The 55,900-nt window shown below is 59.4% G+C and carries 57 protein-coding genes (2 of these 57 running past the window's edge); 38 read left to right on the forward strand and 19 right to left on the reverse strand.

From position 1 onward, the window contains the following. The 3 genes in view from recF to dnaA are tightly spaced (at most 38 nt apart) and all read right to left on the reverse strand, a layout consistent with a single transcriptional unit that may run on beyond the window. On the reverse strand, positions 1–958 hold the 5' portion of the coding sequence (gene recF, locus FW800_RS14420; RefSeq protein WP_032878606.1) for a DNA replication/repair protein RecF. The gene continues 146 nt to the left of window position 1, outside the view; the window shows 958 of its 1,104 coding nt (coding positions 1–958); its start codon is at positions 956–958; its stop codon lies off the left edge, out of view. A 20-nt stretch (positions 959–978) separates the two neighbouring features. Continuing rightward, positions 979–2,082: a DNA polymerase III subunit beta gene (dnaN, locus tag FW800_RS14425; protein ID WP_005783345.1), complete on the reverse strand. Its 1,104-nt coding sequence runs from the start codon at positions 2,080–2,082 to the stop codon at positions 979–981. A gap of 38 nt (positions 2,083–2,120) precedes the next feature. Next, complete coding sequence (gene dnaA, locus FW800_RS14430; RefSeq protein ID WP_005783344.1) at positions 2,121–3,638, reverse strand: chromosomal replication initiator protein DnaA; 1,518 nt, start codon at positions 3,636–3,638, stop codon at positions 2,121–2,123. A gap of 575 nt (positions 3,639–4,213) precedes the next feature. Here dnaA and rpmH point away from each other — a divergent pair. From rpmH to FW800_RS14540, 22 genes are all read left to right on the forward strand, one after another. Further along, positions 4,214–4,348, forward strand: coding sequence for a 50S ribosomal protein L34 (gene rpmH / locus FW800_RS14435; protein WP_003213577.1), 135 nt, complete (start codon positions 4,214–4,216; stop codon positions 4,346–4,348). A gap of 13 nt (positions 4,349–4,361) precedes the next feature. Further along, positions 4,362–4,769 carry a ribonuclease P protein component gene (rnpA, locus tag FW800_RS14440; RefSeq protein ID WP_020302575.1) on the forward strand — a complete coding sequence of 136 codons (408 nt, stop codon included), beginning with the start codon at positions 4,362–4,364 and terminating at the stop codon, positions 4,767–4,769. After that, a complete protein-coding gene (gene yidD / locus FW800_RS14445) occupies positions 4,762–5,007 on the forward strand; it encodes a membrane protein insertion efficiency factor YidD (protein ID WP_019816912.1) in 246 nt (81 codons plus the stop codon). Before rnpA ends, yidD begins: the two co-directional genes overlap by 8 nt. 2 nt (positions 5,008–5,009) lie before the next feature. Continuing rightward, positions 5,010–6,692 (forward strand): membrane protein insertase YidC, encoded by a 1,683-nt coding sequence (yidC, locus tag FW800_RS14450; RefSeq protein WP_005792609.1) that lies wholly within the window; start codon positions 5,010–5,012, stop codon positions 6,690–6,692. A gap of 79 nt (positions 6,693–6,771) precedes the next feature. Continuing rightward, entirely contained in the window at positions 6,772–8,142 is a 1,371-nt protein-coding gene (gene mnmE, locus FW800_RS14455) for a tRNA uridine-5-carboxymethylaminomethyl(34) synthesis GTPase MnmE (protein ID WP_446437856.1), read from the forward strand. Between the two features lie 551 nt (positions 8,143–8,693). Further along, the gene (mnmG, locus tag FW800_RS14460; RefSeq protein ID WP_005792607.1) at positions 8,694–10,586 is read left to right on the forward strand and encodes a tRNA uridine-5-carboxymethylaminomethyl(34) synthesis enzyme MnmG; all 1,893 of its coding nucleotides are present in this window, start codon (positions 8,694–8,696) and stop codon (positions 10,584–10,586) included. After that, positions 10,583–11,227: a 16S rRNA (guanine(527)-N(7))-methyltransferase RsmG gene (rsmG, locus tag FW800_RS14465; RefSeq protein ID WP_032878612.1), complete on the forward strand. Its 645-nt coding sequence runs from the start codon at positions 10,583–10,585 to the stop codon at positions 11,225–11,227. The genes mnmG and rsmG overlap by 4 nt, the downstream gene beginning before the upstream one ends. Before the next feature lie 18 nt (positions 11,228–11,245). Further along, complete coding sequence (locus tag FW800_RS14470; protein WP_005792605.1) at positions 11,246–12,043, forward strand: ParA family protein; 798 nt, start codon at positions 11,246–11,248, stop codon at positions 12,041–12,043. 9 nt (positions 12,044–12,052) lie between these two features. Continuing rightward, on the forward strand, positions 12,053–12,925 hold the full coding sequence (locus FW800_RS14475; protein ID WP_016970690.1) for a ParB/RepB/Spo0J family partition protein: 873 nt from the start codon (positions 12,053–12,055) through the stop codon (positions 12,923–12,925). Positions 12,926–13,073: 148 nt separating this feature from the next. Next, positions 13,074–13,481 (forward strand): F0F1 ATP synthase subunit I, encoded by a 408-nt coding sequence (locus FW800_RS14480; RefSeq protein ID WP_010565865.1) that lies wholly within the window; start codon positions 13,074–13,076, stop codon positions 13,479–13,481. 16 nt (positions 13,482–13,497) lie between these two features. Next, positions 13,498–14,367 (forward strand): F0F1 ATP synthase subunit A, encoded by an 870-nt coding sequence (atpB, locus tag FW800_RS14485; RefSeq protein WP_003195886.1) that lies wholly within the window; start codon positions 13,498–13,500, stop codon positions 14,365–14,367. Between the two features lie 133 nt (positions 14,368–14,500). Then, a complete protein-coding gene (gene atpE / locus FW800_RS14490) occupies positions 14,501–14,758 on the forward strand; it encodes a F0F1 ATP synthase subunit C (RefSeq protein ID WP_002555987.1) in 258 nt (85 codons plus the stop codon). Positions 14,759–14,814: 56 nt separating this feature from the next. Continuing rightward, positions 14,815–15,285 carry a F0F1 ATP synthase subunit B gene (locus FW800_RS14495; RefSeq protein ID WP_003195835.1) on the forward strand — a complete coding sequence of 157 codons (471 nt, stop codon included), beginning with the start codon at positions 14,815–14,817 and terminating at the stop codon, positions 15,283–15,285. A 12-nt stretch (positions 15,286–15,297) separates the two neighbouring features. Further along, positions 15,298–15,834 carry a F0F1 ATP synthase subunit delta gene (locus FW800_RS14500; protein ID WP_446437857.1) on the forward strand — a complete coding sequence of 179 codons (537 nt, stop codon included), beginning with the start codon at positions 15,298–15,300 and terminating at the stop codon, positions 15,832–15,834. Between the two features lie 21 nt (positions 15,835–15,855). Then, complete coding sequence (gene atpA / locus FW800_RS14505) at positions 15,856–17,400, forward strand: F0F1 ATP synthase subunit alpha (RefSeq protein WP_003195831.1); 1,545 nt, start codon at positions 15,856–15,858, stop codon at positions 17,398–17,400. A 50-nt stretch (positions 17,401–17,450) separates the two neighbouring features. Beyond that, a complete protein-coding gene (gene atpG, locus FW800_RS14510; protein WP_005792602.1) occupies positions 17,451–18,311 on the forward strand; it encodes a F0F1 ATP synthase subunit gamma in 861 nt (286 codons plus the stop codon). Positions 18,312–18,338: 27 nt separating this feature from the next. Then, complete coding sequence (gene atpD, locus FW800_RS14515) at positions 18,339–19,715, forward strand: F0F1 ATP synthase subunit beta (RefSeq protein ID WP_003195827.1); 1,377 nt, start codon at positions 18,339–18,341, stop codon at positions 19,713–19,715. A 44-nt stretch (positions 19,716–19,759) separates the two neighbouring features. Then, the gene (locus FW800_RS14520; RefSeq protein ID WP_005792601.1) at positions 19,760–20,176 is read left to right on the forward strand and encodes a F0F1 ATP synthase subunit epsilon; all 417 of its coding nucleotides are present in this window, start codon (positions 19,760–19,762) and stop codon (positions 20,174–20,176) included. Between the two features lie 123 nt (positions 20,177–20,299). Next, positions 20,300–21,667: a bifunctional UDP-N-acetylglucosamine diphosphorylase/glucosamine-1-phosphate N-acetyltransferase GlmU gene (glmU, locus tag FW800_RS14525; RefSeq protein WP_032878616.1), complete on the forward strand. Its 1,368-nt coding sequence runs from the start codon at positions 20,300–20,302 to the stop codon at positions 21,665–21,667. Positions 21,668–21,896: 229 nt separating this feature from the next. Then, positions 21,897–22,664, forward strand: a complete 768-nt coding sequence (locus FW800_RS14530) for a DeoR/GlpR family DNA-binding transcription regulator (protein ID WP_032878617.1) — start codon at positions 21,897–21,899, stop codon at positions 22,662–22,664. A gap of 10 nt (positions 22,665–22,674) precedes the next feature. Beyond that, positions 22,675–24,507: a glutamine--fructose-6-phosphate transaminase (isomerizing) gene (gene glmS / locus FW800_RS14535; protein WP_005792598.1), complete on the forward strand. Its 1,833-nt coding sequence runs from the start codon at positions 22,675–22,677 to the stop codon at positions 24,505–24,507. Positions 24,508–24,591: 84 nt separating this feature from the next. Beyond that, positions 24,592–24,978 carry a hypothetical protein gene (locus tag FW800_RS14540; RefSeq protein WP_446437858.1) on the forward strand — a complete coding sequence of 129 codons (387 nt, stop codon included), beginning with the start codon at positions 24,592–24,594 and terminating at the stop codon, positions 24,976–24,978. 149 nt (positions 24,979–25,127) lie between these two features. Here FW800_RS14540 and FW800_RS14545 read toward each other — a convergent pair whose 3' ends face one another. From FW800_RS14545 to FW800_RS14570, 6 genes are read right to left on the reverse strand one after another with little or no spacing between them, the layout of a single operon-like run. Beyond that, positions 25,128–26,060, reverse strand: coding sequence for a phosphatidate cytidylyltransferase (locus tag FW800_RS14545; RefSeq protein WP_446437859.1), 933 nt, complete (start codon positions 26,058–26,060; stop codon positions 25,128–25,130). A 1-nt stretch (position 26,061) separates the two neighbouring features. Beyond that, on the reverse strand, positions 26,062–26,682 hold the full coding sequence (locus FW800_RS14550; RefSeq protein ID WP_103734102.1) for a lysophospholipid acyltransferase family protein: 621 nt from the start codon (positions 26,680–26,682) through the stop codon (positions 26,062–26,064). A 9-nt stretch (positions 26,683–26,691) separates the two neighbouring features. Beyond that, positions 26,692–27,135 carry a hypothetical protein gene (locus FW800_RS14555; RefSeq protein WP_446437860.1) on the reverse strand — a complete coding sequence of 148 codons (444 nt, stop codon included), beginning with the start codon at positions 27,133–27,135 and terminating at the stop codon, positions 26,692–26,694. After that, complete coding sequence (locus FW800_RS14560) at positions 27,125–28,423, reverse strand: phosphatase PAP2/dual specificity phosphatase family protein (RefSeq protein ID WP_446437861.1); 1,299 nt, start codon at positions 28,421–28,423, stop codon at positions 27,125–27,127. The genes FW800_RS14555 and FW800_RS14560 overlap by 11 nt, the downstream gene beginning before the upstream one ends. Before the next feature lie 2 nt (positions 28,424–28,425). Further along, a complete protein-coding gene (locus FW800_RS14565) occupies positions 28,426–30,174 on the reverse strand; it encodes a bifunctional alpha/beta hydrolase/class I SAM-dependent methyltransferase (RefSeq protein ID WP_446437862.1) in 1,749 nt (582 codons plus the stop codon). Positions 30,175–30,184: 10 nt separating this feature from the next. Then, entirely contained in the window at positions 30,185–30,808 is a 624-nt protein-coding gene (locus tag FW800_RS14570; protein WP_005792592.1) for a CDP-alcohol phosphatidyltransferase family protein, read from the reverse strand. Positions 30,809–31,116: 308 nt separating this feature from the next. Between FW800_RS14570 and hflK (FW800_RS14575) the strand changes: the two genes are divergently transcribed. The 8 genes from hflK (FW800_RS14575) (at position 31,117) to cfaB (ending at position 40,293) form a co-directional block, all read left to right on the forward strand. Then, positions 31,117–33,042 carry a protease modulator HflK gene (gene hflK / locus FW800_RS14575; RefSeq protein WP_446437863.1) on the forward strand — a complete coding sequence of 642 codons (1,926 nt, stop codon included), beginning with the start codon at positions 31,117–31,119 and terminating at the stop codon, positions 33,040–33,042. 9 nt (positions 33,043–33,051) lie between these two features. Continuing rightward, the gene (gene hflC, locus FW800_RS14580) at positions 33,052–34,047 is read left to right on the forward strand and encodes a protease modulator HflC (RefSeq protein WP_164699557.1); all 996 of its coding nucleotides are present in this window, start codon (positions 33,052–33,054) and stop codon (positions 34,045–34,047) included. After that, entirely contained in the window at positions 34,044–35,078 is a 1,035-nt protein-coding gene (gene hflK, locus FW800_RS14585; protein WP_198714587.1) for a protease modulator HflK, read from the forward strand. Before hflC ends, hflK (FW800_RS14585) begins: the two co-directional genes overlap by 4 nt. Further along, on the forward strand, positions 35,075–36,961 hold the full coding sequence (locus FW800_RS14590; RefSeq protein WP_446437864.1) for a cation-translocating P-type ATPase: 1,887 nt from the start codon (positions 35,075–35,077) through the stop codon (positions 36,959–36,961). Before hflK (FW800_RS14585) ends, FW800_RS14590 begins: the two co-directional genes overlap by 4 nt. A 116-nt stretch (positions 36,962–37,077) precedes the next feature. Further along, a complete protein-coding gene (gene bufA2 / locus FW800_RS14595) occupies positions 37,078–37,329 on the forward strand; it encodes a BufA2 family periplasmic bufferin-type metallophore (RefSeq protein WP_003195792.1) in 252 nt (83 codons plus the stop codon). A 67-nt stretch (positions 37,330–37,396) separates the two neighbouring features. Then, positions 37,397–38,242: an MNIO family bufferin maturase gene (gene bufB / locus FW800_RS14600; RefSeq protein WP_005792587.1), complete on the forward strand. Its 846-nt coding sequence runs from the start codon at positions 37,397–37,399 to the stop codon at positions 38,240–38,242. Further along, the gene (locus FW800_RS14605; protein ID WP_446437865.1) at positions 38,233–39,021 is read left to right on the forward strand and encodes an HvfC/BufC family peptide modification chaperone; all 789 of its coding nucleotides are present in this window, start codon (positions 38,233–38,235) and stop codon (positions 39,019–39,021) included. The genes bufB and FW800_RS14605 overlap by 10 nt, the downstream gene beginning before the upstream one ends. Positions 39,022–39,108: 87 nt before the next feature. Continuing rightward, positions 39,109–40,293, forward strand: a complete 1,185-nt coding sequence (gene cfaB / locus FW800_RS14610; protein WP_005792585.1) for a C17 cyclopropane fatty acid synthase CfaB — start codon at positions 39,109–39,111, stop codon at positions 40,291–40,293. 75 nt (positions 40,294–40,368) lie between these two features. Here cfaB and cls read toward each other — a convergent pair whose 3' ends face one another. Beyond that, a complete protein-coding gene (cls, locus tag FW800_RS14615; protein ID WP_148853767.1) occupies positions 40,369–41,808 on the reverse strand; it encodes a cardiolipin synthase in 1,440 nt (479 codons plus the stop codon). A 130-nt stretch (positions 41,809–41,938) separates the two neighbouring features. Here cls and FW800_RS14620 point away from each other — a divergent pair, with 130 nt between their 5' ends. Next, on the forward strand, positions 41,939–42,460 hold the full coding sequence (locus FW800_RS14620) for a DUF3617 domain-containing protein (RefSeq protein ID WP_446437866.1): 522 nt from the start codon (positions 41,939–41,941) through the stop codon (positions 42,458–42,460). Here the strand turns inward: FW800_RS14620 and FW800_RS14625 are convergent. From FW800_RS14625 to folE2, 6 genes are read right to left on the reverse strand one after another with little or no spacing between them, the layout of a single operon-like run. Further along, on the reverse strand, positions 42,457–43,794 hold the full coding sequence (locus tag FW800_RS14625; protein ID WP_446437867.1) for a dihydroorotase: 1,338 nt from the start codon (positions 43,792–43,794) through the stop codon (positions 42,457–42,459). The two genes, FW800_RS14620 and FW800_RS14625, sit on opposite strands and share 4 nt — an antisense overlap. A gap of 3 nt (positions 43,795–43,797) precedes the next feature. After that, on the reverse strand, positions 43,798–44,358 hold the full coding sequence (locus tag FW800_RS14630; RefSeq protein ID WP_027608202.1) for a gamma carbonic anhydrase family protein: 561 nt from the start codon (positions 44,356–44,358) through the stop codon (positions 43,798–43,800). After that, the gene (locus FW800_RS14635; RefSeq protein ID WP_446437868.1) at positions 44,355–45,233 is read right to left on the reverse strand and encodes a metal ABC transporter substrate-binding protein; all 879 of its coding nucleotides are present in this window, start codon (positions 45,231–45,233) and stop codon (positions 44,355–44,357) included. Before FW800_RS14635 ends, FW800_RS14630 begins: the two co-directional genes overlap by 4 nt. Before the next feature lie 11 nt (positions 45,234–45,244). Then, positions 45,245–46,111 (reverse strand): metal ABC transporter permease, encoded by an 867-nt coding sequence (locus FW800_RS14640; RefSeq protein WP_103734113.1) that lies wholly within the window; start codon positions 46,109–46,111, stop codon positions 45,245–45,247. Beyond that, positions 46,111–46,779 carry a metal ABC transporter ATP-binding protein gene (locus FW800_RS14645; RefSeq protein WP_446437869.1) on the reverse strand — a complete coding sequence of 223 codons (669 nt, stop codon included), beginning with the start codon at positions 46,777–46,779 and terminating at the stop codon, positions 46,111–46,113. Before FW800_RS14645 ends, FW800_RS14640 begins: the two co-directional genes overlap by 1 nt. Then, positions 46,776–47,666: a GTP cyclohydrolase FolE2 gene (gene folE2, locus FW800_RS14650; RefSeq protein ID WP_446437870.1), complete on the reverse strand. Its 891-nt coding sequence runs from the start codon at positions 47,664–47,666 to the stop codon at positions 46,776–46,778. The genes FW800_RS14645 and folE2 overlap by 4 nt, the downstream gene beginning before the upstream one ends. Positions 47,667–47,794: 128 nt before the next feature. On the opposite strand from folE2, the gene FW800_RS14655 reads away from it, so the two are divergent. Next, entirely contained in the window at positions 47,795–49,006 is a 1,212-nt protein-coding gene (locus tag FW800_RS14655; RefSeq protein WP_446437871.1) for an N-acetylmuramoyl-L-alanine amidase, read from the forward strand. Here FW800_RS14655 and FW800_RS14660 read toward each other — a convergent pair. After that, on the reverse strand, positions 49,003–49,371 hold the full coding sequence (locus tag FW800_RS14660) for a hypothetical protein (protein ID WP_032803757.1): 369 nt from the start codon (positions 49,369–49,371) through the stop codon (positions 49,003–49,005). The genes FW800_RS14655 and FW800_RS14660 overlap by 4 nt on opposite strands. A 126-nt stretch (positions 49,372–49,497) precedes the next feature. On the opposite strand from FW800_RS14660, the gene dksA reads away from it, so the two are divergent. The 4 genes from dksA to FW800_RS14680 are packed head-to-tail and all read left to right on the forward strand — an operon-like array spanning position 49,498 to position 52,786. Further along, positions 49,498–49,902 carry an RNA polymerase-binding protein DksA gene (gene dksA / locus FW800_RS14665; RefSeq protein ID WP_148853769.1) on the forward strand — a complete coding sequence of 135 codons (405 nt, stop codon included), beginning with the start codon at positions 49,498–49,500 and terminating at the stop codon, positions 49,900–49,902. Positions 49,903–49,929: 27 nt separating this feature from the next. After that, positions 49,930–51,135 carry a zinc metallochaperone GTPase ZigA gene (gene zigA / locus FW800_RS14670; RefSeq protein WP_005792573.1) on the forward strand — a complete coding sequence of 402 codons (1,206 nt, stop codon included), beginning with the start codon at positions 49,930–49,932 and terminating at the stop codon, positions 51,133–51,135. After that, a complete protein-coding gene (locus FW800_RS14675) occupies positions 51,135–51,779 on the forward strand; it encodes a DUF1826 domain-containing protein (RefSeq protein ID WP_446437872.1) in 645 nt (214 codons plus the stop codon). The genes zigA and FW800_RS14675 overlap by 1 nt, the downstream gene beginning before the upstream one ends. Positions 51,780–51,823: 44 nt before the next feature. Next, a complete protein-coding gene (locus tag FW800_RS14680; protein ID WP_446437873.1) occupies positions 51,824–52,786 on the forward strand; it encodes a CobW family GTP-binding protein in 963 nt (320 codons plus the stop codon). On the opposite strand, the gene FW800_RS14685 is transcribed toward FW800_RS14680, so the two are convergent. Next, positions 52,780–53,175 (reverse strand): DUF3301 domain-containing protein, encoded by a 396-nt coding sequence (locus FW800_RS14685; protein WP_005792570.1) that lies wholly within the window; start codon positions 53,173–53,175, stop codon positions 52,780–52,782. The two genes, FW800_RS14680 and FW800_RS14685, sit on opposite strands and share 7 nt — an antisense overlap. 117 nt (positions 53,176–53,292) lie before the next feature. Here FW800_RS14685 and pdxY point away from each other — a divergent pair, with 117 nt between their 5' ends. After that, complete coding sequence (gene pdxY, locus FW800_RS14690) at positions 53,293–54,165, forward strand: pyridoxal kinase PdxY (RefSeq protein ID WP_032878650.1); 873 nt, start codon at positions 53,293–53,295, stop codon at positions 54,163–54,165. A gap of 26 nt (positions 54,166–54,191) precedes the next feature. Here the strand turns inward: pdxY and FW800_RS14695 are convergent, their stop codons facing one another. Continuing rightward, on the reverse strand, positions 54,192–54,677 hold the full coding sequence (locus FW800_RS14695; RefSeq protein ID WP_003195747.1) for an acyl-CoA thioesterase: 486 nt from the start codon (positions 54,675–54,677) through the stop codon (positions 54,192–54,194). Positions 54,678–54,969: 292 nt separating this feature from the next. Between FW800_RS14695 and FW800_RS14700 the strand changes: the two genes are divergently transcribed. Beyond that, positions 54,970–55,900, forward strand: the 5' portion of a protein-coding gene (locus tag FW800_RS14700; protein WP_005792568.1) for a cation:proton antiporter. Its footprint extends 833 nt past the window's final position; the window shows 931 of its 1,764 coding nt (coding positions 1–931); its start codon is at positions 54,970–54,972; its stop codon lies off the right edge, out of view.

The raw sequence follows: 55,900 nt of genomic DNA on the forward strand, positions 1-55,900 counted from the left end.
GGCATAGCGAACGGCGGTGCTGTTCGTCGAGCTCCGACGGCAAGTCATCCACCAGATAAATACACTGACCGCGCCTGGCCTGGCTAACCAAGTGCCCTTGCGCAATACGCAGCGCACACACCACCAACTTCTGCTGGCCGCGGGACAAAATATCCGCAGCATTATGTGCACCTAATCTAAGGCGCAAATCAGCGCGTTGGGGGCCGGCCTGGGTGTGTCCGATTTGCTGATCCCGCTGCAGGGACGTCGCAAGCACAGCACTGAGCTCACGGTCTTTGTCCCAACCTCGGTAGTAACTCAGCGTCAGCCCCTCGAGATCCAGCAACTCGCTCAAGGTCTGCTCAAAGACTGGTTTCAAGGCTTTGATATAGGCACGACGGTATTCATCTATTTCGTCGCTGGCCAGGCACAGCTCTCGGTCCCAGGCTGCTTGCGAAGCGGCGTCAAGTGTACCATGCCGCAGCCATGAGTTCCGCTGCCGCAGGGCCTTCTGCAGGCGCTGCCAAGTGGCCATGAAGCGGGGTTCCACGTGGAACACACCCCAGTCCAGAAATTGGCGGCGGATTTTCGGTGCACCTTCCAACAGACGGAAGCTGTCGGGGTTGATCAACTGCAACGGCAGAATTTCTGCCAGTTGTGCGGCACTGCGCGCATTTTGCCCGTCGATACGAATCTGAAACTCCCCGCCGCGATCGCGGGAAATCCCCAGCGCGCTCTGACCACCTTCCGCCAACTCGACTTGGCCAAACACTGTGCAGGCCAACTGTTCGTACTGAATCACCGGCAACAGGCGGGCACTGCGGAAGGACCGCGCCAGCCCCAACAAGTGGATAGCTTCCAGCACACTGGTTTTGCCACTGCCGTTGGCGCCATGGAGGATATTGATGCGGGGGGAAGGGGAGAAGGTCACCGGGTGCAGATTACGCACCGCGGTGACAGAGACGCGACTAAGGGACATCTAGCTTCTGCTGAGCATGATTACAGGCGCATCGGCATGACAACGTAAGCCGAGTCGTCGTTATCGGATTCTTGCACCAGAGCGCTGCTGTTGGAGTCCGACAGGATCAGGCGAACCTGTTCGGTAGTCATGACGCCCAGCACGTCCAACAGGTAGCTCACGTTAAAGCCGATTTCCAGAGAGCCGCCGTTGTAGTCGACGCCAACTTCTTCTTCTGCCTCTTCCTGCTCCGGGTTGTTGGCCTGGATTTTCAATTGCCCGTTGGCCAATTGCAGGCGAATACCACGGTACTTTTCGTTCGACAGAATCGCAGTACGGCTGAACGCTTCACGCAAGGCCTGGCGATCGCCAATCACCAGCTTGTCGCCACCTTTAGGCAACACACGCTCGTAATCCGGGAACTTGCCGTCAACCAATTTGGAGGTGAAGGTGAACTCACCAGTGGTCGCGCGGATATGGTGCTGACCCAACACGATGCTGACATTGCCGTCCGGCTCGGTGAGCAAACGCGCCAACTCAAGGATACCTTTGCGCGGAACGATCACCTGGTGACGATCAGGCTGGCCGATATCGGCACGCATCGAGCACATCGCCAGACGGTGACCGTCAGTGGCAACCGCACGAATGATGCCTTCGGATACTTCCAGCAACATGCCGTTAAGGTAGTAGCGCACGTCCTGCTGGGCCATGGCGAAGCTGGTGCGCTCAATCAAGCGACGCAGCTTGCTTTGCTCCAGGCTGCACGTCAGCGAGCCTGGCCCTTCTTCCACGGTTGGGAAGTCATTGGCCGGCAAGGTCGACAGAGTGAACCGGCTACGGCCAGCCTTGACCACCAATTTTTGCTCATCGACCTTGATGTCAATCAGCGCATCGTTGGGCAGGCTTTTGCAGATGTCCATCAGCTTGCGCGCCGGCACAGTGATTTCGCCGGGTTCGGCGGGCTCTTCAAGCTGCACACGACCAACCAGCTCGACTTCCAGGTCGGTACCGGTCAAGGACAACTGCTGGCCTTCGACCACCAGTAATACGTTGGAGAGCACCGGCAAGGTCTGTCGGCGCTCGACGACGCCTGCGACCAGTTGCAGGGGTTTCAACAGGGCTTCGCGTTGAATGGTGAAATGCATGGTCTAGTCCCTTGCCTTAATAAGCTGCGCTGGTGTCATCACGTAGTCAGTGTACGCAGCAGGTTCTTGTAGTCCTCGCGAATATCCGCGTCGGATTCCTTAAGTTCGTTGATTTTGCGGCAGGCGTGCAAGACCGTGGTGTGGTCGCGACCGCCAAACACATCACCGATTTCCGGCAGGCTGTGGTTGGTCAGCTCCTTGGAGAGAGCCATGGCCACCTGACGCGGGCGTGCAACCGAGCGCGAACGGCGCTTGGACAGCAGGTCGGAAATCTTGATCTTGTAGTACTCGGCCACGGTGCGCTGGATGTTATCCACACTCACCAACTTGTCCTGCAGGGCCAACAAGTCTTTCAGAGATTCGCGAATCAACTCGATGGTGATATCACGGCCCATGAAGTGCGAGTGAGCGATGACCCGCTTGAGCGCGCCCTCCAGCTCACGCACGTTGGAGCGAATGCGTTGGGCAATAAAGAAGGCAGCGTCGTGAGGCAGATCAACCTTTGCCTGATCGGCCTTCTTCATCAGGATCGCAACCCGGGTTTCCAGCTCCGGCGGTTCCACCGCAACGGTCAGGCCCCAGCCGAAACGCGACTTCAGGCGCTCTTCCAAGCCTTCAATTTCTTTCGGGTAACGGTCACTGGTCAAGATGACCTGCTGGCCACCTTCGAGCAGGGCGTTGAAGGTGTGGAAAAACTCTTCCTGGGAACGTTCCTTGCGAGCGAAGAACTGAATGTCATCGATCAGCAAAGCATCAACGGAGCGGTAGAAACGCTTGAACTCGTTGATCGCATTGAGCTGCAGGGCCTTGACCATGTCAGCCACGAAGCGCTCCGAATGCAGGTACACGACCTTGGCGTTCGGGTTCTTCTTTAATAGGTGGTTACCTACGGCGTGCATCAAGTGCGTCTTACCCAAGCCAACGCCACCATAAAGGAAGAGCGGGTTGTAACCGTGCTTGGGGTTATCGGCGACTTGCCAGGCAGCTGCACGGGCCAGCTGATTGGACTTGCCCTCGACGAAGTTCTCGAAGGTGAAGGTGCGGTTCAGATAACTGGTGTGCTTGAGCCCACCCTCAACCTGCACAGTGCGCTGTTCGGCACGAACGGGAGCCTGCTGGGAGCTGGCGCCTGCCATCGGATCGAAGCTGTCGCGAGACGGTTCTTCATGCTCCGGCGCATTTTTTTGCGCAGAGGATTTGGACGGCGTTGCAGCAGGTGCAGCAGAAGCAGCAACCGGTGCCGCTGCCGCCTGAGCTTGCGATGCCGCTGCAGCCAAAGGCGCGTTCGGCGCAGCACGGGGTGCTGAGCTACGTTTGCTGCCTATTAATAAGGAGAGCACGGGCGCGAGGCCATTGCCATGTTCATCGAGCAATTCGAGAACGCGGCTCAGGTACTTCTCATTGACCCAGTCGAGAACAAAACGATTGGGTGCGTAGACACGCAACTCGTCGCCTTCGGCTTCGACCTGTAGCGGACGGATCCAGGTGTTGAATTGCTGGGCAGGCAGCTCATCGCGCAAAAGCTCCACGCACTGCTGCCAAAGTTCCACTGACACGGATATCCCCTAAGTTGAAAGCCGGTGAGGCAAAAACAGCCGCCATTGTAGCGACCAGCCGCCCACTTATCCACATGTAGGTTGCTCACAGGGCACCCAAAATCAATGTGTTAACCGCAGAAAAGGCGACCAATGGTCTGTGCATAAGCTCTGTGGATAAGCCACCCTGAGCTCGTTGCACAAGTGGGGCCAAAAGTCTGTGGGTAACCGGCCTGTGGATAACAACCCATTCCACGCACAGCTTATCCGATAGCACAGCACAGGCAGAGCACTGCTTCTCCCCCGTGTTGTCATTCTCTGTACAGCACGCAGAATAAGGGCTAAAGGCAGTTATCCACAGATGATCGCCTGACTAGCTTTTATAAGCTTTACAGAAAAGCTTTAAATAACTTCCTTCTTTATTTTTATATCTATGGCATGGCGGATGAAAGCAGAACGGCTCGGAAGGCGGCAAAGATCTAATTGAAGGAAAAGCTGGTTGGAAATTGACCTAGAGGCTTGCTTTCTCTAGAATCGCCGGTCTCTTAAAACGGGGGCCATTCCGGCCCGTTGTGGACGAACCAGGTAACAACGCCATGAAACGTACTTTCCAACCAAGCACCATCAAACGCGCCCGTACTCACGGCTTCCGTGCTCGCATGGCTACCAAGAACGGCCGTGCTGTCCTGTCGCGTCGCCGCGCCAAAGGTCGTGCGCGTCTGGCAGTTTGATAATCCGGTACTGGTGGTGAGTCAGGACTTCAGTCGGGAAAAGCGTCTGCTTACCCCCCGGCATTTCAAGGCAGTCTTTGACTCCCCCACCGGCAAGGTTCCGGGGAAAAATCTCCTGCTCCTTGCGCGTAACAACGATCTTGATCACCCCCGTCTCGGGCTGGTGATTGGCAAGAAGAGCGTCAAGCTCTCCGTTGAGCGCAATCGCCTCAAGCGTCTGATGCGCGAATCGTTTCGCCTCCACCAGGACACTCTGGTTGGTTGGGATATTGTTATCGTCGCGCGCAAAGGCTTGGGTGATGTAGAAAACCCCGAATTGATTCAGCATTTCGGCAAGCTCTGGAAACGTTTGGCTCGTACCCACAAGCCAGCACCAGCAGTCAGCACCGAAACTGTAGGGGTAGACAGCCTTGATGCGTAAACTGGCAATCGTTCCGATCCAGTTTTATCGCTATGCCATTAGTCCTCTGATGGCCAGCCACTGTCGTTTCTACCCCAGTTGTTCCTGCTACGCGTTAGAGGCCATAGAAAATCATGGTCTTCTGCGCGGTGGCTGGCTGACCTTTCGTCGTTTAGGTCGCTGTCATCCGTGGAATCCCGGTGGTTATGACCCGGTTCCACCTATCCCTACCTCCCGTTCTTCTTCGATGGCCGAGTAATCATGGATATTAAACGCACAATCCTGATCGTCGCCCTGGCAATCGTGTCCTATGTCATGGTCCTTAAATGGAACCAGGACTACGGCCAGGCTGCCCTGCCGACTCAGAATGTTGCTACCAATCAGGCTGCGCCGGCTATTCCGGACACCCCGCTGGGTAACAATGCGTCCGCGAGTGCCGATGTTCCCAGCGCGAATGGCGAGACAAGTGCCCCGTTAGAAACGCCAGTGGTCACCAACAAAGACCTCATCCACGTGAAAACGGATGTGCTCGACCTGGCTATCGACCCACAAGGTGGTGATATTGCACAGCTGAAGCTGCCGCTTTATCCACGTCGCCAGGATCATCCGGATGTTCCGTTCCAGCTGTTCGATAACGGCGGTGAACGTACTTATCTGGCGCAAAGCGGCCTGACCGGCACCAATGGTCCGGATGCACGTGCTACCGGTCGTCCGGTTTATTCGACCGAGCAAAAGACTTATCAACTGGCAGACGGCCAGAACCAGTTGAACGTCGACCTGAAATTCAGCCTCGACGGCGTCAACTACATCAAGCGTTTCAGCTTTACCCGTGGTTTGTACGATCTGAAGGTCACTTACCTGATCGACAACACCAGCGACAAAGCCTGGAGCGGCAACCTGTTTGCCCAGCTCAAGCGTGACGCCAGTTCCGATCCGTCTTCCAGCACCGCCACCGGCACCGCGACTTACCTGGGCGCCGCCCTGTGGACAAGTAACGAGCCGTACAAGAAAGTGTCGATGAAAGATATCGACAAGGGCACGCTGAAAGAAACTGTCCAGGGTGGCTGGGTAGCGTGGCTGCAGCACTACTTCGTGACCGCCTGGATTCCGAACAAGGGTGACGCGAACCTGGTTCAAACCCGCAAGGACAGCCAGGGCAACTACATCATTGGGTTCACTGGCCCGGCGTTGACCGTCGCTCCAGGTGCCAAGGCTGAAACCAGCGCTACCCTGTACGCCGGTCCTAAAAGCCAGGCCGTATTGAAAGAGTTGTCCCCAGGTCTGGAACTCACTGTGGATTACGGCTTCCTGTGGTTCATTGCCCAGCCGATCTTCTGGCTGTTGCAACATATCCACAGCATCGTCGGCAACTGGGGCTGGTCGATCATCTTCCTGACCATGCTGATCAAGGGGATCTTCTTCCCACTGTCGGCAGCCAGCTACAAGTCGATGGCGCGTATGCGTGCCGTTGCCCCGAAACTGGCGGCACTGAAAGAACAACATGGCGATGACCGGCAGAAAATGTCGCAGGCCATGATGGAGCTATACAAGAAAGAGAAGATCAACCCGCTGGGTGGATGCTTGCCTATTCTGGTACAGATGCCGGTGTTCCTGTCGCTGTACTGGGTACTGCTGGAAAGCGTGGAAATGCGCCAAGCGCCGTTCATGCTGTGGATAACTGACCTGTCGATCAAGGACCCGTTCTTTATCCTGCCGATCATCATGGGCGCGACCATGTTTATCCAGCAGCGTCTGAACCCAACCCCGCCGGATCCGATGCAGGCCAAGGTAATGAAAATGATGCCAATCATCTTCACCTTCTTCTTCCTGTGGTTCCCTGCTGGCTTGGTACTGTACTGGGTGGTCAACAACGTGTTGTCGATCTCTCAACAGTGGTACATCACACGTAAGATCGAAGCGGCTACCAAAAAAGCCGAGGCGTAATTTACTCTGTGGATAACCACTCAAGACGCCCCCTAGTGGGGCGTTTTGCTTTCCGTCACTTTTGTTCTGGAACCTGCTGATGAGCGCTCCTCGTGAAACCATCGCTGCTGTCGCCACCGCTCAGGGCCGAGGCGGAGTCGGTATCGTTCGAATTTCCGGGCCCTTGGCGGGCGTTGCGGCCATGGCAATCAGTGGCCGAGAGCTGAAACCCCGTTATGCCCATTACGGCCAGTTTCTGGATGCTGACCAAAGCGTATTTGACGAGGGCTTGGCGATCTATTTTCCGGGACCAAACTCTTTCACCGGTGAAGACGTCCTGGAATTACAGGGGCACGGTGGTCCTGTGGTCCTGGATATGCTCCTGCAGCGTTGCTTGCAATTGGGTTGCCGCCTGGCACGGCCTGGGGAATTCAGCGAACGGGCATTTCTGAACGACAAGCTCGATTTGGCTCAAGCCGAAGCGATTGCGGATTTGATCGAAGCCAGTTCTGCACAGGCTGCGCGTAACGCTTTGCGCTCATTGCAGGGGGCTTTTTCCCTGCGTGTGCATAACCTGACCGAACAACTGATCAGCCTGCGTATCTACGTTGAAGCGGCGATCGATTTTCCCGAAGAAGAAATCGACTTCCTCGCGGATGGCCATGTGCTGGCGATGTTGGATAAGGTCCGTGAGGAATTATCCACAGTCCTGCGTGAAGCCGGGCAGGGCGCGTTGCTACGCGATGGCATGACGGTGGTGATTGCCGGGCGGCCCAATGCCGGAAAATCCAGCCTGCTCAACGCCCTGGCAGGACGCGAGGCGGCCATTGTCACCGAGATTGCCGGCACTACCCGGGATATCTTGCGCGAACATATCCACATCGACGGCATGCCGCTTCACGTCGTCGACACCGCCGGGCTGCGCGACACCGACGACCAGGTGGAAAAAATTGGTGTGGAGCGTGCGCTCAAGGCTATCAGCGAAGCTGATCGTGTTTTGCTGGTGGTAGATGCCACGGCACCGGAAGCTGTGGATCCTTTTGCGCTGTGGCCAGAATTCCTCGATCAACGACCTGACCCGGCCAAAGTCACCTTGATTCGTAACAAGGCCGACCTGACGGGTGAAGCGATTGCCCTGCAAACCAGTGAGGATGGCCATGTCACTATCAGCCTGAGCGCCAAAGCGGCAGGTGACGGCCTGGAATTGCTGCGTGAGCATCTCAAGGCCTGCATGGGCTATGAACAGACCTCGGAAAGCAGCTTCAGTGCACGTCGCAGGCATCTTGAGGCACTGCGCCATGCCAGTGCCGCCTTGGAGCACGGCCGGGCGCAGCTGACCTTGGCGGGTGCTGGGGAGCTGCTGGCTGAAGATTTACGTCAAGCACAGCAACTGCTGGGAGAAATTACCGGCGCGTTCAGCTCGGACGATTTGCTGGGCAGGATCTTCTCCAGCTTCTGCATCGGTAAATAGACCTTCGTTGTCCACAGACAGGCCATTCGCGCCTGTCTGTTCAGCCCGTTTCAGGGCAACCCAATCCATTTTTTGACTGACTCGCCGAGCAATCGGTGTTTTTCCGTGCGCGCTATTCGCCTCGGCTGGTACTTTTCTGTGGATTAAACCCTGTGAGTAACCGCGCCTGTGCCCAGTTGATAACAGGGCTTGAAACCTGAGTAAAAACACGTCTGTGGATAACCATCACTTTAATCCACAGGCTTAAAGCACTTATCCAAGGGCCTCATTGGCACATGACCACAGACTTTTGAATCGCTGTACATATTGAATATAAAGGGCTGTAGAGATCTATCCACAGAAACGTTGCTCAGTAGAAATAAACATAAAAACAAAGATTTAATAAATTTCTCTCTTTTAATTTCTATTGTCTGTGATTCATCCACAGCTGGTTAAATTTTGTGCAAAGGGTTCTTTAGGAAGGGCGAAGTCCCTATACTTGCCGCCATAGCTCCAAAACTCTTTCAACAGACAATTCCTGATTACCTACATAAGCAGGCACGAGGTGCGTGGTGGATTTCCCTTCCCGTTTTGAAGTGATCGTCATCGGCGGCGGTCATGCCGGTACCGAGGCAGCACTGGCGTCAGCACGCATGGGCGTAAAAACCCTGTTGCTTACGCACAACGTGGAAACCCTCGGTGCCATGAGTTGCAACCCCGCTATTGGCGGGATTGGCAAAAGCCATCTGGTCAAGGAAATCGATGCCCTTGGCGGTGTAATGGCGATGGCCACCGACAAAGGTGGTATTCAATTTCGCGTGCTCAACAGCCGTAAAGGCCCGGCCGTAAGGGCTACCCGGGCCCAGGCCGACCGCATCCTGTACAAGGCTGCGGTGCGTGAAACCCTGGAAAACCAGCCGAACCTGTGGATATTTCAGCAGGCTGCCGATGACCTGATCGTCGAGCAGGACCAGGTACGCGGTGTCGTCACGCAAATGGGTCTGCGTTTTCACGCAGATTCGGTAGTACTGACCACAGGGACGTTCCTCGGCGGACTTATCCACATCGGTATGCAAAATTATTCCGGTGGTCGCGCTGGTGATCCGCCGTCGATTGCCCTGGCAAAGCGTCTGCGTGAACTGCCGCTGCGCGTCGGCCGCTTGAAAACCGGTACCCCGCCACGCATTGACGGGCGCTCTGTGGATTTCTCGGTGATGACCGAGCAAGCCGGCGATACGCCGATCCCGGTGATGTCGTTCATGGGTTCCAAAGAACAGCACCCCAAACAGGTCAGTTGCTGGATTACCCACACCAACGCCCGTACCCACGAAATCATTGCCGCGAACCTTGATCGTTCGCCGATGTATTCCGGGGTAATTGAAGGCATTGGCCCGCGGTATTGCCCGTCGATCGAAGACAAGATCCACCGCTTTGCCGACAAGGAAAGCCACCAGGTCTTTATCGAACCCGAAGGCTTGACCACTCACGAGCTGTACCCCAACGGGATTTCCACCTCGCTGCCGTTCGATGTGCAGATCCAGATCGTGCAATCGATTCGCGGTATGGAAAATGCGCACATCGTGCGTCCCGGCTACGCCATTGAGTACGACTACTTCGACCCGCGTGATCTGAAATACAGCCTGGAAACCAAGGTGATCGGGGGTTTGTTCTTTGCTGGCCAAATCAACGGGACCACCGGTTACGAAGAAGCCGGCGCCCAAGGTTTGCTGGCCGGAACCAACGCGGCATTGCGTGCACAAGGCAAAGACAGCTGGTGCCCGCGTCGTGATGAAGCGTACATCGGCGTATTGGTCGATGACCTGATCACCCTGGGCACCCAGGAACCGTACCGCATGTTCACTTCCCGCGCGGAATACCGTCTGATCCTGCGCGAAGACAACGCCGATCTACGCCTGACTGAAAAAGGTCGCGAGTTGGGCCTGGTCGATGACGCGCGCTGGGCTGCCTTCTGCAAAAAACGTGAAAGCATTGCGCTTGAAGAGCAACGCCTGAAAAGTACCTGGGTTCGACCAGGCACCGAGCAGGGCGACGCGATCGCGGAAAAATTCGGCACGCCGTTGACCCATGAGTACAACTTGCTCAACCTGCTTTCTCGTCCGGAAATCGACTACGCTGGTCTGGTTGAAGTGACAGGCCAGGGCGCAGAAGACCCACAAGTCGCCGAACAGGTGGAGATCAAGACCAAGTACGCCGGTTACATTGATCGCCAGCAGGACGAAATCGCTCGCCTGCGCGCCAGTGAAGATACCAAGTTACCTGTGGATATCGACTACACCGGGATTTCCGGGCTGTCGAAAGAAATTCAAAGCAAGCTGGGGATAACTCGGCCTGAAACACTCGGGCAGGCTTCACGTATCCCTGGCGTGACCCCAGCAGCTATTTCGCTGTTGATGATTCATTTGAAAAAACGCGGCGCGGGCCGTCAGTTGGAGCAAAGCGCTTGAGTTCGTTGGTCACCTCGCAACACGCCGAAGAGTTATCCACAGGGGCGCGCCAGTTGGGCGTAGCGTTGACCGAGGTCCAGCATGAGTTACTGCTGGGCTACCTGGCCCTGTTGATCAAATGGAACAAGGCCTACAACCTGACCGCAGTGCGTGATCCAGACGAAATGGTCTCGCGCCATCTGCTCGATAGCCTCAGTGTGATGCCGTTCATCGAAAACGGTCGCTGGCTGGATGTCGGCAGCGGCGGCGGGATGCCTGGTATTCCGCTGGCCATCCTGTTTCCCGAGTCGCAAGTGACCTGCCTGGACAGCAACGGCAAGAAAACCCGCTTCCTGACCCAGGTCAAACTCGAACTCAAGCTGGACAACCTGCACGTTATCCACAGTCGCGTCGAAGCCTTTACGCCTGAACAGCCTTTCCACGGAATTGTTTCCCGGGCGTTCAGCAGCATGGAGAACTTCAGCAACTGGACTCGCCATCTAGGCGATCGCGACACGCGCTGGCTGGCAATGAAGGGCGTCCATCCAAGCGACGAGCTGTTAGCATTGCCGGCAGACTTCCACCTCGATAGCGAACACGCCTTGGCCGTCCCCGGTTGCCAAGGCCAACGCCATCTGCTGATACTGCGCCGCACGGCATGATTGGGAACACAAGCAAGAATGGCTAAGGTATTCGCGATTGCGAACCAGAAAGGTGGTGTGGGTAAAACCACCACCTGTATCAACCTCGCAGCATCCCTGGTCGCCACCAAGCGTCGGGTGCTGTTGATCGATCTCGATCCACAGGGCAACGCCACCATGGGTAGCGGTGTGGATAAACACGGCCTTGAAAACTCGGTCTACGATTTGCTGATTGGTGAATGTGACCTGGCCCAGGCCATGCACTATTCCGAGCACGGTGGTTACCAACTGCTGCCGGCCAACCGCGATTTGACCGCGGCGGAAGTGGTGTTGCTGGAAATGCAGATGAAAGAAAGCCGTCTGCGCAGCGCCTTGGCACCTATCCGCGAGAATTACGACTACATTTTGATCGACTGCCCGCCGTCGCTGTCGATGCTCACACTCAACGCGCTGGTTGCCGCCGATGGGGTGATTATCCCCATGCAGTGCGAGTACTTCGCCCTTGAGGGCTTGAGCGACCTTGTGGATAACATCAAGCGTATCGCCGAGTTGCTCAACCCGAACCTGAAAGTCGAAGGCCTGCTGCGGACCATGTATGACCCGCGCCTGAGCCTGATGAACGATGTCTCGGCGCAGCTCAAGGAACATTTTGGCGATCAGTTGTACGACACCGTGATTCCACGCAACATCCGCCTGGCCGAAGCACCAAGCTATGGCATGCCCGCGCTGGCGTACGATAAATCCTCGCGTGGTGCCATTGCCTACCTGGCGCTGGCTGGCGAGATGGTTCGTCGTCAACGCCGCAATTCACGCACCGCTGCAGCCCAGCCAACTTAAGGAACCCCCATGGCCGTCAAGAAACGAGGTCTCGGACGTGGACTGGATGCACTCCTGAGTGGTCCGACCGTCACATCGCTTGAAGAACAAGCGGTGCAGGCCGACGAGCGCGAGCTGCAGCACTTGCCCCTGGACCTGATCCAGCGCGGCAAATACCAGCCACGCCGGGACATGGATCCCCAGGCGCTGGAAGAACTGGCCAACTCGATCAAGGCCCAGGGTGTGATGCAGCCCATTGTGGTGCGCCCGATTGGCGGTGGCCGCTTTGAGATCATCGCCGGTGAGCGTCGCTGGCGCGCCAGCCAACAGGCAGGCAAGGAAACCATCCCGGCGATGGTGCGTGATGTGCCGGATGAAACTGCCATCGCCATGGCGTTGATCGAGAACATCCAGCGTGAGGACCTCAACCCGATCGAAGAAGCGATCGCGTTGCAGCGTTTGCAGCAGGAATTTCAGCTGACCCAGCAACAAGTGGCCGAGGCGGTCGGAAAATCCCGTGTCACGGTTTCCAACTTGCTGCGTCTGATCGCCTTGCCGGAAGTCATCAAGACCATGTTGTCCCATGGCGATCTGGAAATGGGCCACGCTCGTGCTTTGCTGGGTTTGCCGGAAAATCAACAGGTTGAAGGGGCGCGACACGTTGTCGCACGAGGGCTCACCGTTCGTCAGACCGAGGCCCTGGTTCGCCAGTGGCTCAGCGGTAAACCTGCACCGGTTGAAACCGCCAAACCTGATCCGGATATCGCGCGCCTCGAGCAGCGCCTGGCCGAGCGGCTAGGCTCTGCGGTGCAAATTCGCCACGGCAAGAAGGGCAAAGGGCAACTGGTCATCGGATATAACTCCCTCGATGAGCTTCAGGGCGTCCTTGCCCACATCCGCTGAAACATTTGCTTATGTAGCGCGTGATCGGAAATCACTACCCGACAGTTGAATAGGGGCAGAACCGCCCCTATACTCTGCGCGCATTTTGTCGGCACAAATTATGCCAAGTTATTGATTTCCGGCAGCCGACCATTGAGGAGCAAGAGTGATGGAAACCCGCACGCCAAACACGTTGCCGTTCCATCGCTTGGCTGTTTTTCCGGTTTTGTTGGCTCAATTTGTCATTTTGCTGATCGCCGCTTTGGCGCTTTGGTACTGGCATGGAGTCGTAGCCGGATATTCAGGACTCTGCGGAGGCCTGATAGCCTTGCTGCCCAATATGTATTTTGCTCACAGGGCCTTTCGGTTTTCCGGCGCCCGAGCAGCCCAGGCTATCGTGCGGTCTTTTTATGCCGGCGAAGCAGGGAAACTGATTTTGACGGCAGTGCTGTTTGCACTGACCTTTGCAGGTGTGAAGCCATTGGCGCCGCTGGCTGTATTCGGCGTCTTCGTGTTGACCCAACTGGTCAGCTGGTTCGCTCCCCTGCTAATGAAAACAAGACTTTCGAAACCTTAGGGCGTTTGAGGCAACCATGGCAGAAACAACCGCTTCGGGCTATATCCAGCACCACTTGCAGAACCTGACCTTCGGTCAGCTTCCTAATGGCGGCTGGGGCTTTGCCCACACCGCAGCAGAAGCCAAAGAAATGGGTTTCTGGGCTTTCCACCTGGATACTCTGGGTTGGTCGGTCGCATTGGGTCTGATCTTCGTCCTGATTTTCCGCATGGCGGCAAAGAAGGCGACTTCCGGTCAGCCAGGTGCTTTGCAGAACTTCGTTGAAGTATTGGTCGAATTCGTCGATGGCAGCGTGAAAGACAGCTTCCATGGCCGTAGCCCGGTGATTGCACCGTTGGCACTGACCATCTTCGTCTGGGTATTCCTGATGAACGCCGTCGACCTGATCCCGGTGGACTGGATTCCTCAGTTGGCCATGGCGATCTCCGGCGATCCGCACATCCCATTCCGTGCCGTATCCACCACTGACCCGAACGCTACCCTGGGCATGGCCCTGTCGGTGTTCGCGCTGATCATTTTCTACAGCATCAAGGTCAAGGGCATCGGCGGTTTCATCGGCGAACTGACCCTGCACCCGTTCGGCAGCAAGAACATCTTTGTTCAAGCCCTGCTGATCCCGGTGAACTTCCTGCTGGAATTCGTGACCCTGATCGCCAAGCCGATTTCCCTGGCTCTGCGACTGTTCGGCAACATGTATGCCGGCGAGCTGGTGTTCATTCTGATCGCTGTGATGTTCGGCAGCGGTCTGCTCTGGCTTAGCGGCCTGGGCGTAGTACTGCAGTGGGCGTGGGCTGTGTTCCACATCCTGATCATTACCCTGCAGGCCTTCATCTTCATGATGCTGACCATCGTCTATCTGTCGATGGCGCACGAAGAGAACCATTAAGACCAGTCTCGACTAGTCTGATGTCCTTCCCGGTCAAACGGGAAGGTGGCCCAACAGGGCTATGAAACGATTTGTTTTACCGCTTTAAAATCTAAAAAACCTAAACCATACGACGTAAAAGTCGGGAGGAAAGATGGAAACTGTAGTTGGTCTAACCGCTATCGCTGTTGCACTGTTGATCGGCCTGGGCGCCCTGGGTACTGCCATTGGTTTCGGCCTGCTGGGCGGCAAATTCCTGGAAGGCGCAGCGCGTCAGCCAGAAATGGTCCCAATGCTGCAAGTTAAAATGTTCATCGTCGCCGGCCTGCTCGACGCCGTGACCATGATCGGCGTTGGTATCGCACTGTTCTTCACCTTCGCGAACCCCTTCGTTGGTCAACTCGCTGGCTAATCACTCGAATTTTCGAGTGATTGGGGTGATGGACAACGAATGAGCGAGGTGTTGGCGTGAACATTAATGCAACCCTGATTGGCCAATCCGTTGCGTTCTTCATTTTTGTAGTGTTTTGCATGAAGTTCGTGTGGCCTCCGGTCATCGCGGCTTTGCACGAACGTCAGAAGAAGATCGCGGATGGTTTGGACGCTGCCAGCCGTGCAGCTCGCGACCTGGAGTTGGCCCACGAGAAAGTGGGTCAGCAACTGCGCGAAGCTAAAGCACAGGCAGCCGAGATCATTGAGCAAGCCAAGAAACGCGGTAACCAGATCGTCGAAGAGGCTGTTGAAAAAGCCCGCGTCGAAGCTGACCGTGTGAAGGCTTCGGCTCATGCCGAGATCGAACAGGAACTGAACGGCGTCAAAGACGCGCTGCGTGCCCAACTGGGTGCTCTGGCGGTCGGCGGTGCTGAGAAGATCCTCGGTGCCACAATCGATCAAAACGCGCACGCGGAGCTGGTTAACAAACTGGCTGCTGAAATTTAAGCGAGGGCGATCATGGCAGAACTGACCACGTTGGCCCGACCTTACGCTAAGGCAGCCTTCGAGCACGCCCAGGCCCACCAGCAGCTGGCCTCTTGGTCAGCCATGCTCGGCCTGGCTGCAGCAGTGTCGCAAGACGACACCATGCAGCGCGTGCTCAAGGCCCCGCGCCTGACGAGCGCAGACAAGGCCGCCACTTTTATTGAAGTGTGCGGCGACAAGTTTGATGTGAAGGTGCAGAACTTCATCCGCGTCATTGCCGAAAACGACCGTCTCCCGCTATTGCCGGAGATCGCCGCTCTGTTCGACCTGTACAAGGCCGAAGCAGAGAAATCGGTAGACGTTGAAGTGACCAGTGCTTTCGCATTGAACCAAGAACAGCAAGACAAACTCGCCAAGGTTCTCAGTGCACGACTCAATCGGGAAGTGCGCCTGCAAGCTTCGGAGGACGCATCCCTGATTGGTGGTGTTGTTATCCGTGCCGGCGACCTGGTTATCGATGGCTCGATTCGCGGCAAAATCGCGAAACTTGCCGAAGCATTGAAATCTTGAGTTTGAAGGGGCAGCAGAGCAATGCAGCAACTCAATCCTTCCGAAATAAGTGAAATTATCAAGGGCCGCATCGACAAGCTCGATGTGACCTCCCAAGCCCGTAACGAAGGCACTGTCGTCAGCGTATCTGACGGCATCGTGCGGATTCACGGTCTGGCCGACGTAATGTACGGCGAGATGATCGAGTTTCCGGGCGGCGTCTACGGTATGGCCCTCAACCTGGAGCAAGACTCCGTAGGTGCCGTTGTATTGGGCGCGTACACCAGTCTGGCTGAAGGCATGAGCGCCAAGTGCACAGGCCGCATCCTGGAAGTTCCGGTTGGTAAGGAACTGCTGGGTCGCGTAGTCGACGCACTGGGTAACCCTGTTGACGGTAAAGGTCCACTGGGCAACACCGAGACCGACGCGGTCGAGAAAGTTGCTCCAGGCGTGATCTGGCGTAAGTCGGTAGACCAGCCTGTACAGACTGGCTACAAGGCTGTCGATGCCATGATCCCGGTCGGCCGTGGCCAGCGTGAGCTGATCATCGGTGACCGTCAGATCGGTAAAACCGCTCTGGCGATCGACGCGATCATCAACCAGAAAGACAGCGGCATTTTCTGCGTCTACGTAGCCATCGGTCAGAAGCAATCGACCATCGCCAACGTGGTTCGCAAGCTGGAAGAAAACGGCGCCCTGGCCAACACGATCATCGTGGCTGCCAGTGCTTCGGAATCTCCTGCGCTGCAATTCCTGGCACCGTACTCCGGTTGCACCATGGGTGAATTCTTCCGCGACCGCGGTGAAGACGCGCTGATCGTTTATGACGATCTGTCCAAGCAAGCAGTGGCTTACCGCCAGATTTCCCTGCTGCTGCGCCGTCCACCAGGCCGTGAAGCCTACCCAGGCGACGTGTTCTATCTCCACTCCCGTCTGCTGGAGCGCGCTTCCCGCGTTTCGGAAGAATACGTAGAGAAGTTCACCAACGGCGCAGTGACCGGCAAAACCGGTTCCCTGACCGCACTGCCGATCATCGAAACCCAGGCTGGCGACGTTTCCGCGTTCGTTCCGACCAACGTGATTTCCATCACTGACGGTCAGATCTTCCTGGAATCGGCCATGTTCAACTCCGGGATCCGTCCTGCTGTGAACGCCGGTGTTTCGGTATCCCGTGTGGGTGGTGCCGCTCAGACCAAGATCATCAAGAAGCTCTCCGGTGGTATCCGTACCGCTCTGGCTCAGTACCGTGAACTGGCGGCATTCGCCCAGTTCGCTTCTGACCTGGACGAAGCGACCCGTAAGCAACTTGAGCATGGTCAGCGCGTTACCGAGCTGATGAAGCAGAAGCAATACGCCCCAATGTCGATCGCTGACATGGCGTTGTCGCTGTATGCCGCTGAGCGTGGGTTCCTGACCGACGTTGAAATCGCCAAGGTCGGCAGCTTTGAACAAGCGCTGATTGCTTACTTCAACCGCGATCACGCCGAATTGATGGCGAAGATCAACGTGAAGGGTGACTTCAATGACGATATCGACGCTGGCATGAAAGCCGGTATCGAGAAGTTCAAGGCCACCCAAACCTGGTAAGCCGCAGCGGGAGCCGCAAGGCTCCCGCTTGCTAACCTGATAGGTGTTACATGGCAGGCGCAAAAGAGATTCGCAGTAAGATTGCGAGCATCAAAAGCACGCAAAAAATTACCAGCGCCATGGAAAAAGTGGCGGTCAGCAAAATGCGCAAGGCACAAATGCGCATGGCTGCTAGCCGTCCTTATGCGGAGCGTATCCGCCAGGTAATTGGGCATCTGGCCAACGCCAACCCGGAATACCGCCACCCGTTCATGATCGAGCGCGCCGTCAAGCGTGCAGGTTATGTGGTAGTGAGCAGTGACCGTGGTTTGTGCGGTGGTCTGAATACCAACCTGTTCAAGGCCCTGGTCAAGGACATGGCGGTAAACCGCGAAAACGGCGTCGAGATCGATCTGTGTGTGGTGGGTAGCAAGGGTGCGGCCTTTTTCCGCAACTTCGGCGGTAACGTCGTTGCAGCTATCAGCCATCTGGGTGAAGAGCCGTCGATCAATGATTTGATCGGCAGTGTGAAGGTGATGCTGGATGCGTACCTGGAAGGCCGTATTGACCGCCTTTCCGTGGTATCCAACAAGTTCATCAACACCATGACCCAGCAGCCAACCGTGGAGCAATTGATTCCACTGGTGGCGACTCCGGATCAGGAACTCAAGCACCACTGGGACTACCTCTACGAACCAGACGCCAAAGAGCTGCTTGATGGCTTGATGGTGCGCTACGTGGAGTCGCAGGTGTACCAGGCGGTGGTCGAGAACAACGCAGCTGAACAAGCGGCGCGGATGATCGCGATGAAAAACGCTACCGATAACGCCGGTGATCTGATCAGCGATTTGCAGCTGATCTACAACAAGGCGCGTCAGGCTGCGATCACCCAAGAGATCTCGGAAATCGTCGGCGGCGCTGCCGCGGTTTAACGGTTCAAATATTCAGAGGATCCAGCTATGAGTAGCGGACGTATCGTTCAAATCATCGGCGCCGTTATCGACGTGGAATTTCCACGCGACAGCGTACCGAGCATCTACAACGCGCTGAAAGTACAAGGCGCGGAAACTACCCTGGAAGTTCAGCAACAGCTGGGCGACGGCGTAGTTCGTACCATTGCGATGGGTTCCACCGAAGGCTTGAAGCGCGGTCTGGACGTTGTCGACACTGGCGCTGCCATCTCCGTACCGGTCGGTAAAGCGACCCTGGGCCGGATCATGGACGTACTGGGCAACCCGATCGACGAAGCTGGCCCGATCGCTACCGAAGAGCGCTGGGGCATTCACCGCGCAGCACCTTCGTTCGCAGAACAAGCGGGCGGCAACGACCTGCTGGAAACCGGCATCAAGGTTATCGACCTGGTTTGCCCGTTCGCCAAAGGCGGTAAAGTCGGTCTGTTCGGTGGTGCCGGTGTAGGCAAGACCGTAAACATGATGGAACTGATCCGTAACATCGCCATCGAGCACAGCGGTTATTCCGTGTTCGCCGGTGTGGGTGAGCGTACTCGTGAGGGTAACGACTTCTACCACGAGATGAAGGACTCCAACGTTCTGGACAAAGTGGCACTGGTTTACGGTCAGATGAACGAGCCGCCGGGAAACCGTCTGCGCGTAGCACTGACTGGCCTGACCATGGCCGAGAAGTTCCGTGACGAAGGTAACGACGTTCTGTTGTTCGTCGACAACATCTACCGTTACACCCTGGCCGGTACTGAAGTATCCGCACTGCTGGGCCGTATGCCTTCTGCAGTAGGTTACCAGCCGACCCTGGCTGAAGAGATGGGCGTTCTGCAAGAACGTATCACTTCGACCAAGGAAGGTTCGATCACCTCGATCCAAGCGGTATACGTACCTGCGGATGACTTGACCGACCCGTCGCCAGCCACCACCTTCGCCCACTTGGACGCCACCGTCGTTCTGTCCCGTGACATCGCTTCCCTGGGTATCTACCCAGCGGTCGATCCACTCGACTCGACTTCGCGCCAGCTGGATCCGAACGTGATCGGCCAGGAGCACTACGACACCGCTCGCGGCGTTCAGTACGTGCTGCAGCGTTACAAAGAACTGAAGGACATCATTGCGATCCTGGGTATGGACGAGCTGTCGGAAGCCGACAAGCAGTTGGTAAACCGTGCTCGTAAGATCCAGCGTTTCTTGTCGCAGCCGTTCTTCGTGGCTGAAGTCTTCACCGGTGCCTCGGGTAAATACGTTTCCCTGAAAGACACCATTGCTGGCTTCAAAGGCATCCTCAACGGTGACTACGACCACCTGCCAGAACAAGCGTTCTACATGGTTGGCGGCATCGAAGAAGCGATCGAGAAAGCCAAGAAACTGTAATCCAGGCGCCCGGCAACGGGCGCTCATCAGGTTGAGGCAATCAGATGGCTATGACAGTCCATTGCGATATCGTCAGCGCGGAAGGGGAAATTTTCTCCGGTCTGGTCGAGTTTGTAACAGCGCACGGCGACTTGGGTGATCTTGGTATCGCCATGGGTCACGCCCCGCTGATCACAAGCTTGAAGCCAGGTCCGATCACTCTGACCAAGCAAGGCGGGGAAAAAGAGGTGTTCTACATCTCTGGTGGTTTCCTCGAGGTTCAGCCGAACATGGTCAAGGTACTTGCCGACACCGTGCAACGTGCTGGCGACCTGGATGAAGCCTCCGCTCAGGAAGCCGTCAAGGCTGCCGAGAAGGCCCTGAACGAAAAAGGCGCAGACTTCGACTACAGCGCTGCTGCAGTTCGTCTGGCCGAGGCTGCAGCTCAGCTGCGCACGCTCCAGCAGATCCGCAAGAAGTAAGCGGCCTTGCCGTTACACTTCATGCGTGATTGATTAAAAAGGGTGGCCTCGGCTACCCTTTTTCTTTTTTTGCAAAACACTTCTTTGGTCTGAACCCGGACCGCCCAGGATTGGTAGCCATTCATGTCTCTTGAAATCGTCATTCTCGCCGCAGGCCAGGGCACCCGTATGCGTTCAGCCCTGCCCAAGGTGCTGCACCCGGTCGCGGGTAACTCCATGCTGGGTCATGTTATCCACAGCGCCCGGCAATTGGACCCGCAACGTATTCATGTGGTGATCGGCCACGGTGCCGATGTGGTCCGTGAGCGTCTGGCTGCGGACGACTTGAATTTCGTATTGCAAGACAAGCAACTGGGCACCGGCCACGCTACCGCGCAAGCCGTGCCCTTCATTACCGCCGACACGGTGCTGATCCTCTATGGCGATGTACCGCTGATTGAAGTAGAAACCCTGCAACGACTGCTCAAGCACGTAGTGCCTGGCCAGATGGGCTTGCTCACCGTTGAGTTGGACGACCCTACCGGCTATGGCCGCATCGTGCGCAATGCCGACGGGAAGGTTGCCGCGATCGTCGAGCACAAGGACGCCAGTGAAGCCCAGCGCGCCATTACCGAAGGCAACACCGGCATTCTTGCCGTACCTGCCGATAAGCTGGGCGACTGGATGAGCCGTCTGTCCAACAACAATGCCCAGGGCGAGTACTACCTCACCGACGTCATTGAGATGGCCGTCAGCGATGGCCTGGTGGTCGCCACTGAGCAGCCCCACGACCCGATGGAAGTGCAGGGCGCCAACGACCGCAAGCAGCTTGCAGAGCTGGAGCGTCACTACCAGTTGCGTGAAGGCCTGCGTCTGATGGCCCAGGGCGTGACCCTGCGTGACCCGGCGCGTTTCGATGTGCGTGGCGACGTAACAGTAGGCCGCGACGTGCTGATCGATATCAACGTGATCCTCGAAGGCCGGGTGATCATTGAAGACAATGTGGTCATCGGCCCGAACTGCGTGATCAAGGACAGCACCTTGCGCAAAGGCGTGGTCGTCAAGGCCAACAGCCATGTCGACGGTGCCGTGATGGGTGAGGGCAGCGATGCGGGGCCGTTTGCGCGCTTGCGTCCAGGTAGCGAGCTGGGGGCCAAGGCCCATGTGGGTAACTTTGTCGAACTGAAAAACGCACACCTCGGCGAAGGTGCAAAAGTCGGTCACCTGACTTACCTGGGCGATGCCGTCATCGGCGCCCGCACCAACATTGGTGCCGGCACGATCACCTGCAACTATGACGGCGCCAACAAGTACCAGACGACGATTGGTGAAGATGTATTCATTGGCTCCAATAACTCGCTGATTGCACCCGTCACCATTGGCGATGGTTCAAATACGGCGGCAGGCTCGACCATCAACCAGGATGTGGATAAGTCCCAGCTGGCGGTAGCCCGCGCCCGTCAACGCAATATCGACGGTTGGAAACGCCCGGTCAAAATCAAGAAGACCTGAGTTATCCACAGCCTTGGCAGCGTCAAAACTCCAATGTGGGAGGGGGCTTGCTCCCGATAGCGGTGGACCAGTCAACTCATCAGGTGACTGACACACCGCCATCGAGGGCAAGCACCCTCCCACATTTGCCGGTGTTGTTCGAAAAATAGTTATCGCCCCCGCTTGACGATCTTTCGCCAATAGGTTTTGATTGCCTTCGTTATCTTTCGGAACGAAACTTATCACTGCCATGTCGAAACGAAATACTCCCCAGCGGCGCCACAATATCCTCACCTTGCTAAATGAGCAGGGCGAAGTCAGCGTGGACCAACTGGCCAAGCGTTTCGAAACTTCGGAAGTCACCATCCGCAAGGACTTGGCCGCCCTCGAAAGTAACGGCCTGCTTCTGCGTCGCTACGGTGGCGCAATCACCATGCCCCAAGAGCTGGTGGGCGACGCCGCCCAGCCCATCTCGGCCTACAAGCGTGCCATCGCACGTGCGGCCGTGGTGCGCTTGCGTGAACATGCGCGCATCATCATCGACAGCGGCAGCACCACCGCCGCCATGATTCCGGAACTCGGTCATCAACCCGGGCTGGTGGTTATGACCAACTCCTTGAATGTGGCCCGCGCCCTGAGCGAACTGGAACATGAACCGGTGCTGTTAATGACCGGCGGTACCTGGGACCCGCATTCGGACTCGTTCCAGGGGCAGGTCGCCGAGCAGGTGCTGCGTTCCTACGATTTTGATCAGTTGTTCATCGGCGCCGACGGCATCGACTTGCAGCGCGGCACCACCACCTTCAACGAACTGCTGGGCCTGAGCCGTGTGATGGCTGAGGTCGCCCGTGAAGTGGTGGTGATGGTCGAGTCCGACAAGATTGGCCGCAAGATTCCCAACCTGGAGCTGCCCTGGAGCAGCGTCCATACCCTTATTACCGATGATCGCCTGCCACTTGAGGCCCGCGACCAGATCCAAGCCCGCGGCATTACGCTGATATGCGCGGCAGTCATCTAGGAGAAACACCATGTGTGGAATTGTTGGCGCAGTCGCCGAACGTAACGTAACTGCTATCCTGATCGAAGGCCTCAAGCGCCTGGAATACCGCGGCTATGACAGCGCAGGCGTGGCTGTCTTCACCAACGCCGGCAAGCTGGAGCGTATGCGCCGCCCGGGCAAGGTCAGCGAGTTGGACCAGGCTCTGGCCGGCGAGCCTCTGGCGGGTCGCCTGGGTATCGCCCACACCCGTTGGGCCACCCACGGCGCGCCGTGCGAACGCAACGCCCACCCGCATTTTTCCGGTGACCTGGCGGTGGTGCACAACGGCATCATCGAAAACCACGAAGTGCTGCGTGAGCAACTCAAGGGCCTGGGCTACGTGTTCACCTCGGACACCGACACCGAAGTGATCGCCCACCTGCTCAACCACAAGCTCAAAGACCACAGTGACCTGACCACGGCCCTCAAGGCCACAGTCAAAGAGCTGCACGGCGCCTACGGCCTGGCCGTGATCAGTGCCAGCCAGCCTGACCGCTTGGTTGCCGCGCGCAGTGGCAGCCCATTGGTAATCGGCCTGGGCCTGGGCGAGAACTTCCTTGCCTCCGACCAACTGGCCCTGCGCCAGGTGACCGACCGTTTCATGTACCTGGAAGAAGGCGATATTGCCGACATCCGCCGTGAAAGCGTACAGATCTGGGACGTTGACGGTCAGTCGGTCGAGCGTGAAGCCGTGCAATACCGCGACGGTGCCGAAGCCGCCGACAAAGGCGAGTTCCGCCACTTCATGCTCAAGGAAATCCACGAGCAGCCATCCGTGGTGCAACGCACCCTGGAAGGTCGCCTGAGCCAGAACCAGGTGCTGGTCAACGCCTTCGGCCCGCAAGCCGCCGAACTGTTCGCCAAAGTGCGCAATGTACAAATCGTTGCGTGTGGCACCAGCTACCACGCCGGTATGGTCGCGCGTTATTGGCTGGAAGAATTGGCCGGCATCCCGTGCCAGGTCGAAGTCGCCAGCGAGTTCCGCTACCGCAAAGTGGTGGTGCAGCCAGACACCCTGTTCGTGACCATCTCCCAGTCCGGCGAAACCGCCGACACCCTGGCTGCCCTGCGCAACGCCAAGGAGCTGGGCTTCCTCGGCAGCCTGGCCATCTGCAACGTCAGCATCAGCTCGCTAGTGCGTGAATCCGACCTGACCCTGCTGACACAGGCTGGTCGCGAAATCGGCGTGGCCTCCACCAAAGCCTTCACTACCCAATTGGTAGGCCTGTTGTTGCTGACCCTGTCCCTGGGTCAAGTACGCGGCACCCTCGCCGAGGGCGTCGAAGCCACTCTGGTGGAAGAACTGCGTCGCCTGCCAACCCGCCTGGGCGAAGCCCTGGCCATGGACAGCACCGTGGAAAAAGTCGCCGAGCTGTTCGCCGACAAGAACCACACCCTGTTCCTCGGCCGCGGCGCGCAGTACCCGGTGGCGATGGAAGGCTCGCTGAAACTCAAGGAAATCTCGTACATCCACGCCGAAGCCTACCCGGCCGGCGAGCTGAAGCACGGCCCACTGGCCCTGGTGGATGACGACATGCCGGTGGTCACAGTCGCGCCGAACAACGAACTGCTGGAGAAGCTCAAGTCCAACCTGCAGGAAGTACGCGCCCGTGGCGGCCAATTGATCGTCTTCGCAGATGAAAAGGCAGGCATGACCAATGGCGAGGGCACCCACGTGATCAACATGCCGCACATCCACGACACGCTGTCGCCGATCCTCTACACCATCCCGCTGCAGTTGCTGTCGTACTACGTTGCGGTGCTCAAGGGCACCGACGTTGACCAGCCGCGTAACCTGGCGAAGTCGGTGACGGTGGAGTAAGGCTTACTGACGTACCCGAAAGGGGCTGTTTTCAACAGCCCCTTTTTTACGTTTTGGATTCGCTTAATTCAAGGATGCGTACTGATGCAACACCCTTCTGCTACTGTCCACGCACGTTTGCACGATCGTCGGTTTGCGGTCGCGAACAACGCCCAAGGGGTGTCCGGCACCGGCACCGTGTTTCATTACCAAATCGAAGATGGCGTGATATCGAGCACTTACCAGGGTGGCCGGATTCGCGTGGGCACGCAGGTCGGGCGGGTGACCGGTGCAGAGACCATCGAGCTGCTATTTCAGTGCGTAACCCTGGAAGGTGAACTGCGCGCGGGGTGGTCACGTGGCACGGTAGGCGTGGATCACGCCGGGCGCACCACGCTGAGTTTCGTTTGGGGCTGGCTATCGGGTGCGATAGGCGGAGGGGAGTCTAGCTATGTCGAGATCACTGCTGCACCAGTTTCAGACTTTGCTTAAACCCTGAAAGCACCACAAGTCCAAGGTGGGAGGGGGCTTGCTCCCGATTGCGGTGTATCAGCCAGCATAGGCAGTTACTGACAAACCGCTATCGGAGGCAAGCCTCCTCCCACATTTTGATCTTCATTGGTGCTGAAAAAGGGATGGAGTCAGGTCCACCAGTAGCGCACGAGGTGAAAGAAAATCGGTGCCGCAAAGCACACCGAATCCAGGCGATCCAACATCCCGCCGTGCCCTTCGATCATGTGCCCCCAGTCTTTCACGCCGCGGTCACGCTTGATCGCCGACATCACAATCCCGCCGGCAAAACCAAGCAGGTTGATCAACAGCGCAATCAAGAACGACTGCCACGGGTTGAACGGCGTGGTCCACCATAGCGCCGCGCCGATCAAGGACGACAGCAGAATGCCGCCCACAAACCCCTCCACGGTTTTCGACGGTGACAGGTTGGGCGCGATCTTGTGTTTGCCGAATAGTTTGCCGCATACGTACTGCAGCACGTCCGAAAGCTGCACCACGATCACCAGGTAAGCGATCAACAACAGGTTGCGGCCTTCGTAGCCGGGGATGTCCAACGTCAGCAGGGCAGGGACGAAGGACACGCAGAACACTGCGATCATCAGCCCCCATTGCACTTTCGATGCGCGTTCCAGGAAGTGGGTGCTGTCGCCGCCGAAGGAGGCGAGGATCGGCAGCAGCAGGAACACGTACACCGGAATGAAGATCGAGAACAGCCCGTACCAGTCGGCGTAGATCAGCACGTATTGCAGTGGCAGGGCCAGGTAGAACGCGGCCACCAGGGCCGGGTAGTCGCTGCGCCGAGTCGGGGTGAGGGTGAGGAATTCGCGCAGGGCGTAGAACGATACCGCGTAGAACAGCAGGATCACCGCGCCGGTGCCGAGCCAGAAGGCGACGCCGATCACTACCACCATGACCCACCAGGCGTTGATACGGGCGTTGAGGTTGTCGATGACTGCGTTGGGGCTGCCACGGGTGCGCAGCTTGAGGATCAGGCCGATCAGCGAGGCGATGACCAGGATCGCGCCGATGCCGCCGAACAACATCAGGGTTTGGCTATCCATTTCAGGAGTGCTCCGGGGCGAGGGCGAGCAGGGCGTCGCGGGTGCGGGCGAGGAATGCGGCTTTGTCTTCGCCTTCTTCCAATTGCAGGGGGGCACCGAAGCTGGTTGTGCATAACAACGGCAGTGGCAGCACGCGCCCTTTGGGCATAACCCGGTTGAGGTTGGCTATCCACACGGGAACCAACTCGGCCTGTGGGTAACTTTTTGCCAGGTGATACAAACCGCTTTTGAACGGCAGCAAGCCATCCTCCAGATTGCGCGTGCCTTCAGGAAAAATGATCAGCGAGTCACCGCCTTCCAGAGCCGCGAGCATGGGCAGCAATGGGTTATCCACAGGCTCTTTGCGCTCGCGGTCGATCAGCACGCCATTGAACACCCGGTTGATGATGTAGCGGCGCAGCGCGCTCTTGTTCCAGTAATCGCTGCCGGCCACCGGGCGTGTGAATTTGCGCAGGTTCTGCGGCAGCGACGCCCACACCAGCACGAAGTCGCCGTGACTGCTGTGGTTGGCGAAATAGATGCGTTGCACCGGTACTGGCGCGCACCCCAGCCACAGGCTGCGAGCGCCGGTGACGGTGCGGGCCATGGAGGTAATCAGCGTGGCGACCACGGGTTCGAACATGGGAATTCCTTATCCGGCGAAAGGCAGCCAAGGGCTGGCGAGAATGACGCCCAAGGTCAGCAGCGCTTGCGCGCCCAGCAACCAGGCTTGTTTACGCAATAGTTTAAGGGCGCCACGGCGGCGTTCGGTCCACGGCCGACCGGCTCGCTTGGACGATTGCAGGCCGAGGGTTTGCAGGGCCTGGTCAAGGTCTGGGGTGCGGGTAACGTCGCGGGCCAGCAAGGCGAACAGGTCGGCGTCGAAGGCCACTCGCAGCGCCCAGTACTTTTGCAGCAGGCCCAGCACGATCATCCACAGGGCCAGCAGCAGGCAGATCGTCGAGATACTGGCCAACAACAATTGGGCGAGGCCGAACAGTACGCCGAGCAACGTCAGGCCTGTGGATAACTGATCCAGGGAACGGCCACGGCGTAGCAGGCTGGCAACTATCTGGAGTTCCATATCAGCGGGCATGGTGCAAACCCTCCAACGCTTTACGGTGTGCGGGGTGCAGGACCACAGTGGCCCGTGCTGTACGAATAATAGCCAGTGCTTCATCGACCGTGGCGGCTCGGCCAGTATTCAGCAGCCAGGCGGCGACAGCAGTGGCGCTACGGGAGTAACCGAGGGCGCAGCACACCAGCAAGGGGCCGCTCGTTCGCAGGCGTTCAATGGCGTGTGCGGCTTCCAGGCATTCGTCGGCTGTCGGGGTGACGAGGTCCAGTACCGGCACGCAGGCATAAGCGCGGCCCAGTGGATTAATCGGCAGTTCGGCGCACAGATCGACAATGGCCCTGAACGAGCCCTGCTCGCTGGCCATAGGAATGCGCCCCAGCCAGACGTTATCCACAATCAGGTCCGGCTGTGGATGTTTGCGTGTCCACAGCCGCGAATTGACCCACGCACCCGCTAAATAAGGCGCATACAACCAGCGGGCTGCAGGCGTAACGCGGCCATCCGCACGTTTTTGAAAGCCCGACGCGCCGATCACAAGGTAGTTGGCGGTGATCAACCCCAGGGAAACCGCTGGCCACAGCAGCCACAGCCAGCCGCCGCCCAGCACCAGGGCAAGTGCCAGCAGTAATAGCGTGCCCAGCCCGTAGCGCACAGCCAGGCGCCAGCGTTGGGTATCCCGCGTCAACCGCGCACTCAACAATGGGCTCGGGTGCTCCACTGGCCATAACCACACGCACAGCCACCCCGCGAGGGCGCCTGTGGGTAAGTCGATAAAGTGATGTTGATAAGTGGTCAGCACCGAGATGCCGATCAGCGCAAACCAGCCGTGCACCACCCAGCGCCAGACCCCCTGGGTGTGCCGCTGGTACATGACCCACAGGATCACCAGCAGTGCGATATGCAGCGAAGGTGCCTGGTTGAACGGTTTGTCGAAACCGGCCAGCACCGCGAATAGCCAGCCAAACACCCCGTCCAGCTCTGGCCGCTCAAAGGTGAAGCGCAGCGGCCAGATCAGGAAGCAGCTGACGGCAATCACCTGCGCACTCAGCAGGCGCAGTGCATGTTGTTTCAGCTCATGCCGTGTATTGGGCAGCAGCAGAGAGAAGCCGTAGAGCAGGTCGATGGACCAATAGGGCACGATGGTCCAGGCCCAGAACGGCATATGGCTTTCCCAGCCGAACACCAGCGTGCCGACGTCGCTGCGCTGGCTGGTGACCCAGGTGGCGAAGCCGTAGGTGCTGAAAAACAGCGGCGCCAACAGCAGCAGCCAGAGCACCGCTGGTTTCAATAAACCGGGTTCGCGCATGTTCAGATCTTCTGTGCCAGGGACACAGTGAAAATGCCCCACTCATCCACGCGCTGGGTGATCTTGCGAAAGCCCGCGGCTTCAACCAACTGGTCCATTTCCGCCTGGCTGCGCCGACGCATCACCCAGGCCTGGCCCTGGCGGTGGCTGGTGAGCGCGCGGGCAATCAGCTCCAACTGCGGGTGCCACGGCTGCCCGGTGTAGACCAGGTAACCCCCCGGCTCCACGGCGTCGGCCAGCCCCGCCAGTGAACCACCGACCATGGCGTTATCGGCGAACAACTCATACAGGCCAGACACCACGGCCAGGGTCGGCTTGGGGTCCAGGGCGGCCAGGTCAGCGCGGTCGAACGCATCGCCTTTGACGAACTGGGCGATGTCCCCCAAGCCCTTCTCGCGAATCAGCGCGCCACCGTCGCGCACGTTGATGTCGCTGTAGTCGCGCAGCAGGATCGACTCCGGCAACGGCGATACGCCTTGCAAGGCTTCAAGGATGTAACGGCCGTGGCCGGCGGCGATATCGACGATACGGACCTCGCGGTGCTCGTCACGCAGCTTGGTCATGGCCAAGCGCAGCAGTTCCTCGACGTTCAGCTTGCGCTGGCGAATACCGCGCCAGCCAATGGAGTTGAGGTAGTTGGTGTCGATCATCCGCCCCAGCCCGCCCTTGCCGGTAGGCTTATTGCGATACACGTAGTCCAGCGTGCTGCCGGAGTCGAAACCGGTGTCGAAGCCCAGTTTCACGCCGTCCGACAGGTTCTTGCCCAGGCCCATGCTGGCGCGGGTCATGCGCCAGTAGAGGTCGCGCAGGGAATTGCGTGGCAGTGGCGCGGCAAGGGATTCGGATTCGGCGCAGGTGGCGCCAAGTTTGTCGGCGTCCAGTAGAGAGGCGCGGTCCAGCGGATGTGCGAAGTTCTGCAAGATAAAGCGTTTGGCGCTGCTCGCGGCCACGGCTCGGTCACGTTCACCGAGGGTGTCGTGGAAAAACCCAGGGAGGATATGCAGCTCTTTTTTCAGGCTGCCGAGGCGGTCGAAAAATTGCTGCTGGGGTTTACGGTGCACCACAAAATCGGAACCGGAGATAAGCAACTGGGTAGGCACCTGGATCGCCTGGGCGTCGGCTACAACCCGATCGGCCGCTTCGTACAGGCCCAGCAGCACATTCACCGAGATGGCTTTGGTGATCAGCGGGTCGCTGTCGTAGGACGCCACCCGTTCCGGGTCATGGCTGAGGAACTTGGCCTTGACGTAGCTGTTGACGAAAAAGTTGCCACGAAACCTGCGCATCAAGGCCAGGCCCGGGCGGGCGAAGGGCACGTACAGCTTGACCTTGAAGGCGGGCGAGGCGAGCACCAGGGCGCGGATTTTTGGCGCGTAGTCGTGAACCCAGGTGGCCGCGATCACCGCGCCGACGCTTTGGGCGATCACGGCCAGGTTTTGCTCTTCGATGCCGTAGGTGGCGCCGATATGGTCGCAGAAGGTCTGCACATCACGGGCACTGGTGGCAAAGCTGGGGCTGTCGCCGCGCTCGCCGGGCGATTGGCCGTGGCCGCGGGCGTCCCAGGCGAAGAAATCAAACCCCGGCAAGTCCAGTTCATCCACCAGGTGGGCAATACGTCCGGAGTGCTCATGGCCACGATGGAACAACAGGATTGCCTTGCGCGGCCCGGCGTCTGCCGTGGCCGGCCAGTGCCGGTAGAAAAGCTCGACGCCATCATGGGTACTGAAGGTGTGCTCTTGCTGTTCGCGCATCGCAAAATCCTTATGCAGAAGGGGGAGTTTGTTGCTGTTCTTTGAGGCCCTGACGCACCCGGTTGACCAAGGTATAGGCGAGCAGGGCGGCGATCAGCCACATCACTGCCTCGACCCAACCGGCGCCGAGCCAGCCCAGCGCCACGCCGGTCGCCAGCACACCCAGTACAAAAGCCCGATCACTCTTGCCCATCGGCCCGTCATAGCGACGCGATGCGCCCACCATCGGCCCCAACACACCGGCGTACTCGCTGAAGACTGCAAGCAGTGTCACCAGCACCACCGGCACCGGGCTCACGCCGGGGATCAGGGCAAAGGGCAGGATCAGCGCGCTGTCGGCGATCACATCGCACAGTTCATTGAGGTAAGCGCCGAGGCGTGACTGCTGGCCGAATTCTCGAGCGAGCATGCCGTCGATGGCGTTGAGGGCCATGCGCACGATCATCCATAAAGGGATCAACGCAAACAGCCAGAGGTGTTGGGCGAAGCCTGCGATCAACAACCCCACCAGCAGCGAAACAACTCCGGCCAGCACGGTGATCTGGTTGGCGGTGGTGCCGTTGTCATAGAGGCGCTGCACAAGCGGGCGCAGCAGGTTTTGAAACCGCGGTTTGAGTTGGTAGATGGAAATCATGGGGTGGCGCTTCCTTGTCCGTGAACCCGCGAAAAGCTGTTTCGGAGTGTGCCGATTAATCGCCGCCGACACCAGTGATGGCTCGTGTTTATAGGGGGTTAGTCACACTCCAGAGAGCACAGCAAAACAAATGTGGGAGGGGGCTTGCCCCCGATTGCGGTGTACCAGTAACTAATCAGTCGACTGACACACTGCTATCGGGGGCAAGCCCCCTCCCACAAGGGATTCAGAGTGGATGCAAAAGCGAACAAAAATTTCACGCTTCGTGTTATATCGTAACGAATTGTGTACAAGTGGGCATTGAGCGGATGCAGGTGGATTTAGAAGCTGATGGCGCTTCGGTAGAAGGCCTGGCGCGTTTTCAGCAAGGGCTGTTCCATGCCCGTCGGTTACGCCAAGCGGGTATCAGCTTGACGACCCTGGCGATCAGCGGATGGGTGTTGGCGCTGTTCGTGGCGTTGTTTGCGCCACTGTCGATCTGGCCGGTGGTGTTGATCAACTGCGCTTCGGCCCTGCTGCTGTTGGTGGCCGGGTTGCAGTCGGCCTGGTGGGTGGCTGATTGGCGTGCCCAGGCGCTGGAGGTGCCGAGCGCTGAGTTGATTGAGCAACCCATTGAGCCCACTGCCTGGCACAAGGGGCTGATCAACCGTTTCGGCAACGGCCTGCTGGCACAGGTTGGCGCACCGGTACTGTGGTTGGCCGGCTGGTCGTTGCTGGCGTTGGTCAGCGTTATCCAGTTCTGGGACCTGGCCTTGCCTGCTGCGGCCATCGGTCAGTCCGCCAGTATCGGTGCGGCGCTGGCATTGGGGCTGGCTTTTGGCTTGCTGGTGTTCGAACGTCGCCTGGCCCAGGAAACCGCCGCCCAGTGGCCGGAAGCTTCACAGCTGGCGCAGTTGAGTCGGGTGGCGATTATCTGCCTGGTGCTTAGTGCCATCTGCCTGTTGTTTGCCAATGCCGAGTCGGTGTGGCCGCTGCGTCTGGCGACACTCGTCGGCCTGTTGCCGGCGCTGGTGGCGCTGGAGTTCCTGCTGCGGGGCGTGCTGTCGCTGTTCAGCCCGCGCCAGCCGCGCCTTGAGCCGCGCTTGATGGCGCAGAGTTTTATCGCCGGCCTGCTGCGTTGGCCGCCACAACCGTTGCTGGCGTTGCAGCATGAATTGCACAACCGTTTTGGCATCGACCTGCGCCAGATCTGGGCCTTCACCTACATGCGCCGGGCTTTCCTGCCGGTGTTGCTGGTGGTGCTGGCGGTAGGCTGGGCGCTAACCGGCGTGCATGAAGTACCCCTGCAAGGGCGTGGGATTTATGAGCGCTTCGGCAAACCGGTCGAGGTGTTCGGCCCCGGCCTGCATACGGGTTTGCCGTGGCCGCTGGGTCGCGTACTCAACGTTGAGAACGGCGTGGTGCATGAGTTGGCGACCAGCGTCAGCGAAGCCGCCACACCGGAGCTGGCCGCTGCCGAAGGTCCGGCACCGTTGATTGCCAACCGCCTGTGGGACGCCAGCCATGTGAATGACAAATCCCAGGTCATCGCCAGCAGCAGCGGCGATAAGCAGGGCTTCCAGATCGTCAACATGGACGTGCGATTTGTCTACCGCATCGGCCTCACCGACCAGGCTGCGCTTGCCGCCACTTACAACAGCGCGGACATACCCACCCTGATCCGCAGCACCGCCAGCCGCATCCTGGTGCATGACTTTGCCTCGCGCACTCTCGACGAATTGCTCGGTGAACAACGCACCAGCCTCGCCGACGAGATTGGCCGCACGGTGCAAGCAGACCTGCACACCCTCGACAGCGGGGTGGAGATCCTTGCCACGGTGGTTGAAGCGATCCACCCACCGGCTGGCGCCGCCAATGCTTACCACGGTGTGCAAGCCGCCCAGATCGGCGCCCAGGCACTGATCGCCCGTGAACGTGGCGCGGCCAGCGAGCAGACCAACCAGGCGCTGCTGCAAGCCAGCACCGTCCGTGATCAGGCCCAGGCCGGCGCCCGCGAAGTGAATGCCGGCGCTCAAGCGGCGAACCTGCGCTTTGCCGCCGAACAAAAAGCCTATGCCGCGGCGGGCCAGGCTTTCGTGCTGGAACAGTACCTGAGCCAACTGAGCCTGGGCCTGGCCCACGCCAAGCTGCTTATTCTGGATCATCGTTTGGGCGCCGACAGTGCGCCGACGATTGATCTGCGTTCTTTTACTTTGCCCGCCGATCCACTGGCGCCGCGCAAAGCCGTTCAATAAGGAGTCTGTCTGTTGAGCGCTCATTCCCACGATCACGGTCATCACCATCATCACGGCCACCACCATCACCACCATGGTGATGAACAAGCGGCCGGGCCTTTCCCTTGGCGGCGCATGGCCTGGGCGGCGTTACTGGTGCTGTTTGCCGTGGCAGCGGCGAGCCTGGTGCAGGTGCGCTCCGGCGAGGCCACGGTGATTACTCGCTTCGGCAACCCCGCACGGGTGCTGTTGGAACCGGGCCTGGGCTGGCGCTGGCCGGCGCCATTCGAAGCGGCGATCCCGGTGGACCTGCGCCTGCGCACCACGTCCAGCGGCTTGCAGGATGTGGGCACCCGCGATGGCCTGCGGATTATCGTGCAGGCCTATGTGGCGTGGCAGGTGCAGGGCGATGCCGACAATGTGCAGCGCTTCATGCGCGCAGTGCAGAACCAGCCGGACGAAGCGGCGCGGCAGATCCGCACCTTCGTCGGCTCGGCGCTGGAAACCACGGCGGCCAGCTTTGACCTGTCCAGCTTGATCAACACCGACGCCAGCCAAGTGCGCATCGCCGATTTTGAAGCGCAGTTGCGCCAGCAGATTGATCAACAATTGCTCGCCACCTACGGCGTGCGCGTGGCGCAGGTCGGCATTGAGCGCCTGACATTGCCGTCGGTGACACTCACCGCCACGGTTGATCGTATGCGCGCCGAGCGGGAAACCATCGCCACTGAACGCACCGCCGTGGGCAAGCGCGAAGCGGCGCAAATCCGCTCCGCCGCCGAGCGTGATGCGCGCATTGTGCAGGCAGATGCGACGGTGAAAGCCGCCGATATCGAAGCGCAGTCGCGGGTTGAAGCCGCGCAGATTTATGGCCGCGCCTACGCTGGCAATCCGCAGCTGTATAACCTGCTGCGCTCACTGGATACCTTGGGCACGGTGGTCACGCCAGGGACCAAGATCATCCTGCGTACCGACGCCGCGCCGTTCCGCGCCCTGGTGGATGGGCCGAAGGACATCCAGCCATGAGCGAACGCGACAGTCCCGACAGCCCTTGGATTCAGGCCGGGCGCCTGACGTTCCTGGCGCTGTACGCGGTCACCGTATTGGCGGCGTTGGCCTGGGCCTTTTCCAATGTGCGCCAGATCGACCCGCAAAATCGCGCCGTGGTCCTGCATTTCGGCGCCCTCGATCGCATTCAGAACGCCGGATTGTTGTTGGCTTGGCCGCAGCCTTTCGAACAAGTCGTCCTGCTGCCAGCCGCCGACCGGGTGATCGAGCGCCGAGTGGAGAACCTGCTACGTTCCGACGCGGCGCTGCAGGCCGATCGCGTGGCCAGTTTCGCTACGCCGTTGAGCGATGCCCTGGCCGGTTCCGGCTACCTGCTGACGGGCGATGCCGGGGTGGTGCAGTTGGACGTGCGGGTGTTCTACAAGGTGACCGAGCCCTATGCCTTCGTGTTGCAGGGCGACCACGTGCTGCCGGCCCTGGATCGACTGGTGACGCGCAGCGCCGTGGCCCTCACCGCTGCGCGGGATCTGGACACCATCCTGGTAGCCCGCCCGGAGCTGATCGGCAGTGACAATGGCGCCGCCGAACGCCGTGAGCGGCTGCGCGGCGACCTGGTGCAAGGTATTAATAAACGCCTGGCGGAGTTGGCGGCCAGCGGCTTGGGGCTGGGTATCGAAGCCACCCGCGTCGATGTGCAATCGAGCCTGCCAGGGCCTGCGGTGAATGCGTTCAACGCGGTACTGACCGCCAGCCAGCAAGCCGATAAAGCCGTGGCCAACGCCCGCACTGAAGCGGAAAAACTCACCCAGACCGCCAACCAGGAGGCTGACCGCCAAGTGCAAGTCGCCCATGCCCAGGCCAGCGAGCGCTTGGCCAATGCCCAGGCGCAGACCGCTACCGTTGCCAGCCTGGCCCAGGTCAAAGACCCCGGTTTGCTGTTGCGCCTGTACCGTGAACGCCTGCCGAAAATTCTCGGCCAGGCCGGTTCAGTGACCACTGTCGATCCCAAAGACGACTCCCGCTTGATCATCCAGGGAGCCGAGCAATGAGCGCACCCATGCTGACCTCTGCCGAACAGCGCAGCGCTGCCCGGCAATTGACCTTGGCGATGCTCGCCCTGGGCTTGCTCGTGCTGGGCCTGGTGTGGCGCTGGCTCGCGCCGGACCAGAGCGGCGTCAGCCAGCTGCTGCTGGGCGTGGCTTCGCTGTTGGTAGCGGTGCCGGTGATGCGTTCAGCCTGGTACAGCCTGCGCTTTCCGAGCCTGCACGGCATCACCGACCAATTGATCGCCCTGGCCATGCTCGGCGCCTGGGCCACGGGTGATCTGCTCACCGCCGCGTTGCTGCCGATCATCATGATCTTTGGCCATGTGCTGGAAGAGCGCAGCGTGATTGGCTCCCAGGAAGCGATCCATGCCCTGGGCAAACTCACCCGCAGCCACGCACGCCTGGTGCAGGCAGACGGGACCATCACCGAAGTGGATAACGGCACCTTGAACACCGGCGATATCGTCGAAGTGCGTGCCGGCGACCGCGTGCCGGCCGATGGCGTGGTGTTGTCCGGCCAGGCGAGCCTGGACACGGCGCCGATCACCGGCGAGTCGGTGCCGTTGGAAGCCAGCGTGGGCGTGCAGGTGTTTGGTGGGGCGATCAACCTCGATGGTCTGCTGCGCCTTGAAGTCACGCGCACCGGTAACGAATCGACTTTGGGCAAAGTCATTGCGCTGATGCAGAACGCCGAGCGGGCCAAGCCGCCGATCACCCGGCTGCTGGAACGCTATGCCGGCAGCTACATGGTGCTGGTGTTGCTGCTGGCGGCCGTTACCTGGTTTGTCACCAATGACGCCCAGGCGATGCTCGCGGTGCTGGTGGCAGCGTGCCCCTGTGCCTTGGTGTTGTCGGCACCGGCCACGGCGATTGCCGGGATCGCCGTGGCGGCGCGCCATGGCATCCTGATTCGCAGCTCGGCGTTCCTGGAAGAACTGGCCGACCTGACATCGCTGGTGGTCGACAAGACCGGCACCCTGACCTTTGGCACCCTGCGTTTGCAGTCCATCGAGACCACCGCACCGGATCGCCAGGAGCTGCTGAACCTGGCGGCCAGCCTCGGCTCGGCGAGCAGTCACCCGGTCAGCCGAGCGTTGGCGGGGTTGGCGACTCAGGAGCAGTTACTGGCGCTCACCGACATTCGCGAGCGTCAGGGCCTGGGCGTGGTCGCACAGACCGAACAGGGCGAAGCGGCGCTGGGACGGCCGGAGTTATTTGAACAGTTGGGCATCGTCAACACCGCCGTGCCCACCCATGATGGCCCGATTGCCGGGCTGGCGTTGAACGGCGAGTTCCTCGCCTGGCTGCTGTTGGCCGACAGCGTCAAACCCGAAGCGCGCCAGGCCCTGCAAGAGCTGCGTGACTTGGGCCTGGGCCGCCAACTGCTGCTGACCGGCGACCGCCAAAGCGTGGCCGACAGCCTGGCGCTGGACGTGGGCATCAGTGATGTCGAAGCCCAAGCGCTGCCGGAAGACAAGCTCAACCGCGTACTGGGCGAAATCAGCAGTGGCTTCAGGCCAATGGTGGTGGGCGATGGCATCAACGACTCCCTGGCGCTCAAGGCCGGTGTGGTCGGTGTGGCCATGGGCGCGGGCGGTTCGGACATCGCCCTGGCCTCGGCGGACGTGGTGCTGATCGGCAGCGACTTGCGCCGCCTGGGCACCTGTGTGCGCTTGAGTCGCCAGTGTCGGCAGACGTTGCAGGTCAACGTGATCATTGGCTTGGGCTGGACACTGGCCATTGTCGTGTTCGCCGCATTTGGCTGGTTGGGGGCGGCGGGTGCGATGATCGCGGCGGTGCTGCACAACCTCAGTACCCTGCTGGTACTGGGTAACGCTGGGCGTTTGCTGCGCTTCCAGGAGCCGCTGTTGAAGCTCGACGAATAATTTCAGAAATATTTGCTCACGGCTGTAACGCCGATAGGGGGCCTCACTCTAGTGCTGTGTCGAGACTGAACAATCCGTTCGGACCGGCTCCACTACTGATCATGAGGAATACAACAATGAGCATTAAATCCGCTGCTGCTGGTGCCGCCCTCGCAATGGCCGCTGCTTCTCTGTTCGCAGGTGTGGCCACTCAGGTACAAGCTGCAGACGCCACCGTTCACTGCTACGGCGTGACCTCCTGCAAAGGCATGAACGACTGCAAAACCAAGGACCACGCGTGCAAGGGCCAGGGCGAGTGCAAAGGGATGGGCTTCAAGGCCATGACTAAATCGGCCTGCGACGCCGCTGGCGGTAAAGTCGGCGAGTAACCGGCAAACGAGTGCAACCGCGGCGGCTGCCTGCCACCGCTGCGGACACTTTGCCCAGGAGTGAGTCATGTCCGCGTCCCTTCCAAGTCTGGGTTACGGCCTGGGTTTACGCAGTGAGTACTACCAGCAGATCCTCGAACAGTCGCCGGCCGTGGATTGGTTCGAAGTGATCTCCGAGAATTATCTGGTGCAGGGCGGCAAAGCCTTGTACTACCTGGATGCGATAGCCGAGCGTTACCCCGTGGTGATGCACGGGGTGTCCTTGTCCATCGGCGGGCCGCATGCCCTCGATACCGATTACCTTGCGCAAATCAAACAGCTCGCCGAGCGCATCCAGCCGGCCTGGATTTCCGATCACCTGTGCTGGAGCCGCGGCAGCGCGCATCAGCTGCATGACCTGCTGCCGCTGCCCTACACCGAAGAAAGCCTCTATCACGTGGCCGGTCGTGTGCGTCAGGTGCAGGACGTGTTGCAGCGCCCGCTGGTGCTGGAAAACGTCTCCAGCTATGTGCGCTCCAAGGCTGATGAGTTCACCGAGTGGGAGTTCCTCAACGCTTTGGCCCACCTGAGCGGGTGTCAGTTGTTGCTGGACGTGAACAATGTGTATGTGAGTGCGCGTAACCATGGCTTTGATGCCTGGACGTTTATCCGCAACCTGCCGCCCGAGAGCATCCGCCAACTGCACCTGGCCGGGCATATGGACTACGGCGACTATGTGGTCGACACCCACGACCATCCTGTGTGCGACCCGGTGTGGGCGCTTTACCAACAGACCCTGGAGCATTTGGGGCCGGTGTCGACGCTGTTGGAGCGCGATGATCATTTCCCGCCGTTCGAAGAGTTGCTCACTGAGTTGAGCAAGGCCCGCGAGCTGGCTGCCAGCGCCCTGGCCAGGAGATCGCTATGCGCCTGATCGATTGGCAATTGGCTTTTGAAGAGCACCTGTTATCTGAACCTTGCGCTGCCAACAGCAGCTTTGCCGCTACCTTGCTGGGGGGGCCGACGCTGGATGTGGACACCGGCCTGGCGATTTACCACAACGCCTATCTGTCGCGATTGAAAGAAGTGCTGTGCCATGACTTCAGCGCTATCCGATATTGGCTGGGTGATGATGAATTTGCCGCGCTGAGCGAAGCCTACATTCGCCGTTACCCCTCGGCCCACTACAGCCTGCGTTGGCTCGGTGAGCGCTTTTCGATGTTTATCCTTGAGCACTTGGTCGCAGAACACAGTGCGCCGCTGGCTGAATTGGCGCGCCTGGAGTGGGCGTTTACCCTGGCGTTCGATGCACCCCAGGGTACGCCGCTGACCGTGAATGACATGGCGCAATTGGCACCCGGGGACTGGCCGACGCTACAGGTAAGCCTGGCGCCTTCAGTGCAGCATTTGCTGTGCCGTTTCAACACGCTGGCGATCTGGCGAGCCAGCAAGGATGCATCGGGTTTTCCCGGCAGCCAGGCGCTGGACCCGATGCAAATCTGCCTGGTATGGCGTCATCAGAATGTGTGTCACTACCGCAGCCTGGAGCCTGACGAAGCCTGTGCACTGGCAGGGATGGTGACTACCGGCTGGAATTTTTCAGAACTGTGCGCAGAGTTGGCAGTCACTTATTCAGAGGGTGCGTCGCTGCAAGCGGCCACGTGGCTGAAACAGTGGATCCAGGACGGTTTGCTCGAATTCCGAGCCCCATAGAGACGTGCTATTAAATCGATAGCCTCCTACTTTGTCTTCGGATGGTCTACCCTCACTCCAGACGTCTGAAACAAGGGGGGATTACTCATGCTCGCGCAACTTCCACCGGCCTTACAGAATCTTCAGCTACCGTTGCGTCTTCGACTCTGGGACGGCCATGAATTCAACTTGGGTCCTGAGCCCAGTGTGACGATTGTGGTCAAGGACCCCACGATGGTGTCCAAGCTGACCCACCCAACGCTCGATTCACTGGGCGAAGCCTTCGTCGAAGGCAAACTGGAGCTGGAGGGCTCCATCACCGAGGTGATCAGGGTATGTGACGAGTTGAGCCACGCCTTGATCGATGACGACGAAGGCAGCCGTCCGGTGCGCTCGATCCACGACAAGGCCACCGACGCGGCAGCCATTTCCTACCATTACGACCTGTCCAACGAGTTCTACCAACTATGGCTGGATCAGGACATGGCGTATTCCTGCGGTTATTTCGAAACCGGCAGCGAATCCATCGACCAGGCCCAGCAAGACAAATTCCGTCACCTGTGCCGCAAACTGCGGCTGCAGCCGGGCGAGTACCTGCTCGACGTGGGGTGTGGTTGGGGCGGGCTTGCGCGGTTTGCGGCGCGGGAATTCGGGGTCAAGGTGTTTGGTATCACCTTGAGCAAGGAACAGCTGGCGCTGGCCAGGGAGCGGGTAAAAGCCGAAGGCCTGGAGGATCAGGTCGATCTGCAATTGCTCGACTATCGCGACCTGCCCCAGGACGGCCGCTTCGACAAAGTGGTGAGCGTGGGTATGTTCGAACACGTCGGCCACGCCAACCTGGCGCAGTACTGTCAGACGCTGTTCGGTGCCGTGCGTGAAGGCGGCCTGGTGATGAACCATGGCATTACCGCCAAACACACCGATGGTCGCCCAGTGGGCCGAGGCGCTGGGGAGTTTATCGAGCGCTACGTATTTCCCAACGGCGAACTGCCTCACCTGGCGATGATGACCGCCGAGATCAGCGAGGTCGGGTTGGAAGTGGTGGATGTCGAAAGTTTGCGCTTGCACTACGCCCGCACGTTGGACCATTGGAGCGAGCGCCTGGAAGACAATCTGGAAGCGGCGGCGAAGATGGTGCCGGAGCAGGCGTTGCGCATCTGGCGGCTGTACCTGGCCGGTTGCGCTTATGCGTTTGCCCGGGGCTGGATCAACTTGCACCAGATATTGGCGGTCAAACCCCATGCCGATGGTGGTCATGAGCTGCCGTGGACGCGGGAAGATCTCTACCGCTGACCCGTTTTCCAGAACACTGAAGATCCAAATGTGGGAGGGGACTTGCCCCCTCCCACATTTTCCCTGCGTTGTCTGTTAGAGGATCGGTGAGATCAAGCGCGCCACCCGCATCCCCAACTGTTGCAGGCGTCGCGTCTCGCGGCTTTCTTCCTGACTGACTTCATGGGACAGGGCAAAATCGTCCAGCAGCATGTGTTCAACCTGGCTGGCGAAAGCCTCATCCACTGTCAGCAACATCACTTCGAAATTCAGTCGGAACGAACGGTTGTCCATGTTGGCGCTGCCAATGGCGCTGATTTCGCTGTCTACCAACACCACCTTCTGATGCAGAAACCCGGGCTTGTAGCGGAACACCCGCACACCTGCGCGCACGGCTTCGATGGCGTAAAGGCTGGAGGCGGCATATACGATACGGTGGTCGGGCCGCGATGGCAGCAACAGGCGCACGTCCACCCCGCGCAATACCGCCAGGCGCAGTGCGGCGAATACGGCTTCGTCGGGGACGAAGTACGGGCTGGTAATCCATACCCGCTCGGTCGCTGCGTGGATGGCCTCGACGAAAAACAGCGAGCAGGTTTCATAGGGGTCCGCTGGGCCACTGGCGAGCAGCTGGCAAAGCACACCGTCTTCGGGGTAGGCATCCGGCAGGATCAGCGGCGGCAGTTGCCGCGCCGCCCAGAACCAGTCTTCGGCAAACGACTCCTGAAGGCAGGCCACCACTGGGCCGGTGACCTGTACATGGGTATCGCGCCATGGCGCCAGCGGCGGCTTTTTGCCCAAGTACTCATCGCCCACATTGTGCCCGCCGACAAAGCCGGTGATGCCGTCCACCACCACGATCTTGCGATGGTTACGGAAGTTGACCTGGAAACGATTGAGCCAGCCGCTGCGGGTGGCGAACGCCTTGACCTGCACCCCGGCGTCGCGCAGCGATTGTACGTAGCGATGGGGCAGGGCGTGGCTGCCGATGCGGTCGTACAGCACGTAAATGTCTACGCCCTGGGCGGCCTTTTCCTTCAATAGCACCTGCAATTGGCGGCCAAGCTCATCGTCATGGATGATGAAAAACTGGAACAGCACGGCGGTTCTGGCGTTGCGAATCGCCTCGAAAATCGCGCTAAAAGTAGCCTCGCCATTGATCAACAGGCGCACTTCATTATTGGCCAGACACGGCATGCGCCCGAGCTTGGGCATGGCTCGCAGAGAGGCATAGGCACTGGAGTTGCGCGCCGCGAGCGCTTCCTCTACCCACGGGCGCCAATTCAGTTCGGCGATCGCCGTGTGCATTTCCTGGTTGGCCTGGCGACGGGCCTGGATGTACGCATCGAAGGTGCTGCGGCCGAAGATCAGGTAAGGGATCAGCGTCAGGTAAGGCATGAACATCAGCGACAAGGCCCAGGCGATCGAGCCTTGGGCGGTGCGGACGGTCAGTACCGCGTGAATTGCGGCGAGGCTCCCGAGAACGTGCAGCGTGGCAATGAAGTAGGCGAGCAGGTGCGGGCCAAAGAAATCCATGAACGACGTAACTCCAGGCAGTCCAGTGCGTAACAGACCATGAACGACGGCGAATGTCGCTATTTTATTTGCCGTGCAACACTGGCCGCATTGCGACGTCTAACACGCACAATTACCCAGGAGTTACCCGATGAATGCTCGTCTGCTTGGTTTGGCCATGGTTGTTGGTTTGTCGCTGCCGGTGGCGGCGCAGGCGCAGATGCTGGCGCCGGGCTTGTGGGAGTTGACCACCAGCAATATGAAAGTCGATAACCAGGACCTGCCGGACCTGTCGCTGATCCTCGGTCAGCTCAAGCAACAAATGACTCCTGAACAGCGCGCCATGCTCGAAAAGCAAGGCATCAACATGGCCGGTAAGGGTGTGCAGGTGTGCCTGACCCCAGCCCAGGTTGCCACCGATTCCATCCCGCTGACCGACCCGCAATCGGGCTGCAAGCAGGAAGTGACTGACAAGGCCGGCAACCAATGGAAGTTCCGTTTCAGCTGCCCCAAAGCCCAGGGCACGGGTGTAGCGACCTTCCAGAGCCAGAAGGAATTCACCACCACCGTCAACGGTACGTTCAATGCCACCGGCATCCAGCAGAAGGGCAGCCTGGACAGCCACGCTCAGTGGCTGGGCAACGATTGCGGTACGGTCAAACCCCGCGCTTAACGCAGAAAATGCAGGGGCAAGCCCTGGCAACTGTCGACCACCTGGCCGTTGTGCCAGGCCAGGTGGCCGGACACCAGCGTGGTGCTCACGCTGTGACGAAAGCTGCGCTCTGCAAAGGGTGTCCAGCCGCAACGGGCGAGAATCGGTTGGCTGCTGACCGGTTTGCCCTGAGGCTCAGGTTTGATCAACACCAGATCGGCCCAATAGCCTTCACGCAGGTAACCGCGATCAGGAATGGCAAACAGGTCGGCCACACGATGACTGGTTTTCGCCACCAGTGTGGTCAGAGGCAAATGCCCGTCGGCCACCAACTCCAATAGTGCCGGCAGGGCGTGCTGCACCAGGGGCAAACCCGAGGGTGCTTCACGATAGCCCAATTGTTTTTGCGCCCAGGTATGCGGCGCATGGTCAGTGCCAATCACATCCAGGCGATCACTTAATAACGCCAGGCGCAGCGCGTCGCGGTCGGCGCGTGTCTTGATGGCCGGGTTGCATTTGATCTGATGACCGAGGCGGTGATAGTCGCGGTCGTCGAACAGCAGGTGATGCAGACAGACCTCTGCGGTGATGTGTTTTTCGGCCAGGGGCTTGTCTTCGAACAGCGCGAGTTCACGGGCGCTGGTCAGGTGCAGCACGTGCAGTCGCGTGCCATGGCGCTGGGCCAGTTCCACGGCATACGATGACGAGCGATAACACGCTTCGGCGTCGCGGATCAGCGGATGAGCGACAGCGGGAATGCGCTCGCCAAAGCGCTCGCGCAAGCGTTGCTCGTTGGCCAGGATGCTCGGAGTGTGTTCGCAGTGCGCGAGCAGAATGGTCGGCACTTCGGCAAACAAACGTTCCAGAATACGTGGGTCGTCCACCAGCATGTTGCCGGTGGAGGCGCCCATGAACACTTTGACACCAGCTACTGCACAGGGGGCGAGGGCGGCGATGATATCCAGATTGTCGTTGCTTACGCCAAAGTGAAAGCCGTAGTTGGCCACTGAGTGCAACGCAGCACGGTGCTTCTTATCGGCCAAGGCTTGCAGGTTCAAAGTGGCTGGCTGGGTGTTGGGCATGTCCATGAAGCTGGTGATACCGCCGGCCACCGCGGCACGGGATTCGCTGTAGAAACTGCCTTTGTCTGGCGCGCCGGGTTCGCGAAAATGCACCTGGTCATCGATCATTCCCGGCAGCAACCACTGGCCTTTGGCGTCGATTTCCACCGGTTCGTCAGCGCCTTCAATGCTGGCGGCAATCTTCTCGATACGGCCATTGGCGACCAGCACGTCGGCGTCGAATACCTGGCCCTCGTTGACCAGGCGGGCGTTGCGTATCAGCAGGCGACTCATGGTTCAGAACTCGTTTTGCAAGGCTTTGTAGCCGCGCACCAGGTCGACGTTGGTGCGTGCCACGTCTTCGGAAAACTCCGAGGCACTGACACTCACCGGCGGGAATTGCGACAGGTCGGTGTTAGGCCCGATGCGGGTGGTGGAGGGCACGTAGAAGGCCGCGGGCAGGTCGCGGCCATCGACCACCGAGTTGTGGCGCACCACGCAGCCATCGCCGACGGCGCAATTGAACAGCACGCTGTTGAAGCCGATGAACACGCGGTCGCCAACTGTGCAGGGGCCATGGACGATGGAACGGTGGGCGATAGAGGTGAACTCGCCAATAGTCACCGCCGCGCCGGACTTGGAGTGGATCACCACGCCGTCCTGGATGTTGGAGTTCGCGCCGATCGTGATCGGGTCCATGGCGCCGCCGGCATCGACTTCGTCGGCGCGGATCACGGCGTAGGGGCCGACGAAGACGTTCTCGCCGATGATGACCTTGCCGCAGATGATCGCGGTCTTGTCGACGTAGGCTGACTCGGCAATGACCGGCAGGTCACCTGAAGGGTTTTTTCGGATCATGGTTTGCTCAACGCCGCGCACAGGGTGTTCAGGTTGTATTCGAACAGCCCGATAAAGGTGCTGGCCGGGCCTTGAGCGGCGAGGGCGTCGGAGTACAGCGTGCCGCCTATCTGCGCGCCGCTTTCATCGGCAATCTGCTTGAGCAGGCGCGAGTCCTTGATGTTTTCGATAAACACGGCTTTGACCTTGTCTTTACGGATCTGGGTGATCAGCGCGGCGACTTCGGCGGCCGACGGGTCACGCTCGGTAGACAAGCCCTGGGGCGCGAGGAATTGGATGCCATACGCCTGGCCCAAATAGCCGAAGGCGTCATGGGAGGTGACGATGCGGCGGTTGCCCGACGGCAGTGCAGCGAACTTGGCCTTGGCCTCGGCCAGCAGGCTGTGGATTTGCTTAAGGTAAGCCTGGCTGTTGCGCAGGTAGTCGCTTTTATTGGCAGGATCGGCGGTCACCAATGCCTTGGTGATGTTGCTCACATAAATTTCGGCGTTGGCCAGGTTGTGCCAGGCGTGTGGGTCGGGAATGGTCTCGCCGTCTTCCTCCATGGTGTGCGAGATCACGCCTTTGCTGGCGGTGACGACCGTAGCGGTGGTTTCAGTGCTGGTGACCAGGCGATCCAGCCACGGCTCGAAACCTAGGCCGTTCTTGATGATGACCTTGGCCTTGAGCAGCGCTTTGGCGTCATCCGGTGTGGGTTCATAGGTATGAGCATCGGCGTCCGGGCCGACCATGTTGCTGATCTGAATATGGTCGCCACCGATCTGGTGGGTGATGTCATCGAGAATACTGAAGCTGGTGACCACCTGGAGTTTGTCTGCGGCGTGAGCCATCGACAGCGGCAGCAACAGACTGAACAACACAAGAAGAGCGCGCATCGGGAAACACCTCATGAGGATGTAGGCAAAGGTGGGCGGCGCAATAAGCCATGCACCGGACCGAATACCACGGACAACACATATCCAGCGCCCGCCACCAACACGATCGCCGGGCCGCTGGGCAGTGAGTAGTAGAACGACAGCAGCAAACCCAGCCACACCGACAGGCATCCCAGCACCGCCGATACCGCGATCAACACCGGCAGGCGTCGGCTCCAGAAGCGTGAAGCGATGGCCGGCAGCATCATCAAACCCACCACCATCAGTGCGCCGATGGCTTGAAAACCGATCACCAGGTTCAGCACCACCAGGGTCAGGAACAGGCCGTGGGCCAGTGGGCCAAGGCGGCTGACGGTTTGCAGGAACAGCGGGTCAAGGGTGTCGAGCAGCAGGGGTTTGTAGATCAGTGCCATGGCGATCAGGCTGAAGCCGGACACCCAGAGCATTCCGGTCAGTGTGGTTTCGTCCACGGCCAGGGCGGAGCCGAATAACAGGTGCAGCAGGTCCAAGCGTTTGCCGGCAATGCCCAGGATCAATACACCGGCCGCGAGCGAAATGGGGTAGATGGCGGCGAGGCTGGCGTCTTCGCGCAGGCCGGTGCGGCGGGTAATCCACGCCGCCAGGCCGGCCATGCTCAGGCCTGCGCCGAGGCCGCCGAGGGTCAGGGCGGGCAGGCTTAGCCCTGCGAACCAGAAACCCAGTGCGGCGCCCGGCAGAATGCCGTGAGCCACGGCGTCACCGATCAGGCTCATGCGTCGCAGGATCAGGAACACGCCCAAGGGGGCGGTGCTACATGCAAGCACCAACCCGCCGATCAGTGCGCGGCGCATAAACACGAAATCCTGAAATGGCATCCACAAGTGAGCGGTGAGGTGCATCAGGCCACCTGCATCTGTGGTTGCGGGCGGATCAGCTCTTTGCTGGGGCCGAACACGCAGCCGGTGTTTTTAAGCTGCAGCACGTGCTGGGTGTGGTGACGCACGGACGCCAAGTCATGACAGACGACCACCAGCGTGCGGCCTTGGTTGTGCCAGCTATGGATGTGTTTCCAGCACAGTGCCTGGCCGTCTTCGTCGAGGGCGGCGTGGGGTTCGTCGAGCAGCAGGATGGGGGAGTCGGCCAGGCTCATACGGGCGAGCAGGGCGCGTTGCAGTTCGCCACCGGATAACGCCATCAGCGGGCGCTGTTCCAAACCGCTGAGACACCACTCGTCCAATACCGCGTGCAGGCGCTCGTTGCGTTCATGTGAATTCAGCTGGGTGCCCCAGAAGCCGGCAGCCACCAACTCTTGCAAACTGATCGGAAACTGACGATCCAAGTGCTGTTGCTGGGGCAAGAACGACAAGCCGCCGCGACGTGGAACATCGACACGCACCTTGCCCGTCAGCGGCTTTTGCAACCCGGCGATCACTTTGAGCAGGCTGCTCTTGCCGGTGCCATTGGCGCCGATAATCCCTGTGAGGCTACCTTTTTCCAGCGTCAGGTTCAGCGCCGGCGTCAGTGGTTGGCCGGGGGCGCCCCAGCGTAAAGCATGGCAGGTAATCATGCAAAGTCTCTCGCCCAACGGCTTTCAGCCACCGCATCGTGGGCGTGCAGGCTTTCGGCGTGGATCACTTTGAGGTGGAAGGCTTTGACGGCATCCGAGCGCTTCAAGGCGAGGTTCAAGCGGCGAGCGGCATCTTCGCAGAACATGAGGTTCTGTCCGTTAGCCAGGGCGAACGCTTGTTCATCCGCACGTTTCACAGCGGTTTGTACGGCAGTGCCCAGAGCTGCTTCGGCAGCGTTGATCAAGTCGACTATCGCCAGATCGTCACCCTGCAGCTGAACGTTTAACTGCGCGGTACTGCGTTGGCTATGGGGCGTGGCCACAATACCGTGGGCGCTGCCCAGCCAGCTCAACACGTCTTCATGCTGCAGAGATGTGTGGGCAAAATCTTCGAGAAACTGCTGTTGAATCAGCTGTCTGGCCAGGGCAGCGGAGCAAGGGCAGGTTGAGGAATAAGTAACGTCAATTTTTAGTTCCACGTGGAACATCTGATTTTCCAGACGCGCTTCGATGCTGACCGGATAGCTTTTCCAACCCTCCAAAGGGCTGACCAACGCGGGGCGTTTTAACAACAGATTTGTGTGAATACGCAGGTAGGCGTTCTTAGATAAATCTTCATGTGTGTCGAGAAAACGCTGCAGTACATTACGCAAGAGTGCAGATGTAAGGGGTTGCTGTTCGAGCATTTCCAACGCCAAGTAGAGGCGTGACATATGAATGCCACGGGCCGTGCCGTCGTTCAGGCTTACGCCCGCATCGGCGGTAGCGGCCAGGTGTTGGCCGCCTAGCAGCACAGGCAGGGCAATGCCGCACATGCCCACCCAGTCGAGTGGCAAGGCTTGGCGTGAAGCCTGCGCGGCGATATCCGGCAGAGTCAGCGCATTCATGAGCAGGTCCATCGTTGGAAATGATTGGTCATGTTATAGTATAACAATAACTGCCACGATGAAATTTCTGTCCCAGCCTTTGTTCAGTCCTGTCGAGTCGGGATGCTCCTTTATCTGCGGTGTATGTCATGCACAGACGTCAGCTCCTTAACCTGCTGCTGGTCAGCCCCTTGTTCACGTTGCCTTTGGGGGCCTACGCCACGCAGATCCGCAATGCGCGCATGTGGCGCTCTGACGATAAGCTGCGGCTGGTGTTCGACCTTAGCGGCCCGGTGCAATACAAGACGTTCTCCCTGACGTCGCCGGACCGCCTGATCATCGACTTGAGTGGCGCCGGCCTCAGCGGCGACTTTTCCCAACTGGCGCTGAAGAACAGTGGGATTACCTCGATCCGCTCCGGGCATTTCGGCAAGAGCGATACGCGTATCGTGCTGGATTTGGTCGCGCCGATGCAGCTCAACAGTTTTGTGCTGCCGCCCCAGGATGGCCAAGGCCATCGCCTGGTACTGGACCTGACCAACGCCACGCACGCGCCCCGTCAAATCGCTGCTGACCCGGCGCCCTTGGTGGCGCCGGTGGACAAGGCACATCCCAAACGCGACATCATTGTGGTGGTTGACCCCGGCCATGGCGGCAAAGACCCGGGCGCCGTGGGCTCCAAGGGCCAGCGCGAAAAAGATGTGGTGCTGTCGATCGCCCAGTTGCTGGCGAAACGTTTGAAACGTGAAAAAGGTTTTGCCGTAAAGCTGGTGCGCAACGACGACTTCTTCGTACCGCTGCGCAAGCGCGTGGACATCGCCCGCAAGTACAAGGCCGATATGTTCATCTCGGTGCACGCCGACGCCGCGCCACGGCTTACTGCATCGGGCGCTTCGGTGTATGCGTTGTCGGAAGGCGGTGCCACCTCTGCCACGGCGCGGTTCATGGCCCAGCGCGAGAACGGCGCAGACCTCTTGGGCGCCACGACGTTGCTCAATCTGAAGGACAAGGACCCGATGCTGGCCGGAGTAATCCTCGACATGTCCATGAACGCCACCATCGCCTCCAGCCTGCAACTGGGCAGCGCGGTATTGGGCAGCCTGCAAAGCATCACCAGCCTGCATCAGAAGCGGGTGGAACAGGCAGGGTTCGCGGTGCTCAAGTCACCGGACGTGCCTTCGATCCTGGTGGAGACCGGGTTTATCTCCAATGCACGGGACGCCCAGCGGCTGGTGACGGCGCGTCATCAACAAGCGGTGGCGGATCGGCTTTTTGAAGGGTTGAAACAGTACTTCCAGAAGAACCCGCCCATCAACAGTTACATGGCTTGGGTGCAGGAACAGCAGAAAACCCAGGCTTAACAGCCGGTCATTCGGTTACAGGTGAACTTGGCGCTGGCGCCGCCTGAACTGGAAAACCGGTTGATGGTGGTCCAGCCCACGCGACGCGTATAGCCAACCCACGCCTCGCCATCCGATGCCAACCCGGTGAAGAACGTCAGTTGCCCGTAGCGGCTATTGGTCTGTGCCCAATAGCGTTTGCCGATCACTTCGAAACCGCGCAGGTAAGTGATGTTACCCGCAGTCGCCACGCTGTAGGCATTGCCCAGCGGGTCCACGCAAGCCAGCAGGGTGGCGCTGCGGGTGCAGTTGGCCAACGGGCTTGGGACTTGGGCGCAGGCAGGTCCTGCGGTTGCCAATAGCAGGGCGCACAGTACGTATCTCATCGTGTTTCTCGGGGGGCGAAAGTGATCAAGCATTGCGCCCTTCGTCGTGAGGAGCAAGGGAAGTTGGCTTATTTGTATTGTTATATTATAACATAAATGCACAGCCCCACCCGTGAACCGTTTCCCATGACCGAACAAGAATTGCTGGCCCAACCGGCTGCTGACTACATGAATGAAGCCCAACAGCGCTTCTTCCGCGAACTGCTGCTGGCTCAGCGCAATGAACTGCAGGCCCGTATCGACGCTGAGTTCCAGGCGCTGCGCGAGCAGGAAACCAATAGCGACCTGGCGGATATCGGCAGCGCTGAAGAGCAGCGCCAGTGGCAGTTGCGCCTACTGGAGCGGGAAAAAAAGCTGTTGGACAAGATCGACGATGCCCTGGAGCTGCTGGCCCGCGGTGAATACGGATGGTGCCGTGAAACCGGCGAGCCCATCGGCCTGCAACGCCTGCTGCTGCGCCCCACCGCAACCCTGTGTATCGAAGCCAAAGAACGTGAAGAGCTGCGCGAACGCCATAAACGGGCAGTTTGACCGGCCAACCCTGATGAGGAATACCTGATGCCCAATCGTCTCCCCGTGACCGTGTTGTCCGGCTTTCTCGGCGCCGGTAAAAGCACACTGCTCAACTATGTCCTGCGCAACCGCGACAACCTGCGGGTGGCGGTGATCGTCAACGACATGAGTGAAATCAACATCGACGGCAGCGAGGTGCAGCGCGACGTCACGCTCAATCGTGCCGAAGAAAAACTGGTGGAGATGAGCAACGGCTGCATCTGCTGCACCTTGCGTGAAGACTTGCTGGAAGAAGTCGCCAAGCTGGCCAAGGAAGGGCGTTTCGATTATCTGCTGATCGAATCCACCGGTATCTCCGAGCCGCTGCCCGTGGCCGAAACCTTCACCTTTCGCGATGAAAACGAGCAAAGCCTGGCCGACATTGCACGCCTGGACACCATGGTTACCGTGGTCGATGGCATGAATTTTCTGCTCGACTACCAGGCCGCCGAAAGCCTGGCTTCCCGCGGCGAAACGCTGGGTGAAGAAGATGAGCGCTCTATCACTGACCTGTTGATCGAACAGATCGAATTCGCCGACGTCATCCTGATCAGCAAAATCGACCTGATCAGCAGCCGCGAGCGTGAAGAATTGATGGCCATCCTCGAGCGCCTCAACGCCCAGGCGGAAATAATCCCGATGGTCATGGGCGAGGTGGCGCTGCACAAGATCCTCAACACCGGCCGTTTCGACTTCGAACGCGCTGCCCAGGCGCCGGGTTGGTTGCAGGAGCTGCGCGGTGAGCATGTACCGGAAACCGAAGAATACGGTATTGCCTCCACCGCTTACCGTGCGCGCCGCCCCTTCCATCCACAGCGGTTTTTCGACTTTATCGATCGCCCTTGGGTGAACGGCAAACTGTTGCGCTCCAAGGGCTTCTTCTGGTTGGCCAGCAAACATCAGGACGCCGGCAGTTGGTCCCAGGCTGGTGGCTTGATGCGCCATGGCTTTGCCGGACGCTGGTGGCGCTTTGTGCCCAAAAGCCAATGGCCCCAGGACGAGGAAAGCGTGGCGGCGATCATGGGCAACTGGCAACTGAGCACGGGGGACTGCCGCCAGGAGCTGGTGTTTATCGGGCAAAACATCGACTTCAACCTGATGCGTGCGGAACTGGATGCCTGCTTGCTCAATGATGAAGAAATGGCCCTGGGTGTCGAAGGTTGGCGCCAGCTGCCTGATCCTTTCGGCCCTTGGTATGAGCAGGTCGCCTGATGCTGGCCCCGGTTATCCCCCTGCGCCCCGTGATCCGCCAGACGTGTGGGCAAACTCCGTTGGCACTGTCCGATATCCTCGAAGATGGCGTCAACCTGGCGCTGTGGCAACGTCAGTTGCCCCTGCATATCGCCGAGTTCGGCGCCTTGCTGGTGGCGCTCAATGAGCCGCTCGCCGAATCCCTGGTGATTGAGCTCGACAACGAGGACGCCGTGCCGAACTTGCAGGGCCTGGCATCCAGTTGTCGCGATCTTGAGGGTTACGAAGGTTTTGTCGCCGATGTGTCATGGCTGGTCAGTGCATTTGCCTGCCTGCTCGGTGCCAAGCGTATTGGCGTACGTTTGCGGCTGTTGGACAAGGCCATGTGCCCGCGTTTTCACGTTGATCATGTGCCGGTTCGGCTGATCACCACCTATGCCGGTATCGGCAGCCAATGGTTGCGCGAAGGTGTGATGGATCGCCGCAAACTGAGCCAGGCGGACACCGAACCTACCGAGCGTATCGAGCAGATCCACTGCGGTGAGGTGGCGCTGCTCAAGGGCACCAAATGGCATGGTAACGAAGGGCATGGCCTGATCCATCGTTCGCCAGCGCTCAAGGCCGATGAGCGCCGGTTGATCCTGACGCTGGATTGGCTGGCGTAACCGCGTAGGATCAAACGCTCTACACGGCCAGAATGATGTTTCCAATGTTGCAGAACATACCCACCCATGTGATTGCCGGCCCATTGGGCGCCGGCAAGACCAGCCTGATCAAGCACCTGCTCGCTCAGCGCCCGGCCAACGAGCGTTGGGCGGTGCTAATCAACGAATTTGGCCAGATCGGCCTGGACGCTGCCTTGCTGACTCAAGACGCTGACGGCGTCGCCTTGGGCGAGGTGGCGGGTGGCTGCCTGTGCTGTGTGAATGGTGCACCGTTCCAGGTAGGCCTGGGCCGTTTGCTGCGTAAGGCCAAACCGGATCGGCTGTTTATCGAACCTTCAGGTTTGGGTCATCCCGCGCAGTTGCTCAAACAACTGCGGGAAGCGCCATGGCAAGACGTGCTGGCCGTGCAGCCCAGCGTGCTGGTGCTGGATGCCCAGGCGTTGGCAGCAGGCAAGCCCTTGCCGCAGGCACAGCAAGCGGTGCTGGCAAGTGCTGGCCTGCTGGTGTTGAACAAGGATGAGGCCCTGAATGCCGCACAACGTCAGGCGATTGAACGGCAGCTACCCGATTGCGCGCTTTACTGGACACGCCAGGCTCAGCTGCCAATCGACCAGTTGCCGGGCTTGAATGCGCAGGCGCAAGCGGCTGTGGATAACTTGGCGGCGCCTGAAGGCCTCGCGCAAATGCCGGCCATCTGGAGCGATCCTGCCTTGCCCATCTGTTTGAGCCAGGGCCAGGAGGGGGGGTGGAGTATCGGCTGGCGATGGCACCCCAGCCAGCAATTTGATGTCAGCCGTCTGCATCGCTGGCTATCAGGCCTCGACTGGCATCGTGCCAAACTGGTTATCCACAGCGGCGAAGACTGGGTCTCGGCCAACGCTGTGGATAACAGCGTTTTAACCTGGCAACCTAGCGAATGGCGACGGGATTCACGTATCGAATTGATCTTCAGCGAACCACGGGACGTGGCCGCATTGCAGGCGGCGCTGGCAGCCTGCCGCTACTGACGGTTCTTGGTGGCGTGGTCCTGGCGCCATTGGCTCAATTCGATCACTTCGGCGCTAGGCAGTGGCTCCTTGGCTTCGAACGGGTAGGGTGCCAGTTCGATCTGCGCACTGTGGGCGCCGAATTGGGTGATCGTCCCGGCATGGCGGGTCTCCCCGGTCACGGTGAATTCGAAATTATAGACGCGTGCCAGGCGCCGCCGGCCATTGGCATCCTTGACGAAACCAATGCGTTTGAGCGCAACCGCACCATCGAGCAATTCGATATCAAGCTTGGCGCAATGCTGCTTGACCCGCTCCAGCGCCCGCTCACGCAGGCCGTGGTTGTGCCAAACCCAGGCGGCGCCAGTCGCCAGCAGCATCAGCACGAAGATGTTTCCCAGGGTCAGCATTCCATGAACTCCAACAAAGTGAGAGCAGCTTAACTGCGTCGCCGGTCTGTCGTACAGGCTGCGTTTAGTCGCATACTGCGCGGCCAGAATTTCAACGGCTTTACGGAAATCTCCCGCATGAAACGCACACCTCATCTGCTTGCGATCCAGTCTCATGTGGTCTTTGGCCACGCCGGAAACAGCGCCGCCGTGTTCCCCATGCAGCGTGTGGGAGTGAATGTCTGGCCGCTCAATACGGTGCAGTTCTCCAACCACACTCAGTATGGACAGTGGGCGGGCGAAGTGTTGGCGCCGCAGCAAATTCCGGCCCTGGTAGAAGGCATTGCCGCGATTGGTGAGCTGGGCAACTGTGACGCGGTGCTGTCCGGCTACCTGGGCAGCGCCGATCAGGGCCGTGCAATCCTTAGCGGCGTGGCCCGTATCAAAGCGATCAATCCGAAGGCGCTGTACCTGTGCGACCCGGTGATGGGCCACCCGGAAAAGGGTTGCATCGTGCCACAGGAGGTCAGCGATTTCCTGCTCGATGAGGCTGCGGCCATGGCAGATTTCCTGTGCCCCAACCAATTGGAACTGGACAGCTTTGCCGGGCGCAAACCGCAATCGCTGTTTGATTGCCTGGCCATGGCCAAGGCGTTGCTGGCCCGCGGGCCCAAAGCGGTGCTGGTCAAGCACCTGGATTACCCAGGCAAACTGCCGGAAGGTTTTGAAATGCTGTTGGTGACGGCTGAGGGCAGTTGGCACTTGCGTCGGCCGCTGCTGGCGTTCCCGCGTCAGCCGGTGGGTGTGGGCGACCTGACGTCGGGCCTGTTCCTAGCGCGGGTGCTGTTAGGCGATAGCCTGGTGGCAGCCTTTGAATTCACCGCCGCAGCGGTGCATGAAGTGCTACTGGAGACCCAGGCCTGCGCCAGTTATGAACTGGAACTGGTGCGGGCCCAGGACCGTATTGCCCACCCTCGTGTGCGCTTCGAAGCCACACCGATCAGTTTGTAAGCACAGGGAGCCCGTGGGTTTACAAATTACGGCGCGTCGGCTTTGATCTCCCGGTAACGCTTTTCCAGCTCCTGACGAATCTGCCGACGCTGCTGGGCCTGCACAAAGCGGCGCTTGTCCTCGCTGTTCTGCGGTTGCAGCGGCGGCACGGCGGCAGGTTTGCGCTGGTCGTCCACGGCCACCATGGTAAAGAAACAGCTGTTGGTATGGCGCACCGAGCGTTCACGGATGTTCTCGGTCACCACCTTGATGCCCACTTCCATCGACGTATTGCCGGTGTAGTTGACCGACGCGAGGAAAGTCACCAGTTCACCGACATGGATCGGTTCGCGAAAAATCACCTGGTCCACCGACAGCGTGACCACATAACGACCGGCATAACGGCTGGCGCAGGCGTAGGCCACTTCGTCGAGGTACTTGAGCAGCGTGCCGCCGTGGACATTGCCTGAGAAGTTGGCCATGTCAGGGGTCATCAGTACCGTCATCGACAGCTGGGCGTTTCCGGGTTCCATAGCACACTCACGGGTTGTAGGCATTGGTTGGGGGGAGGGCACCTCTGCGGGTGCTGGAGTCTTTGCAGCGCCATCCCTAACGGGACGCTGGTGGGCAGCTTGCCGTCACGCGTGCATCGATCTGTTTCCATATATTGCACCGGCTTTTCAGCAGAAGTCGCGGTGTTAACCTTCAAAAGCCCATCCCAGGGCATTTCTTACGATCAAGGCAGACTTTTCCTTCCGCTCTTTGCGACCGTACAAAGGCGGCCGGAAGTGGGAAAAGCGCTGGTACCTCAAGGAGTCCCTCGCCATGCACGCCATCAGCTTTATCCAGGACCTGGCCGTGATCATGCTGGTGGCAGGGGTTGTGACCATCCTGTTTCACCGCCTCAAGCAGCCGGTGGTGCTGGGCTACATCGTTGCGGGTTTTATTATCGGGCCGCATACCCCGCCGTTTGGCCTGATCCACGATGAAGACACGATCAAGACCCTGGCTGAGCTAGGGGTGATTTTCCTGATGTTCTGCCTGGGCCTGGAGTTCAGCCTGCGCAAGCTGTTCAAGGTGGGCGCCACGGCGTTTATCGCGGCCTTCCTGGAAATCGTCCTGATGATCTGGATCGGCTATGAGATTGGCCGCTGGTTCGACTGGAGCACCATGGACTCGCTGTTCCTCGGCGCGATCCTGGCGATCTCCTCGACCACCATCATCGTCAAGGCCCTCAATGACCTGAAGATGAAAGACCAGCGTTTCGCCCAGCTGATTTTCGGGGTATTGATCGTCGAGGACATCCTGGGCATCGGCATCATTGCCCTGCTGTCGAGCATCGCCGTCAGTGGCACGGTCAGCTCAGGCGAAGTGTTCTCCACGGTCGGCAAACTCTCACTGTTCATGATCGTCGCGCTGGTGATCGGCATTTTGCTGGTGCCGCGCCTGCTGGCTTACGTGGCCAAGTTTGAAAGCAACGAAATGCTGCTGATCACCGTATTGGGCCTGTGTTTCGGCTTCTGCCTGCTGGTGGTGAAGCTGGAGTACAGCATGGTGCTCGGCGCCTTCCTGATTGGCGCGATCATGGCTGAATCCCGTCAGTTGATTAAGATTGAGCGCTTGATCGAACCCGTTCGCGACATGTTCAGCGCGATCTTCTTTGTGGCGATTGGCTTGATGATCGACCCGCAGATCTTGCTGCAATACGCGTGGCCGATCGCCGTAATCACCGTGGCCGTGGTGCTGGGCAAAATGC

The sequence above is a fragment of the Pseudomonas sp. 910_23 genome (assembly GCF_052850795.1).

What these genes read in the sequence shown, in the direction of transcription:
- hflK (WP_198714587.1), top strand. Translation starts at nt 34,044, where the DNA reads ATGAGCGAACGCGACAGTCCCGACAGCCCTTGGATTCAGGCCGGGCGC.
- dksA (WP_148853769.1), top strand. Translation starts at nt 49,498, where the DNA reads ATGACCGAACAAGAATTGCTGGCCCAACCGGCTGCTGACTACATGAAT.
- FW800_RS14655 (WP_446437871.1), top strand. Translation starts at nt 47,795, where the DNA reads ATGCACAGACGTCAGCTCCTTAACCTGCTGCTGGTCAGCCCCTTGTTC.
- folE2 (WP_446437870.1), bottom strand. Translation starts at nt 47,666, where the DNA reads ATGAATGCGCTGACTCTGCCGGATATCGCCGCGCAGGCTTCACGCCAA.
- FW800_RS14565 (WP_446437862.1), bottom strand. Translation starts at nt 30,174, where the DNA reads ATGCGCGAACAGCAAGAGCACACCTTCAGTACCCATGATGGCGTCGAG.
- FW800_RS14660 (WP_032803757.1), bottom strand. Translation starts at nt 49,371, where the DNA reads ATGAGATACGTACTGTGCGCCCTGCTATTGGCAACCGCAGGACCTGCC.
- glmS (WP_005792598.1), top strand. Translation starts at nt 22,675, where the DNA reads ATGTGTGGAATTGTTGGCGCAGTCGCCGAACGTAACGTAACTGCTATC.
- FW800_RS14470 (WP_005792605.1), top strand. Translation starts at nt 11,246, where the DNA reads ATGGCTAAGGTATTCGCGATTGCGAACCAGAAAGGTGGTGTGGGTAAA.
- zigA (WP_005792573.1), top strand. Translation starts at nt 49,930, where the DNA reads ATGCCCAATCGTCTCCCCGTGACCGTGTTGTCCGGCTTTCTCGGCGCC.
- FW800_RS14675 (WP_446437872.1), top strand. Translation starts at nt 51,135, where the DNA reads ATGCTGGCCCCGGTTATCCCCCTGCGCCCCGTGATCCGCCAGACGTGT.
- FW800_RS14635 (WP_446437868.1), bottom strand. Translation starts at nt 45,233, where the DNA reads ATGCGCGCTCTTCTTGTGTTGTTCAGTCTGTTGCTGCCGCTGTCGATG.
- rpmH (WP_003213577.1), top strand. Translation starts at nt 4,214, where the DNA reads ATGAAACGTACTTTCCAACCAAGCACCATCAAACGCGCCCGTACTCAC.
- bufA2 (WP_003195792.1), top strand. Translation starts at nt 37,078, where the DNA reads ATGAGCATTAAATCCGCTGCTGCTGGTGCCGCCCTCGCAATGGCCGCT.
- FW800_RS14640 (WP_103734113.1), bottom strand. Translation starts at nt 46,111, where the DNA reads ATGCACCTCACCGCTCACTTGTGGATGCCATTTCAGGATTTCGTGTTT.
- bufB (WP_005792587.1), top strand. Translation starts at nt 37,397, where the DNA reads ATGTCCGCGTCCCTTCCAAGTCTGGGTTACGGCCTGGGTTTACGCAGT.
- atpA (WP_003195831.1), top strand. Translation starts at nt 15,856, where the DNA reads ATGCAGCAACTCAATCCTTCCGAAATAAGTGAAATTATCAAGGGCCGC.
- FW800_RS14630 (WP_027608202.1), bottom strand. Translation starts at nt 44,358, where the DNA reads ATGATCCGAAAAAACCCTTCAGGTGACCTGCCGGTCATTGCCGAGTCA.
- FW800_RS14645 (WP_446437869.1), bottom strand. Translation starts at nt 46,779, where the DNA reads ATGATTACCTGCCATGCTTTACGCTGGGGCGCCCCCGGCCAACCACTG.
- atpD (WP_003195827.1), top strand. Translation starts at nt 18,339, where the DNA reads ATGAGTAGCGGACGTATCGTTCAAATCATCGGCGCCGTTATCGACGTG.
- FW800_RS14695 (WP_003195747.1), bottom strand. Translation starts at nt 54,677, where the DNA reads ATGGAACCCGGAAACGCCCAGCTGTCGATGACGGTACTGATGACCCCT.
- FW800_RS14545 (WP_446437859.1), bottom strand. Translation starts at nt 26,060, where the DNA reads ATGGATAGCCAAACCCTGATGTTGTTCGGCGGCATCGGCGCGATCCTG.
- FW800_RS14530 (WP_032878617.1), top strand. Translation starts at nt 21,897, where the DNA reads ATGTCGAAACGAAATACTCCCCAGCGGCGCCACAATATCCTCACCTTG.
- FW800_RS14570 (WP_005792592.1), bottom strand. Translation starts at nt 30,808, where the DNA reads ATGATTTCCATCTACCAACTCAAACCGCGGTTTCAAAACCTGCTGCGC.
- cfaB (WP_005792585.1), top strand. Translation starts at nt 39,109, where the DNA reads ATGCTCGCGCAACTTCCACCGGCCTTACAGAATCTTCAGCTACCGTTG.
- FW800_RS14590 (WP_446437864.1), top strand. Translation starts at nt 35,075, where the DNA reads ATGAGCGCACCCATGCTGACCTCTGCCGAACAGCGCAGCGCTGCCCGG.
- FW800_RS14560 (WP_446437861.1), bottom strand. Translation starts at nt 28,423, where the DNA reads ATGCGCGAACCCGGTTTATTGAAACCAGCGGTGCTCTGGCTGCTGCTG.
- FW800_RS14605 (WP_446437865.1), top strand. Translation starts at nt 38,233, where the DNA reads ATGCGCCTGATCGATTGGCAATTGGCTTTTGAAGAGCACCTGTTATCT.
- FW800_RS14540 (WP_446437858.1), top strand. Translation starts at nt 24,592, where the DNA reads ATGCAACACCCTTCTGCTACTGTCCACGCACGTTTGCACGATCGTCGG.
- FW800_RS14480 (WP_010565865.1), top strand. Translation starts at nt 13,074, where the DNA reads ATGGAAACCCGCACGCCAAACACGTTGCCGTTCCATCGCTTGGCTGTT.
- FW800_RS14625 (WP_446437867.1), bottom strand. Translation starts at nt 43,794, where the DNA reads ATGAGTCGCCTGCTGATACGCAACGCCCGCCTGGTCAACGAGGGCCAG.
- FW800_RS14555 (WP_446437860.1), bottom strand. Translation starts at nt 27,135, where the DNA reads ATGCCCGCTGATATGGAACTCCAGATAGTTGCCAGCCTGCTACGCCGT.
- cls (WP_148853767.1), bottom strand. Translation starts at nt 41,808, where the DNA reads ATGGATTTCTTTGGCCCGCACCTGCTCGCCTACTTCATTGCCACGCTG.
- yidD (WP_019816912.1), top strand. Translation starts at nt 4,762, where the DNA reads ATGCGTAAACTGGCAATCGTTCCGATCCAGTTTTATCGCTATGCCATT.
- atpE (WP_002555987.1), top strand. Translation starts at nt 14,501, where the DNA reads ATGGAAACTGTAGTTGGTCTAACCGCTATCGCTGTTGCACTGTTGATC.
- pdxY (WP_032878650.1), top strand. Translation starts at nt 53,293, where the DNA reads ATGAAACGCACACCTCATCTGCTTGCGATCCAGTCTCATGTGGTCTTT.
- dnaN (WP_005783345.1), bottom strand. Translation starts at nt 2,082, where the DNA reads ATGCATTTCACCATTCAACGCGAAGCCCTGTTGAAACCCCTGCAACTG.
- FW800_RS14620 (WP_446437866.1), top strand. Translation starts at nt 41,939, where the DNA reads ATGAATGCTCGTCTGCTTGGTTTGGCCATGGTTGTTGGTTTGTCGCTG.
- atpB (WP_003195886.1), top strand. Translation starts at nt 13,498, where the DNA reads ATGGCAGAAACAACCGCTTCGGGCTATATCCAGCACCACTTGCAGAAC.
- FW800_RS14680 (WP_446437873.1), top strand. Translation starts at nt 51,824, where the DNA reads ATGTTGCAGAACATACCCACCCATGTGATTGCCGGCCCATTGGGCGCC.
- FW800_RS14685 (WP_005792570.1), bottom strand. Translation starts at nt 53,175, where the DNA reads ATGCTGACCCTGGGAAACATCTTCGTGCTGATGCTGCTGGCGACTGGC.
- FW800_RS14520 (WP_005792601.1), top strand. Translation starts at nt 19,760, where the DNA reads ATGGCTATGACAGTCCATTGCGATATCGTCAGCGCGGAAGGGGAAATT.
- glmU (WP_032878616.1), top strand. Translation starts at nt 20,300, where the DNA reads ATGTCTCTTGAAATCGTCATTCTCGCCGCAGGCCAGGGCACCCGTATG.
- mnmE (WP_446437856.1), top strand. Translation starts at nt 6,772, where the DNA reads ATGAGCGCTCCTCGTGAAACCATCGCTGCTGTCGCCACCGCTCAGGGC.
- atpG (WP_005792602.1), top strand. Translation starts at nt 17,451, where the DNA reads ATGGCAGGCGCAAAAGAGATTCGCAGTAAGATTGCGAGCATCAAAAGC.
- FW800_RS14500 (WP_446437857.1), top strand. Translation starts at nt 15,298, where the DNA reads ATGGCAGAACTGACCACGTTGGCCCGACCTTACGCTAAGGCAGCCTTC.
- FW800_RS14475 (WP_016970690.1), top strand. Translation starts at nt 12,053, where the DNA reads ATGGCCGTCAAGAAACGAGGTCTCGGACGTGGACTGGATGCACTCCTG.
- FW800_RS14550 (WP_103734102.1), bottom strand. Translation starts at nt 26,682, where the DNA reads ATGTTCGAACCCGTGGTCGCCACGCTGATTACCTCCATGGCCCGCACC.
- yidC (WP_005792609.1), top strand. Translation starts at nt 5,010, where the DNA reads ATGGATATTAAACGCACAATCCTGATCGTCGCCCTGGCAATCGTGTCC.
- hflK (WP_446437863.1), top strand. Translation starts at nt 31,117, where the DNA reads ATGCAGGTGGATTTAGAAGCTGATGGCGCTTCGGTAGAAGGCCTGGCG.